This window comes from Streptomyces sp. NBC_00568 (assembly GCF_026341855.1).
Lineage (GTDB): Bacteria > Actinomycetota > Actinomycetes > Streptomycetales > Streptomycetaceae > Streptomyces.
On the sequence record NZ_JAPENW010000001.1, the window covers coordinates 5,063,415 to 5,119,966 of the forward strand.

The window sequence follows — 56,552 nt, forward strand, 5'->3', positions numbered from 1 at the left end:
CCGCCCGCTCAGGGAAAGGGAGTTGGGCTGTGACCGCCCACTCGGCCGTCCCCTGCCATCAGGCCGCGCCCATCCCGCGGGCGGGGCGTGAACCACCCCCGGAATCGATCTCGAAGCCGTATGCCCGAAGTATCCGGAGCGGGCCGTCGCGGCGGGAAGAGATCCGCCGACCGAAGAGGGCGGTCATGGGGCCGGGAACCGCGGAGGGGCGGGCCGACGCCCACCCCCCCCCACGACTGGCGGTCATGCCCACGGGTCAGGAATTCCCGGGTATCCGGATCCCGAGGACCTTCGCCTCCGTCACCGGATCCAGTCCCACCGGTGGCCGGTCGGCCCGCAAGGGCGCCACCCCGCCGCGCGACCGCAGCCAGCTCCAGGTGTCGGCGACCGTCTCCTCGACCGGGCGGCACCGCAGCCCCGCGCCCACCGCCCGGGAGACGTCCGCCGAGAACAGTGCGGCCTCGAAGTCGCTCCCGGGCGGCACCCACACCGGCAGCTGGCTCCACGGCTCGATCCCGGCGGCGAGAACGGCCTCGGGCTCCGTCCAGCGGAGCTCGGCCCTCGCCCCGGTGACCCGCACGCACGCGTCGAGCAGTGCCCCCATCGTGCTGTGCCCCGAAGGGCCGGCCAGGTTGTACGCCCCGTCGCGTTCCGCCTCCACCGCCCCGAGCGTCCACTCCGCGAGGTCCCGGACGTCGATGTACTGGAGCGGCAGATCCCGCGGCCCGGGAGCGAGCACGGGACCGCCCGCAGCGATCCGGTTCAGCCACCAGGGCAACCGCCCGATGTTCTCGTACGGCCCGAGGATCAGCCCGGACCGTACGAGCAGCGAGCGCCCGGTGCCGAAGGCGTCGAGCACGGCCAGCTCCCCGCCCCGCTTGTCCCGGGCGTAGTCGGTCCCGTCCGCGTCGGCCGACGCCCCGTCCACGAGCTTCGTGCCCTCGTCGTACCCGGCTTCCGGGGGCCACGCGTACACGGAACTGCTCGACACATACACATGACGGGACACCCGTCCGGCCAGCAGACGTGCCGCGTCCCGGACGACCCGGGGCGCCCCCGACCAGGTGTCGACGACGGCATCCCATTCGTCCGAGGTGCCCGCGAGCGCCGCGAGGCCGTCCGGCGCCGTGCGGTCACCCAGCAACGACCTCACCCCGGCAGGGGGTTGGTGCCGTCCGCGATGGAAGACGGTGACCTCCCACCCCCGGCCGAGCGCCGCCTCCACGACGGCACGCCCCACGAACTCCGTACCGCCCAGCATCAGAAGTCTCCGCGTCATACGGACGACTCTGCACGGACTCCCCGCCCGGTGGCACGGGAATCTGCTGACAGGCGAATCATGGAACTGAGAAGGCCCGGCCGAAGCGGTCGACGCCCGGTGGGAGGCGTGACGTCCGGCCGGACCGTCCACAGCTGGTCGAAGGGGTCCCCGAGGTCAACGGCCCGTCGGCGGAGCGTACTTGTAGCCGACTCGACGCACCGTCTGGATGGCCTGGCGGTGCCGCGCCCCGAGCTTGCGGCGCAGCCGGGCGACATGGACGTCGACGGTCCGCCCGTCCCCGACGTGCCCGTAGCCCCACACCGTGGAGACCAACTGGTCGCGGGTGTGCACCCGGTGCGGATGCCGGACGAGATGCGCGAGCAGCTCGAACTCCAGGTAGGTGAGGTCGAGCACCTGCCCGTCGATCTCGGCGGTGCGCTGCACGGTGTCGATGCGCACCAGCGGCTCGGCGCCGTCGCCGACGGCCGGCTGCTCGGCCCGGTCCGTCACGGCGACCGGAAACAGGGGCTGCTGGTCCGCCGGTACGAGGACCAGGTAGCCGATCATCGGCGGCTGCCCCGGCAGGACCGGCAGCGCGTGCTGGGGAGCGGGCAGCCAGGTGGCGCCCGGCGGCAGGAAGTCGGCGACGTCGACCACCTCGTCCCGGTCGACGGCACGCAGTCGGTGCCGTCCCGGGGCGGTCGATGGGGTGGGGGCCGTCGCGACGGAGGAGTAGGAACGAGTGGTCGCCATGAGAGGTCAGCTCTTTCGCGCGAGAAGTTCGTCGGAAGGTCGACGACCGCGAGTTCGTGGTCGGGCCGTCGAGGACGTACGTCGTGCGCGCTGGCCGAAGGCCGGGGTGTACGGCTTTAGAGGGCCTGCGCGTTCATCGCGCGGCAACACTCTCGGTCGAAGTCGTGGTGCTGACGGGAAGGCCAGAAGGGCTCGAGGTCATGGCGACCCGTCGCGGTGTACTTCTGGATGCTGGCCATGCCTCCATTGAAGCAGAAGCCGGAGCCCGGCAGGAGACCTCTCTCAAGGGCCGGACGCTTCCTTGGCGCGAACTTGACGGTGCGTACCCCTATCCGACCAGGCGCTTGTGCCATGTCAGGGCCGTGACGCGGATCGCGGTGTCGGGGGAACCGTCCCACTGGGCGGACAGGCCGGCCGCGGTGAGCGCCGCGACGACCTCGCGTCCGACGGCCGCCGTGGTCCCGGCCGACCCGTCGAACCCGCCGTAGAGCAGGGTCAGTCCGTGCCCCGCGGCGGCGCTCTCCGTGCACTGGGTGTGGAAATAGACGAAGCCGTGGGCTCCCTCGCCGCGCTCCGCGGCCATCTCGGCGGTGCCGCAGCTCCGGCAGCAGGTGAAGTTCTCGCGGGCGGTGATGCCCCGCGCGTCGAGGCCCTCGAAGACCTCGGTGAGGCGCTCGGGATCGGTGACTCCCTCCCACGCCTCCTGCTCGGCCAGCCGCTCCGTCCAGAGCCGGTCCACGAGCTCCCGGGCCTGTGCCCTGGACACCGGACGGTGGTCGCCGTCGACGAGATACTCCTCGGCGTCCTCGGCGAGCCGCGCCCGGTCGTCGTACCCGCAGCGCAGCAGCTCCCGGATCCGGGTCTCGACCTCCTCCCGCACGTCCTCGGGGAGTTCCGGGATCTCCTGCTGGGCGTCGTGGCCGAGCGGTTCCCAGGTGATGCCCGCGTCCCAGCCGGCTTCCTCGCGGGCCCATCCCGCCATCGCGTCCGCGACCCGGTCACGGTCGCCCAGGACCGTGCCGAAGAAGCGGTCGCGGCCCTCGCGGTGCTCCAGCTGGTACGCGCCGCCGCGCTCGTGCCACACCTGGGCGAAGACGTCCGGGCGGTCCGGTATCCGTTTCACGACCACGTAGCGGTCGCCGTCACCGCCGATCCGGTGCACCAGTTCCCGCAGCCGCCCGGCCGAAATCCGCGCGTGCTTCTGCCCGTTCTCCGTCTCGGCCTTGATGGCGAGGGACTCGTCGCTCTGCATGGATCAAGACTGGCACGCCCCACCGACAACGCGACGGGCGGACCGGCCGATGGGCGGACCGGCCGACGGGCCGGACCGACGGAAGGGGGCGCCCGCCGAATCGGCGGGCGCCCCCTTCGCGGGTGAGCGGGATCAGACCTGGCCGGCCTTCTCCAGAGCGGTGCAGCAGGTGTCGACGATGAGGCGCGTCACGACGTACGGGTCGACGTTCGCGTTCGGGCGGCGGTCCTCGATGTAACCCTTGCCGTCCTTCTCGACCTGCCACGGGATGCGGACCGAGGCACCGCGGTTGGAGACGCCGTAGCTGTACTCGTTCCACGGGGCGGTCTCGTGCAGGCCCGTCAGACGGTCGTCGATGCCGGCGCCGTAGTTCTTGACGTGGTCCATCGGCTTGGAACCCTCGCCGAGCGACTCGCACGCGGTGATGATCGCGTCGTAGCCCTCGCGCATCGCCTTGGTGGAGAAGTTGGTGTGCGCGCCCGCGCCGTTCCAGTCGCCCTTCACCGGCTTCGGGTCCAGCGTCGCGGAGACGCCGAAGTCCTCGGCGGTGCGGTAGAGCAGCCAGCGGGCGACCCACAGCTGGTCCGAGACCTCGAGCGGCGACAGCGGGCCGACCTGGAACTCCCACTGACCGGGCATGACCTCGGCGTTGATGCCGGAGATGCCGAGACCCGCCTTGAGACAGTTGTCCAGGTGCGCCTCGACGACGTCACGGCCGAAGATCTCGTCCGCGCCGACACCGCAGTAGTAGCCGCCCTGCGCGGCCGGGAAGCCGCCCTCGGGGAAGCCGAGCGGGCGCGAACCCTTGAAGAAGGTGTACTCCTGCTCGATGCCGAAGATCGACTCCTGCGCGGCGAACTTCTCCGCGACCTCGGACAGCGCGGCACGGGTGTTGGACTCGTGCGGCGTCATGTCGATGTTCAGCACCTCGCACATGACGAGGATGTCGTCGCCGCCGCGGATCGGGTCCGGGAAGCTGGCCACGGGCTTGAGTACGCGGTCCGAGGCGTGACCCTCGGCCTGGTTCGTCGAGGAGCCGTCGAAGCCCCAGATCGGCAGCTCAGCACCCTTGGCGTCGTCGGCCAGGATCTTCGTCTTGGAACGGAGCTTGGCCGTCGGCTCGGTGCCGTCGATCCAGATGTACTCAGCCTTGAAGCTCACGGGCCACATCCTTCGGGGTGGGTCTTGAACGCACTTGCGGGTGCTGCGGCGCTGCGGCACTGGGGCGCCGCCGGGGATGTCCGGAAGCCTGTCAACCAGCGATTTCCCGATCATTGCCCGAATGTGAACCCCGTGTTACCTGGGCTGTGTGTGCCCGGTCTCACACCACCTGCCGCGCCGCCGTCGTTCGCGTGCGAGCGTTCGCGACCGCGATCGGCCGGCCCGTCGCCCGACCGCTCCCGCAGGTCCGGGGGAGAAGGCCGGATGGACGGCTCGTATGCGATGCGCGTGGGAGCGGTACGGGGGATGTGGTCCCGTTCCGCCCCGGTTGCCTGCCCATGCGAAGGCCCTGCCGCTTCCGATCCGGGGGAATCGGCGACGGCAGGGCCTTCGACCCGTTCGGCCCGTTACCCGACCTTCTCGATACGGGCCTTGCGGATCAGGAACTTGCCCGGTTCCCGGACCTGCTCGAAGGCCGAGTTGTTCAGCAGGACACAGCTGCCGGAGACCGAGGTGACCTCGACGGTCGTGGACTTGTTGTTGTCCAGGTTGGTGACCTTCAGCTTCGTCCCGGCCGGGAACTGGTTGCTGGACGCGGCCGGAGCGCCGCCCTCGCCGGAGAGCGTGACGGTCGAACCGTTGCAGACCTGCTGGCCGGTGGCGGCGCCACCGCCGGCGTTGTTCGCCGGGGCGGACTGCGCCGGAGCCGAGGGAGCGGGCGCGGCCTGCGCCGGTGCGGACTGCGCCGGCTGCTGCGGGGCGGTCTGGGAGTCCTGAGCCGATTCCCCGACCGCGCAGTTGGACGCTTCCTGCTGAACCTTGATCTGCGCGATGACGGCCTCGCGGTTGGCGATCCGTGCCTCCGACTGCGCGTCGGGGGCGGCCCGCTGGCCCTCGATGAACTTCTGGTTGTTGCCGAGCGCGGTGGCCAGACCCGCGCAGACCGTCGAGGACTGCGCGTTCTGCACCGACGCCGCGTTCGAGGTGGCGGCCAGGGCGAAAGCCCCACCGCCGGCCACGGTCGCCGCGCTGACCAGCAGAGCGATCTTCTTCTTGGTGCTGAGAGTTCTCCTACGCGACATGCGCGCCTCCAGAGCGGGGGGAGGGAGCGTTACGCCGCTATGTACGAGATACCGAACGCAGTTACTCAACAGTTTCGGCAATCACTTAAGTAACCTGAATCACACGGGAGTTGAACGGCACCGGCACCGGCCGTCCGGCCCGGCCCGCTACCGGGACAGGGCGTCGCGCACCGCCTCGTCCGTGCGGCCCACCACCGCGGTCCCGTCCTCCGCCGTGATGATCGGCCGCTGGATGAGCTTCGGGTGCTCGGACAGTGCCTTGATCCACCGGTCCCGTGAACCGGCGTCCCGCGCCCACTCCTTGAGCCCCAGCTCCTTGGCGTCGGCCTCCTGGGTCCGCGTGATGTCCCATGGTTCGAGGCCCAGGCGGTCGAGGACGCCGCGGATCTCGTCCTCGCTCGGCACGTCCTCCAGGTAGCGGCGGACGGTGTAGTCGGCGCCCTCCGCGTCGAGCAGGCTGATCGCGCTGCGGCACTTCGAACAGGCCGGATTGATCCAGATCTCCATGCCGCACACGTTACGGCAGACACCCTCGGGTACTGCTGTCACGGCGCCCCCAAAGGCCCTGTGGCCAGCGGCTATTGTCAGTGTCCGGCGGTAGAATAGAAGCAGTGTTCGAGGGTGTCGCCGGGGGGTCCGGACGGCGCCCTGACCGCGACAGGAGGATGCCTGTGCCCGCTGCCGCACTGAAGCCGCTGCCCACTCAGTCCACATCCAAGAGGGCGGTCCTGCTGGACCTGCCGTACGAGCCCATGGAGAAGCGCCCGCTGCCGCCGGGGCGCCCCCGCGACTGGTATGTCACGCACAACCGCCGGCTGAAGGCGATGCGACTCGCCATAGCCCTGCTCGACTCCGGTGTGTACGTGCCGAACCAGGCCCGCAACGAGAAGATCCGCAGTACCGCGGAAATCATCGGCGTCCACCCGCCGTCGGACACCACGTGCCACATGGTGCGTGCACTGATGAGGTACGCCCGCTGAGGAGTCGAGCGCGCTGATCACTGGTGCCGGGTGCTTCCGCCCCGAGGCGAGATCACCCGGCACCGGCACCGCCGGTCACCCGGCACCGGCACCGGCACCGCCGGTCACCCGGCACCGGCACCGGTACCGCCGGTCACCCGGCACCGGCATCGGTACCGCCGGTCTCCCGGTACCGCCGGTCTCCCGGTACGGGCACCGTTCGGGACCGGCACTGTGCGTCGCTCGGGACCGGCGCCCGCCGTCACCCGGCATCGGCACCGGCGGTCACCCGGTACCGGCACTGTTCGGGACCGGTGCCCCTGCGTCGAACGGGACCGGTGCCACCCGGCTGACGTGCCGGGCGTCGCACGGCAGCCCGTGGGGGCCGTCGCCCGTTGGTCACTCGGCCGACAACTCCCGCTCCAGGGGCGTCCGGAAGCGCGGAGTGACCCGGGTCCGTCCCACCCACGCCTGAAGGCGCTCGGCCTCCGCGGAGATCGCGGCCCGTGCCTCGCGGCCGACACCCCCGGTGTCCAGCAGCCGCCAGACCACCTCGCCGTAGGGCCGCTGCGCCCATCCCCCGACCACCCGGCCGTCCCACCACACCGTCGGCCCGACATTGCCGCTGCCGTCGAAGAGGGCGGGCCGCAGGGACGGGTCGAGATACCAGTCCCGCTCCTGCCGGCTCATGGGCGTCGGATCGAGGCCGGGCAGCAGGGCGGCCCACGGCGTCTCCGGCCCGGCGACCGGGTTCTCGTCGCCGGCCGCCACGTACCCCGTGAGCCCGTCGTCGAGCGACACGGCCACCGCCCCGATCGCGGCCAGCGTCCGGCGTACGTCGGTGACCTTCCAGCCCGTCCACCACTTCAGGTCGGCCTCCGTGGCGGGCCCGCACGCCGTCAGCCAGCGGCCCAGCAGCTCGGACCGCGCCTCGGCGGGCGGGAGGTGTGGATGCGGTGGCGCGACCGCCCAGCGGAACTGGCTCGACGTCCAGGAACCGAGCGGGCGCCCGCGCACCACCCGGCCCTCGATGCCCAGCACCCGCATCAGCCGGGACGACACCGTTTGCGGACTCTCGTAACTCTTCCCGGCCCCGTAGACGAACTGCTCCCTCAACCGTGGTTCGTCCCCGGTGAGTTCGTTCACCGTGGCCTGTCCACGCCGGGCCAGCGCGGCGAGCGCGGACGCCTCGACCTCCGTGAGCCACTCCTCGGTCAGCCGTCCGTCACTTCCGCCGACGATGTCCTTGATCAGCCCCGCCCGGGCCTTCGCGGCGATGTCGAGGCCGGTCGAGGCGTGCACCACGGCGGCCAGGCCGGTGGGGAACACGAACACGGTGTGCCGCATGCCGTGCATCCGTACGAGAGACCGGTCCTCGTACAGCGCCCGGTCCACCTGCGCCACCGTCTCCCCGCAGTCCGTGAGACGCGCGCCGACCGCCAGGTACACCGTCGCCGGGTCGGTGCCGTGCAGCGCCACCAAGGAGTCCGCGACCTCCTCGGGGGTCGCCGCCCGCGCGGAGCCCACGAGCCGCTGCCGCAGCCCGAGCCGTGCCCGTCGCTCCGCCACCCCGATGTGCCGCGGCTTCCCCGTCACGTCGCCTCCGTACCGTCGCCTCGCACTCCGTGCTCCGCATCCTCTCGAAAGCCCGCCCGTCACAGGGCGGGACTCACCCGTTCGCCGTAGCCGGGCATGCGGCGACCCTGCCCCCGGCCTTGACTGGGGCCACCGCGAGGAAGCGGGATCCGGAGGCGCACCAGGACCACGTGGGGAGAGACGATGCATCAGAGGAACGGCATACGAGGACCGGTCCGCCTGATCCTGGCCGTGGTCGTGGTGGCGGCCCTGGCCACCCAGCTGACCGCCTGTTCGGACGACAGCAGCCCCTCCGACACCGCCTCCAAGGCGGCGTCCGCCGCTTCCAAGGCCGCCTCCGCCGTCTCCGAGGCCGCGTCCGCCGCCACCGCGGCCGGGGACGCCCTCGCCTCCGCGACCGCCGAGGCCGGCAAGAAGTTCGACGAGTTCAAGAACGGCGTGGACGCCAAGAACGAGGTGAAACTCGACGGCGACGCGAGCCCCGACTCCGACGGGCGCATGGCGGTGAAGGTGACCGCCGCCAACCCCACCTCCTCGGCGAAGTCCTACATCGTCCAGGTCGACTTCCGCGACCAGAGCGGCAACCTCCTCGACACGACCGTCGTGACGGTGAGCGACGTCGCGGGAGGCGCTTCCAAGGACGCCACCGCCCGCAGCAACCGTTCCCTCACCGGCGACGTCAAGACCGCTGTCGCCCGCGCCGTGAGGTACTGACGGATGCTTCGGAACAGCGTCACGGCCACCTCGGCCGACCGGGCCGCCCGGGGCCGGGCGGCGCGCAAGCGCGTCACCCGTTCCGCGCACGGCACCTGGATCCCCGCCGCCGACCGCCCCGATCCGGTCGGCCTCCTGCAACAGCAGGGCAGGGACCGGCTTCCGGAACTCCTGCCGATCCGGTACGCGCGGATGGCGGCGTCACCGCTCGCGTTCCTGCGCGGGGCCGCCGCCGTCATGGCCGCCGACCTCGCCGCCCAGCCGCACACCGGGCTCACCGTCCAGCTCTGCGGAGACGCCCACCTGCTGAACTTCGGCCTGTACGCCTCCCCGGAACGCTCTCTCCTCTTCGACCTCAACGACTTCGACGAGACCTTCCCCGGACCCTTCGAGTGGGACGTCAAACGGCTCGCGGCCAGCGTCGCGGTCGCGGCCCGTGAGAACGGACACAAGGAGGAGCACGTCTTCGGCGCGGCACGGGCCGCCGCCGGGCAGTACCGCGAGGCGATGCGACGGCTGGCCCGGCAGGGCGAACTGACCGTCTGGTACGAGCACATCGACGCCGATCTGCTGCTGCCGCTGGTCCGCTCCGGCCGCCGGCGCCGACGCGTCGAGGCGACCCTCACCCGGGCCCGCCGCCGCACCAGCCTGCAGGCGCTCGGCAAACTCACCGAGATCGTCGACGGACGCCGCCGCATCGTCCACGACCCGCCCCTGCTGGAACCGGCCGGAAGCCTCGACACGGCCTCGCTCCGCAAGATCTTCAGCGACTACCGCTCCACGCTCCCCGAGGAACGCCGACTGCTCCTCGACCGCTACCGGTTCGTCGACGCCGCCCGCAAGGTCGTCGGTGTGGGCAGCGTCGGCACCCGCTGCTTCATCGTGCTGCTCGCCGGGCGGGACGCCGACGACCCGCTGTTCCTGCAGATCAAGCAGGCGGGACGGTCCGTACTCGAAGAGCATCTGCCCATCGGCCCGTACGTCCATCCCGGGCGCCGTGTCGTCGCGGGGCAGCGGCTGATGCAGGCCGCCGGCGACATCTTCCTGGGCTGGACGACGGGCCCCGAGGGGCGGGCGTTCTACTGGCGCCAGCTGCACGACATGAAGGGCTCCGCGGACATCGCCGGCATGAACCCGGGCGAACTGCGCACCTACGCCCGGCTGTGCGGCACGGCCCTGGCCCGCGCGCACGCCCGTTCCGGCGACCGCATCGCGATCGCCGCGTATCTCGGGGGCGCCGACACCTTCGACCGTGCAATCGCGGACTTCGCGCTGCGCTACGCGGACCGTAACGCCGCCGACCACGCGGCACTGGGCGCTGCGGTGATCGCGGGCGTGGTCCGGGCGGCCCCGGGCGTGTGACACCCGCCGGCCCCGGGCGTGTGACACCCGCCGGTGCCGGCCGGCGGGAGCCGGATGCGGGACCCCGGGACGGCACCGGCCTCCGCGCCCCGCGGAGCCGGTACGCGGCGCGTGGCGCGAGGCCGTTCAGACCCCGGCCGCCCTCCGCACCGGGTCGCCGAGTCCGGTGAGGACGAGGTCCACGAGCCGCCGCCGGTCCTCGGCGTGGTCGCGGAACCAGAGGCCCAGCATGTGCTCCGCGTCGGGCAGTTCGAAGCGGGTGAAGCGGGCATGTGCGCCGAGGGCGTCCGCGACGGCCTCCGTCACCGCGGGCGGGATGACCGTGTCCGTGCCGGGTACGGCGAGCACCGCCCGGCCCCCGTAGGCCCGCAGGACGTCGAGCGCGGGAGCCCGCCGCCAGCTGTCCGGAGTACGGATGATCCGGCTGAAGCGGCTCTCCGCCGCCCCCGTGCCGTCGTGCCGGGCGGCCGGCTCCTCGTCCTCGAACGGAACCGGCCAGGCCTCGGCGCCGTACACCGCGGGTGCGCACAGTACGAGCGCCACCGCGCGGTCCCCGTAGTGCCGCGCGAGATCGGCCACCGTCTGGCCGCTCATGCTGAACCCGACGAGGATCAGCGGGGCGCCCGCCGGAACCGTCGCGTCGATGACCGACACGGCTTGCTCGAACCGCCGCCGAAGGCTCAACTCGCCCAGCTCGCCGGTGCTTTCACCGTGCCCGGAGAAGTCGAAGGCGAGCCCCGCGCAGCTTCGGGCCGCGAAGTCGTCGAGCAGTGGGAGCAGTCGCTCCTTGCTGCCGTTGCCCGCGCCGTGCAGAAGGACGGCCGTGGCCGCCCCGGCACCTCCGTCGGTCCCGCTGCCGCTGACGCAGCTCAGTCGTTCACCGTCGTGGTCGTGTGTGAAGGGAGAGAGCATCCCCCCATTCACTCATGACTCACTCATGCCGATCACGCGGTAATTCGCCTTCCGGGAAACGGGCTTGAGGCGAAATGGTCGGGCTCAGGAGGAGACCGGAGCGCCGCCGGAGTCCGGCTTGGTGGTGCTGATCGTCGGCGAAGCGGCCGCGGCACCCGCGTCCGGCGCGGTCGTCGCACCCGCTTCCGTCGCGGTCGCGGTCGCGGTGCCGGTCCCCGGCGCCGGGGTGGTGGCGCCCGCCTTCGCCTGTGCCGCCGCGACCGCGTCGCGCAGCGCGTCCTCCTGCTCCTGGCTCAGCGACGTCTGCACCAACTGGCCGCCGAACTCGGCGATTTGGGGGATCACCTTGTCCCCGGCCGCCTGCTTGACCAGAACGAACAGCGCGGCGGCGCCCGGCCGCAGATTCTGGCTCAGATCCTTCATGAAGTTGTCGTTGATCCCGGTGTCCGTGACCGCGCCACCGGCGGCCCCGGCCGCGGCGCCCACCGCCGCGCCGAGCAGCGGCGCCAGGAAGAGCAGCCCGATGACGCCGCCCCACAGCGCGCCACCGGCCGCGCCGACGGCCGTGTGGCTGACCGCCTGGTGCAGCTTGATCCTGCCGTCCTCGCTCCGCTCGACGACGACCGCGTCCTCCAGCTCGACGAGATGCTGCTTCGACAGCTCGAACAGCTTGCCGCGCACCTGGTTGGCGGTGGCGACATCGTTGTACGCGACGACGAACAGATTGCTCATGAGGGGCACCCCTTATGTCGATTCCGTTCGACTTTATAGCGTTATCGGATGGGGTGCAGTCGGGAGAAATCCAGATGCGTACGGGTGACCACGCTCCCTACGCTGAAGGCGTGTTCCGGAGCAGCAGAGCACCGCTTTCCGCCGGACAGGCATCAGTTCGCGGTCGCGGGGCTACTCTCTACGCACCGACGGACGGCCGCCACCCCCAGCGCCCCGTCGGCACATCCAGAAGCCGTCAAGGCCCTTTCACTCACGCATACAAGGAGTCCCGTCATGGGCACCTTGATCTTCTCCGCGACCGTGATCCTGGTCGTCATGGGTTTCTCCAACCACACCCTCTGGCTCGCGGCGATCGTCTTGCTCTTCCTGTACGTCCGCTACGGCCGTACCGGGGGAGGCACGTTCACCGCTGGATCCGCCGGCCCCGCTGGATCCGCAGGGCCCGCCCCGCAAGGCTCCGGCGCGTCCGCGGGCCGCACGGACTCCAGCTACCGGGCGTACCGCGACCGTCGTGACCGCCAGGCCAAGTGGGAGCGCCGCTACCGGCGCGAACGCCCGCTGGAGTCGCGCCGCCAGGAACGCCAGAAGTAACCCGACGCGCCGGGGCGTCACAGCCCCGGCGCGCCCCAGATCGGGAACCAGCGGGCGAGATCCTGCTCGATCCGCAGGTCGTCGACGAGCACCGCCCTGATCTGGAGCTCCAGCGCGTTGCTGCGCCGCCCGCCCTCGTCGGCTAGCGGTGCGAAGGGATGGCAGGTGGGCACCGGCGCCGATGGCACTCACCGCCACCGAGGTCAGATTGTCGGTGGCACTACGGTCACGGTGGTCGTTCCTTCGTAGGGGGCCGCAGAGCGCCACGTCGGTAGTTTCCGAGGGCCCGGTTCCGGCTGCTGTGGGACCTGCGCACCACGGCGCGTGGTCAGCAAGGGCATCGCTTTTTGGAGTTGCTCGGGTGTGAAGCCCGACTGGATGACAGCCTCGATGAGCACGTCCGGAAGGCCCTGGGGCTTCGGTGGCAAAGACTCACCCCCCTCCTGCCCAGGGTGGAGCCGTCCTGTCACACCTTCAGTCGCTCCGGGACGAACAGCTCGAAGGAATCCCGGCGGCAGAGAAACTGGACACCATTCTTCCGCATCAACCTCTCCAGTTCGGACACTTCAGCCGACTCCCAGAGCTGCCGCCAGGTCTTCCCGAGGCTGCGGTACTCCCACCTGTCACCGGTCGATACCTTGTGCAGGAATTCGTACTCGGCGTTCAGTTTGTCGAGCATCTTTTCGGCATGGGGGCGCGTCAGGGCCGTTCCGTAGCGTCGGCCGGGTTCCATGTCCGTCATGATGACCGGTAGCAGATCCTCGATCTTGCGCATACGGGTCCCGTGGTCCTCGCCTACGACGTAAATCCGCTCTTCCGCCTCGATGTCACCGAACTGTTCCATCATGTGATGCTCGAAAGTGGCCAGCAGGCGGCCGGGCTCCCAAGACGCCTGATCCTCGCAGCCGTACCGAGTCCTCCCGCCCACCATGCGAGGGCTGACGCATCGGAATTTCGGATACTCTCTGCGGCCGTTCTTCGTCTCCCTGCGAGAGACGTGCAAGCGCATCTTTCCCCTGCAGTACCCGCAGAGAACGACGTCCAGGAAGGGGGTTGCGTTGATGGGAGGGGAGACCGAGAATGAGCGCTCGCTGAGGTGGGCCTGAAGCGTCTTCCACTCCTCGTCAGTAAAGATCGGTTCCGCCATGCGGATCTTGCTGCCGTTCTCCTTGATGATGGGGACGGTCTCGTAGTACTTCTTGCCGGGGACGGGCCGACTCTCCATCTTCCAGCCCATCAGGGCTTCACTCTTGAGCATCTTGCGGATGCCGGCCGCTGTCCATGCGTACTCGCGTCCTGAGTCGGCGATGCGTTTCGACGGACGTGTGCCCCGTGGAGTCGGCTCCTTTCGACTGTTCAGAGCATTGGCGATCTCGGCGGCAGTCTCCGGCGAGTCCTTGGCGAGGAGACGGTTCGCGATCTCGCGAATGACGTCGACCTGTCGGGGATTCTGGCGAAGGTGGGCAGCCCCGTCATCCCCCCTGCAGACCTCGAAGCCGTAGGCAGGCATACCTCCCGGCCAGCGCTGCTGCTCCCGAACGCTCTCGCGGAAGCTCTTGACGCGCAGCGACGTGTTACCGGCCTCCATCTCCGCAAGGACGGAGAAGAGAGAGATGATCACGTGCTGGAACGGGCCGGTCATGTCGAAGACCGGTTCAGTGACCGAGGCGAACCTCTTCTTCCCGTGGTCATCCGCCCAACGGAGCATGTCCTGCATATCCGTGGCTCTGCGAATGAAGCGGTCCAGCTTCCAGAACAGGATGAGGTCGAATTCCGGGGCGCGTTCCTTGAGCCAATGCCCTAGTTCGGATCGATCCATCGGGTGTTGCTTTGTCGCCGAGACATGCGCGTCTCGCGCTACACCGACCTCAACCCAGCTGAGCCCTTGGGTGACCTTCTCGGTGATGTATGCGCGGGCGTCCACGAGTTGCCGCTCAAGGCTGGTGGATTCGTCGGTCAGGTAGCTGATTCGCAGGGATACGAGCACCCGGACGGGCTTCTGCCGCCCAAAGGGGTTTGTGGCTGAGCCGATGGCCGTGTCGAACGTGGTCACGGCGCAGAGCCTACGTGCCTACTTCGCCGGTACAAGGCTTTCTTGTATCTGTAGACACTTTCGGGTGACTGTTCAGTCGATCAATCCTGGCGCGTCCCAGATCGGGAACCAGCGCGTCTTGTCCTTCTCGATGCGTAGGTCGTTCTCCAGTTGGGCCGCTACCTGGAATTCCAGTGCGTTGTCGCGTTTATGTCGACCAGGGAGTGTACATAGAGGATAGAACGTTCCTCGTTTATAGAGATACACGAGGCCGAGCCGCCGCCCGCTGTCCCTGAAACCCACCACGGAACAGAGCAGCTGGGGTCCGAAGCCGGAGCCCTCCAGGGCGGTGTTGACCGCGTGCAGATCGCTCACGAGTGCCGGCAGGTCATCGGGTGTGCGGCGGGAGACGAGCCACGAGTACCCGTACTCGTCCCGGCCGACTTCCACCGGGGGACCCGTCCGCCCGGTGTCCGCGTCGAGCAGGGCCTGTGCCTCCCGGTGCGCCTCGGCGAAGGCCGCGCCCTCGGCGGACGCGAAGCACACCGCGCCCGTGCCGGTCGGGGTGAACCCGGCCGCCGCCTGGAGGGTCACGGCCGCCGACGGCAGTCCGAAGAGCTGATCGAGGTCCGGTACGGCCGGTTTGCTGCGGCCGAGCAGGATGTCCAGGAACCCCATACGGTCAGCCGGCCTCTCCGGGGGACGGGGCGATGGCTCCCGGCGTCGCGGGCTCGCCCAGCTCGGCGGAGATGCGGGCCAGTTGTTCGAGCCGCTGCTCCAGGCTCGGGTGGGTGGAGAAGAGGTTGGCGAGGCCCGGCTGGGCGCCGAGCGCGGGCGTGAAGTAGAAGGCGTTGAACGCCTGCGCGGTCCGCAGGTCCTTCGTCGGGATCCGGCCGATGTCCCCGGTCACCTTGGTCAGCGCCGACGCCAGTGCCGAGGGGCGGCCGGTGAGCAGGGCCGCGGCGCGGTCGGCGGCCAGCTCGCGGTACCGGGAGAGTGCCCTGATCAGCAGGAAGCTGATGGCGTACACCGCCGCGGACACCGCCATCACCACGGTGAAGAGTGCCACGGTGTTCTGGTCCTTCTGGCCCCGGCCGCCGAAGAGCTGCGAGTAGAACGCGAACCGCACGATCAGCCCGGCGAGGACCCCGAGGAACGACGCCACGGTGATCACGGCGACGTCCTTGTGCGCCACGTGCGACAGCTCGTGGGCGAGGACGCCTTCGAGCTCTTCGGGCTCCAGGCGGCGCAGCAGCCCCGTGGTCACGCAGAGGACGGCGTGATCGGCGTTGCGCCCCGTGGCGAACGCGTTCGGCATGTCGAGGTCCGAGACGGCGACCAGCGGCTTGGGCATGTCGGCCACGGCGCACAGCCGGTCGACCACGCCGTGCAGCTGGGGATACTCCTCCTGCTCCACGATCCGCCCGTGCATCGCGTACAGCGCGATCCGGTCCGAGAACCAGTACTGCGCGACGAGCAGTCCGCCCGCGATCACCACGACCAGTACCCACGACTTCAGCAACACGATCAACGCGGCGACGAAGGCCACGTACAGCAATCCGAGCAGGAACAGCGTGACCGTCATCCGCACGGTCAGCCGCCGATCGCTCCGGAACCGGCTCTGCATCTGGTATCACCCCGCAGTCAGGCACTCGTCCCGCTCTCCATTGTGCGCCCGGGGTCCCCCATGAACAGGTGCCGATAGGCCCCGCTATGGGCAAAGAACTCCTCCGGGAACGGAGCGGCCGGAAAGGGACGGCGTCGGGGGAAAACGCACCGGCCGTGCCCCTCCCGGAGGAAGGGCACGGCCGGTATGTGCGGCTGGAGCGACGGGCTTACACGTCGAAGTAGAGCTCGAACTCGTGCGGGTGCGGACGCAGCTGCAGCGGGGCGATCTCGTTCGTGCGCTTGTAGTCGATCCACGTCTCGATCAGGTCGGACGTGAAGACGTCGCCCGCGAGCAGGAACTCGTGGTCGGCCTCGAGGCGGTCGAGGACGGCCGGGAGCGAGGTCGGGACCTGGGCGACGCCCGCGTGCTCCTCGGGAGCCAGCTCGTACAGGTCCTTGTCGATCGGCTCGGCCGGCTCGATCTTGTTCTTGACGCCGTCCAGGCCGGCCATCAGCAGGGCCGAGAACGCCAGGTACGGGTTGCCGGAGGAGTCGGGCGCGCGGAACTCGACGCGCTTGGCCTTCGGGTTCGAGCCCGTGATCGGGATACGCATGGCCGCGGAGCGGTTGCGCTGCGAGTACACCAGGTTGACCGGGGCCTCGAAGCCGGGGACCAAGCGGTGGTACGAGTTCACCGTCGGGTTGGTGAAGGCGAGCAGCGACGGGGCGTGCTTGAGGATGCCGCCGATGTAGTAGCGGGCCATGTCCGACAGGCCCGCGTAGCCGGCCTCGTCGTAGAACAGCGGGGAGCCGCCGCTCCACAGGGACTGGTGGACGTGCATGCCCGAGCCGTTGTCACCGAAGATCGGCTTCGGCATGAAGGTCGCGGTCTTGCCGTTGCGCCAGGCGACGTTCTTCACGATGTACTTGAAGAGCTGGAGGTCGTCGGCCGCGGCGAGCAGCGTGTTGAACTTGTAGTTGATCTCGGCCTGGCCGGCGGTGCCCACCTCGTGGTGCTGGCGCTCGACCTGGAGGCCGGAGTTGGCCAGCTCCAGGGAGATCTCCGCACGCAGGTCGGCGAAGTGGTCGACCGGCGGGGTCGGGAAGTAGCCGCCCTTGTAGCGGACCTTGTAACCGCGGTTGTCCTCGACCGCACCGGTGTTCCAGGCGCCGGCCTCGGAGTCGATGTGGTAGAACGCCTCGTTCTCGGAGGTCTTGAAGCGCACGCTGTCGAAGACGTAGAACTCGGCCTCGGGACCGAAGTACGCGGTGTCCGCGATACCGGTCGACGCGAGGTAGGCCTCGGCCTTCTTGGCCACGTTGCGCGGGTCACGGGAGTACTGCTCGCCCGTGATCGGGTCGTGGATGAAGAAGTTGATGTTGACCGTCTTGTCGCGGCGGAAGGGGTCGACGCGCGCGGTGGACAGGTCGGCGCGGAGCGCCATGTCGGACTCGTGGATGGCCTGGAAGCCGCGGATGGAGGAGCCGTCGAACGCGAGCTCCTCGGTCGGGTCGAAGGCCTCGGCCGGGATCGTGAAGTGCTGCATCACACCCGGCAGGTCGCAGAAGCGGACATCGACGAACTTGACGTCCTCGTCCGCGATGTACTTCTTGGCCTCGTCGGCGTTCTGGAACATCCAGCTCCTCCTACTCCCGCCCACAGTGGACCGGGGTGGTAGTTCGTTCGTGCGGCCAGTGCGGTGGCACACGCTGGAGCCGACCATAGGGACGGGGGATTTCTCAAGCGTGACCCATTTGTTTCACCCAAGTTAACCGACCCGGGTCGGCCCGGCCCCTCCTGTCCGTATGGCAAAACGGGCACAGTACCGTGGACGGGTGGACAACAGGCAAGCAATCGGATCGTGGCTCTCCGGCCCCCGCGCGGCGGCGGAGGAAGCCGGTGTCGACTTCGGATACCGGGGCGAACAGCTCGGTCTCCCGGAGCACGGACCGGGGTCGATCGCCCGCCCCGGCCGCCGGCTGGGCGCCCTCGCCGTCGACTGGGGCCTGTGCCTCTTGATCGCATACGGGCTGCTCACCGACGGCTACGACCAGGCGACGGGCAACTGGGCCCTGCTCGTCTTCTTCGTCCTCGGTCTGCTCACGGTCGGCACCGTCGGCTTCACTCCGGGCAAGCGTCTGTTCGGCCTGCGCGTCGTCCCCGAGGGCGGCGGCCGCCTGAACCCGCTGCGCACCCTGCTGCGTACGGTGCTCCTGTGCGTGGCCGTCCCGGCGCTGATCTGGGACCGCGACGGCCGCGGTCTGCACGACCGCCTGGCCCGCACGATCGAAGTCCGCATCTGACCCGTCCGACGCGCCCCGCGCCCCGCGACCCGGGGCGCACCGAGCTGCGCCGACGACGAGCCGCTACGACGACCGATCCGCTACGACAGACGTGTTCTACGACGGACGACGGTTCTACGACGATGGGGCGCCCGGAGAATCTCCGGGCGCCCCATCGTCGTAGAACCGCGTAGAACTGGTAGTGGAGGAGGGTCAGCCCTTCGGGCCGCCGCGCGGCATCCGCATGCCCTTGGGCATCGGACCCTTCGGCAGCGGCATGTTGCTCATCAGGTCGCCCATGGCGCGCAGCCGGTCGTTGGTCGCGGTGACCTGAGGGCCGGCGAGCACGCGCGGCAGCTTCAGCATCGTCGTGCGGAGCTTCTTCAGCTCCACCTGGCCCTCGCCGGTGCCCACGAGAATGTCGTGCACCGGGACGTCCGCGACGATCCGCGCCATCTTCTTCTTCTCGGCGGCCAGCAGGCTCTTCACCCGGTTCGGGTTGCCCTCGGCGACCAGCACGATGCCGGCCTTGCCGACCGCGCGGTGCACCACGTCCTGGCTGCGGTTCATCGCCACCGCCGGGGTCGTGGTCCAGCCTCGGCCGATGTTGTCGAGCACCGCCGCGGCTGCGCCGGGCTGTCCCTCCATCTGCCCGAAGGCGGCCCGCTCGGCCCTGCGTCCGAAGACGATCGCCGTCGCGAGGAAGGCGAGCAGAAGCCCGAGAATGCCCAGATAGATCGGGTGACCGATCAAGAAGCCGATCGCGAGGAAGACACCGAGGGTGAGAATTCCGACAGCCGCGAGTACAAGACCGATCTTGGAGTCGGCCTTGCGGGTCATCTTGTACGTCAGGGCGATCTGCTTGAGTCGCCCGGGGTTCGCAGCGTCCGCTGCGGTTTCCTTCCTCGCCATGCCCACGAGTCTACGTGGCCCGTGAAGTGCGGACGACGGCAGTACCGGGCGAGCGGGCCCCGGTACCGGGGGAGCGGCGATCAGGAGCGCGTCGAGACGGATTCCAGCACGCGCTGAGCCTCGACCCGGTCCTTGGCGCGGCGACGGTCCTCCAGGACGGAGGTCCAGGCGTTGCGGCGAGCGGTGCGCTGCCCGCTGCTCATGAGCAGCGACTCGACGGCACGGAGTGCATCGGTGAACGAAGGAATCGCGGTGGCGCGTACGGGCGCGGCCTGCATGATGGAGGTCCCCCCTCGGGATCGGCGGCTCGGACGGGGCGGTGCGTGACGTGGAACCAGGGTCACTGATTGGTGTTACCAGTACGTGACTGAGCGGTCAAACACCAATGAAGCCTTGATACCGCGGGTCCTTTTCCTGGCGCGCTCCTGACGGCGCGTTCAGCTGCGGGGATGCCGCGGGGGGTGTGAACGGCCGGTTGTGAAGGGCGAGTTGCTTGTGCCCGGATTCACACGAAAGCGGTGGCACTGAGTGCCACCGCTTTCCTTTCGCAACGTGCGCCGTCCGGAGTACTCAGACCGCCTGGGAGGCGACGTACGCGCCGCGCTTCTCGACGGCCATCTGGTACAGGCGGCCGGCCCGGTACGAGGAGCGGACCAGCGGGCCCGACATGACGCCGGAGAAGCCGATCTCCTCGGCCTCCTCCTTCAGTTCCACGAACTCGTGCGGCTTGACCCAGCGCTCCACGGGGTGGTGGCGCACGGAGGGGCGCAGGTACTGCGTGATCGTGATGAGCTCGCAGCCCGCGTCGTGCAGCTGCTGGAGCGCCTCGCTGACCTCTTCGCGGGTCTCGCCCATGCCGAGGATCAGGTTCGACTTCGTGACCAGACCGTAGTCACGGGCCTCGGTGATGACCTTGAGGGAGCGCTCGTAGCGGAAGCCCGGACGGATGCGCTTGAAGATCCGCGGGACCGTCTCGACGTTGTGCGCGAAGACCTCGGGGCGCGAGGAGAAGACCTCGGCGAGCTGCTCGGGCTCGGCGTTGAAGTCCGGGGCGAGCAGTTCGACCTTGGTGCGGCCGGCCTCGCGGCCCGCCGTCTGGGCGTGGATCTGGCGGACCGTCTCGGCGTACAGCCAGGCACCGCCGTCCTCCAGGTCGTCGCGGGCGACGCCGGTGATGGTGGCGTAGTTCAGGTCCATCGTGACGACGGACTCACCGACGCGGCGCGGCTCGTCGCGGTCCAGCGCTTCGGGCTTGCCGGTGTCGATCTGGCAGAAGTCGCAGCGCCGCGTGCACTGGTCACCGCCGATGAGGAAGGTGGCCTCGCGGTCTTCCCAGCACTCGTAGATGTTGGGACAGCCGGCCTCCTGGCAGACCGTGTGCAGGCCCTCGCCCTTCACGAGTGCCTGCATCTTCGTGTACTCGGGGCCCATCTTCGCCCGGGTCTTGATCCACTCGGGCTTGCGCTCGATGGGGGTCTGGCTGTTCCGGACCTCCAGGCGCAGCATCTTGCGTCCGTCGGGTGCGACTGCGGACACATCGGCTCCCTGTAACTTCGATTCTTCGGCGTACACCAGAGTACGCCCGTACGGTTCTCGGCCCCCGAGGTGGGCAACCTTCGGGAGCAGGGGTGCATTCCCGTGGGGTTCCCGCCGTGGGGGGTGCGGGCTCTAGGCCGGCGCGCGTTCCACGATCCGCGGCTTCAGGTCCGCGTGCTCGAGGATGTCCCTGAGGTGCTTCTCGGCCACCGGGAGGACCTCGGCGATGGTCACGTCGCGGCCCAGCTCGCCCGCGATCGAGGCGACGCCGGCGTCGCGGATGCCGCAGGGGATGATCCGGTCGAACCAGGCGTTGTCCGGGTTCACGTTCAGGGCGAAGCCGTGCATGGTGACGCCCTTGGCCACGCGGATGCCGATCGCGGCGATCTTGCGGTCCTCACGGCGCTGGCCCGCGTTGGACGGGGCGTACTCCGGGCCGTTGAGCCGCGGGTCGAACTCCTCGTCCTGGAGCCGCGGGTCGAAGTCGAGGGACAAGCCCCCGAGCGCGGACCGCTGTTCGGCGGGGTCCTTGGTGTCACCGAGGATCCAGACGCCGCTGCGGCCCTCGACACGGCTCGTCTCCAGGCCGAAGTCCGCACACGTACGGATAAGCGCGTCTTCCAGCCGGCGTACATGTGCTACGACGTCCACCGGGCGCGGGAGCTTCTGGATGGGGTAGCCGACCAGCTGGCCCGGACCGTGCCAGGTGATCTTGCCGCCGCGGTCCACGTCGATGACCGGCGTGCCGTCCAGGGGCCGCTCGTTGTCCGCGGTGCGCCGGCCGGCGGTGTACACCGGCGGGTGCTCCAGGAGCAGACAGGTGTCGGGGACCTCGTCCAGGAACCGGGCGGCGTGAACGCGGCGCTGCTCGTCCCACGCCTCCTGGTACTCGACGGCCTCGGCACCGAATCCCATGCGGACGAACCGCAACTCACTCACGGCAAGCGCCTCCCTCGAAGCTTCCTCGGGCACGTGGTGGTCCCCGTGCGGGGCGCGCGGAAGAACCTTTCGTCAGGTACGTAACGCGCCCACGCCACTGTACGTCCGTCCGATACGCGTCAGCCCGACGGCTAATCCTCACACGATCGGATGAATGAATGCCGAAGCGTGCGATGGCGTGCTCACTCTCCGCTACATTCGCGCCGTTCACGAGGCCATAAGGGCTGCTCACAGGCAATCCGGGCACCAGGCGTCCTCGGGGGAGGCGAAAGCACGTTCCACGCTGCCCCGAGGCCCCTGGGAGACCCGAAGGCAGGAGACCGCACCGCAGATGACGGAACGACCCGCGCAGCGCACGCCCAATCGACAGCTCGCCGCGCTCATCGCAGAAGCGGGGTTCTCCAACGCAGGTCTCGCCCGTCGCGTGGACCAGCTCGGGCTCGAACACGGACTGGACCTGAGATACGACAAGACATCCGTGACCCGGTGGCTGCGGGGCCAGCAGCCCCGCGGGACCACTCCGGCGCTCATCGCCGAGGTCTTCACCCGCCGCCTCGGCCGGCGCCTGAGCGCGCAGGACCTCGGGCTCGACGCCTGCGCGCCCGTGTACGCGGGGCTGGAGTTCGCCGCGACCCCCGAGGAGGCCGTGGACATCGTCAGCGGCCTGTGGCGCAAGGATTCCGGCAGCCACGCCGAGCTCCGCAAGATCGCCTTCACCCCGGCCGGACTCGTGGTGCCCAGCCGGGACTGGCTGATCGGCCGGGCCGACGACCGGGTCGCCCGCGGCGACCAGCCCTCCCGTGTGCCGGCCCAGGGCCGCCCGGCGTCGCCCAAGCTCACGGGGCCGCCCGAACCGGGCGGCCCCGCGTCCCGGCAGCGCGGCCGGACCGAGCGGGGCCCCGGCCAGCGGGTCACCGGCGGGGACATCGCCGCGCTCCGCTCGGTCGGCGAGCTCTTCCGCGCCCTCGACCACGCCTACGGCGGCGGCCACGCCCGCCAGGCGCTCGTCCGCTATCTGGAGCACGAGGCCGAGCCGATGCTGCGTGGCGTGTACGGCGAGCAGACCGGCCGGCACCTGTTCGCGGCCGCCGCCGACCTCACGCGGCTGGCCGGCTGGACGTCGTACGACATCGGCGCGCACGGACTCGCGCAGCGGTACTTCGTCCAGGCGCTGCGGCTGGCGCAGGCCGCGGGCGACCGGGTGTACGGCTCCTACGTGCTCATCACGATGAGCCGGCAGGCCGTCTACCTCGGGCACGGGCGTGAGGCCGTGCAGCTCGCGCGGGTCGCCCAGCAGGGCCTCGGCTCGGGGGGCCCGCACGTGGTGCAGGCGCTGCTGCACGCCGTCGAGGCGCGCGGCCACGGGGTGCTCGGCGAGGTGCGGGCCTGCACGGCCTCCCTGGTCCGGGCCGAGCGCGCGCTGGAGGCGTCCCGGACCGGCGACGAGGTCCCGCACTGGGCCCGGTTCTTCGACGAGGCGCAGCTCGCCGACGAGTTCGGGCACTGCCACCGGGACCTTCAGCAGTTCCGGGCCGCGGCGCAGCACGCCGAACGCTCGCTGCAGCTGCGGGCGCCCGGCTATGCCCGCAGCCGGCTGTTCTGCCGGGTGGTGCTCGCCACGGCACGGCTCGGGCTCGGCGAGCTCGACCAGGCCTGTCTGCTGGGCGCGGAGGCCGCGGGGCAGGCGGCCGAGATGCGGTCGGCGCGGGCCGTCGAGTACGTACGGGACTTCGAGAAGCGGCTCGAACCGTACAGGGACGCCGCACCCGTCCGCGGCTACCGGGACAAGGTGGCCGCGCTGAGCTGAGCGGGAGTCCGGGATCGTCCCCGGCCTCCGGCCTGGGGTGCCGGAGGCCGGGAAGTCCGGATCCCCGGCCGGGGGGGCGGGGCCCGCCGCGGGGGCCCCGCTCCCGGGTGTGGGGAGTTGGGTCGGTCGGCGGGGGTTCGGCTCCTCGGGTGTGGGGAGTTGGGTCGGTCGGCGGGGGTTCGACATCCCCGGATGTGTGGAGCCTGGTCCGGTCGCGGAGGGCTCGGCTCCTCGGGTGCGGGGAGCCGGAACCCTCCGCGGAGGGCTCGGCCCCCCCGCGGGGGAGCACGGTCCGGCCGCTGGGGGCGCGGTCCGCGGTCCCTCCTGAGTGGGGTCCGCCGTCCGCGTCCTGCCGGCGGCCCGGGCCCCGGGTCAGGCGGCCGCGGACTCCAGATGCTCCGCCAGGGGGACCGGGCGGACGTCCAGGTCCGTCAGGAGGGCGTGGGCGGCCCGCCGGGCCGAGTGCAGCGCGCCCTGCACCGTGCTGGTGTCCCGGTGGTCGCCGCACACGTACAGGCCCGCGAGCAGCCGTACCGGACGGCGTGGGTCGTGCGGTGGCGGCATCGCCGGTACGGCCTCGGGTTCGTGATGCACCGCCAGCAGTTCCCAGCGGGTCGTCGACGTCCCGTAGAGGCGGGCCAGTTGGGCGCGGACCATCGCGTCCAGGTGGGCGGCGGCGGGCGGTGTGCCGAGCACGGTCGAGGAGATCAGGGCGCGGCCCGCAGGTGCCCGGGTGGGGTCGACCTGACTGACGACCGCCGTGTGCGCCACCGGACCGCTGCGGTCGGCGTCCAGGAGCAGCGCCGGGTCGGCGAGCGGGGGTTCGTCCGTGGTGTGGTGCAGGACGGTCACCGGATGGAAGGCGGGGACGTGCAGCCCGGGCAGGAACTGGGCGGCGGCCCGCGCCCCGGTCGCCAACAGGATGGCCCGGCAGCGGAGTTCGCCGTGGTCCTTCGTCGTCACGCTGGTCGTGGAGACGGCGGTGACCTCGACGCCCGTGTGCACGGTGCCCGGTGGAAGGGCGGCCGCGAGCAGTTCGGGGAGCGCGTCCGCGCCGCCCTCGGGCAGACACAGCCGGCCCGTCGCGAACGAGTGCAGCGCGAGATCGGCGCACCGGCTCGACGTCCGCAGCGCCGGGTCGCACAGCAGGGCCGCGAGGAGGGGGCGCAGAAAGGTGTCGACCGTACGGGCCGGGAGGCCCCGAGAGGTCAGCGCCCGCTCCACGGGGAGGTCCGGGCGGGCGAGCAGACGCTCCGGCGGAGTGCCGGCGAGACGCGCGAGGGCCGTGGCCAGACGGGACTGGTCGAGGGGGCCGCCGAGCGGTCCGGGGCGGGTGGTTCCGCGCGCGGGGCGGGCCAGCGGAAGCCGGGGGGCGCTTGCGAGGGCGCGCGCTGTGGTGAGTGCGCCCCTCGCGCTCCGGGGGGTGCTCGGCGCGCCCGCGTGATGGTGCCGGCCGTCGCTGTGCAGCAGCACGCCCGGGGAGAACGGGCGCAGGGCCAGGACGTCCAGGCCCGGGGTGTGGCGCAGTTCCGGGTACGAGGTGGACAGGAGCCGGCCGAGCCGGTCCAGCCGGAAGCCGTCGACTTTCTCCGTGGACATACGGCCGCCCACATGAGGGGCGGCCTCCAGGACGGCGGTCCTCAGCCCCGCCCCGGTCAGATGCCGTGCGGCCGCGAGACCGGCGACACCGGCTCCTACGACGACGACGTCCACGTCTTCCGCGATCTCCGCCATGTGCGCGGCTTGGCGTGCGGGCTCTAGCACGTGCCCCTCCTCGAGGTTGCGCGGGCCGGTGGGGACGTCATGCCCCCAACACGCTTCAGGGATACCCGAGTTCGGATCGAGGGTGCGAGGTGCGGGCGTACGGGGGAAGCCGCGCGGATGCCGTGCACGGGGGCATGGGGGGTGCATGTGCCACCCCGGCGGAGCGGGGCGGGACCCGCCGGGGGGCGGAACGCCCGGCGGGGGAGGCGGACGTGGCGTGGCGCCCCTTCTCAGTCCAGCGCGGCCCGCAACGCCCCCTCGATCGAGGGGAACGCGAAGGTGAAGCCCGATTCCAGGAGGCGGGTGGGCAGGACGCGCTGGCTGCCCAGGATGTCCTCGGCCATGTCGCCGAGCGCGAGGCGCAGGAGCGGGGCGGGAGTGGCGAGGAGGGTCGGGCGGCGCAGGACACGGCCCATCGCCTCGGTGATCTCGCGGTTGGTCAGCGGGTCGGGGGCGGTCAGGTTCACCGGGCCGGAGACGGACTCCGTGTCGATGAGATGCCGGATCGCGGCCACCTCGTCGTGCAGCGCGATATAGCTCCAGTACTGGCGCCCGTCCCCCATCCGCCCCCCGACGCCCGCCCGGAACAGCGGGAACAGCTTGGCCCAGGCCCCGCCCTCGCGGGACACCACGAGCCCGGTCCGGGGCAGCACCGTGCGCACCCCCGCCTCCTGCGCGGGAGCCGTCGCCTCCTCCCACTCCACGCAGACGGACGGCAGGAACCCGTCACCGGGCGGCGCCGACTCGTCCACCGCGCGGCCGCCCGTGTCTCCGTAGAACCCGATCGCGCTCCCGTTGACGAAGACCCGCGGCGGTTCGTCGAGCGACGCCACCGCCTCCGCGAGCGTCGCCGTCCCGAGCACCCGGCTGTCCCGGATCTTTCGCTTGTACGTCGCCGTCCAGGGCCGCGCGGCGACCGGGGCCCCCGCCAGATTGACCACCGCGGTACATCCGAGGAGCCCCACGGCGTCGATCCGCTGCCGCTGCGGGTCCCATCGGACCTCGTCCCGCGAGCGCGGCTCACGGCGCACGAGCCGGACCACCTCGTGTCCGTCCGCGCTCAGGGAGCGCGCCAGCGCGGAGCCGATCAGGCCGGACGCGCCGGCGATCACGATGCGGGAACCCGGGGGCAGCGGTGAATCGCTCATGGGTCCATCCTGCCCGCGCGGCCGCGGACTTCACGGAACGCCCCTCAGCGCGGCGGCCGTACAGTGATCGGCATGTCAGCTGTTCCCCGCATACGCGCCGCCACCCTCGACGACGAGGACGTGCTCGGCCGGCTCGACCGCGACACCTGGTCCACGCTGCACGCCGTCATGCCCCGCCCCCGGCCGCCGTACGAGCCCTTCTACAGTGAGCGGTTCGGTCCGCGGGACCATTTCGTCGCCGAGCTCGACGGCCGGCTGGTGGGATACATCCGGCTGGGCTTCCCGACCCCGCTCGCCTGCAACGCGCACGTCCGCCAGATCCTCGGACTCGCCGTCGCCGACGAGGCGCGCGGCGCCGGGGTGGGCCGCGCGCTGCTGCGGGCGGTGTGCGAGGAGGCCCGCCGTCAGGGCGCCCGGCGCATCACGCTGCGCGTGCTCGGCCACAACACCCCGGCGCGCGGGCTGTACGAGTCCGAGGGGTTCGTCGTCGAGGGGATCCTGCCCGGGGAGTTCCTGCTGGACGGCGCGTACGTGGACGACGTCCTGATGGGCCGCGCCCTCTGAACACGAGCCGGGCACCCCGGCGGGCGCGTCGAGGCACCGGCATCCCGAGCCGGGGCCGGGACCGGCATCCCCGGGCCGGGGCCGGGGCCGGTGTTCCCGGGGCGCGGGGTCAGGAGGTGACGAGGTCGCCCGTGTCGACGCGGGCCGTGGCGTGTGCCGCCTTCCGGGCGTCGCCCGCGACCTCGCGCGCGGTCAGGACGTAGCCCGTCTCGCTGTCCGAGGTCGAACGGGCGAAGACCACGCCGTACACCTTGCCGTCGGTGGTGAGGAGCGGGCCGCCGGAGTTGCCCGGGCGGACGGTCGAGCGGATCGAATAGATCTCGCGGGTGACCGTCCCGGTGTTGTAGATGTTCTGGCCCGTCGCGTTGATGCGGTTCGCGACCGTGGCCGCCTGGAGATCGAGGCCGCCGTCCTGCGGGTAGCCGGCGACCACCGCGGCGTCGCCGCGGGAGGCGACGCCGTCGAAGGGAAGGGCGGGCGCCCGCAGACCCGGCACGTACAGGACGGCGACGTCCTTCTGCGGGTCGAAGAGCACCACCCGCGCCGGGTACGAGCGTCCGACCCCGCCCACCCGCACGGTCGGCCGGTCGATGCCCGCCACCACGTGCGCGTTGGTCATCACGCGCCGGGAGGAGTAGACGAATCCGCTGCCCTCGCGCCCCTGGTTGCCCGAGACGCCCTCGACCTTCACGGTGCTCAGCTTGGCGGCGTTCGCCGCGGAGTCCGTCACGTTGTCCCCGGAGGGCTTGGCGACACCCGCCGTCGGTTCGTTCTCGAACGGGTTGAAGACCTGTGGGAAGCCCGCCTCGGTGAGCGCCGAGGTCGCACGCGAGAACCAGGTCGGCGTGGTCTCCGGCATCGTCTTCTGCACGGCGCCCAGCAGCGCCGAGTTGCGGATGGACTGCGTCACCACCGTGGACGAGGACGCGCCGAGGACGCTCGCCGCCACCCAGGCCACCAGCAGCACGGCCAGCGTGTTCGCCGCGGCCCCGCCGATCCCGTCGGCCACCCGCAGCGGCCCCTGGTCCAGCTCGCGGCGCAGCTTCAGCGCCAGCCGCCCGGCCAGCTCGTGGCCCACCACGGCGGGCACCAGCACCGTGAGCACCGCCGTCACCGTCGCCGCCGGTGTCCCCGCCGTGACCAGGTCCATCATCCAGGGCAGCACCCATACGCCGATCACGGCGCCGCCCACGAAACCGGCCAGCGAGACACAGCCGGCGACCAGTCCACGGCGGTACCCGGACGCCGCGTAGACCAGGATCACCAGCATCAGCAGGAGGTCGAGCACGTCCACGGAGCCGCCTTTCTCTAGGGCCCCTTAGTACGCGCCGGGCGGGCCCAGTGATCAGCCACGCGCGTTCGGTGCCGCGGAAACGGCCACACACCCGTGGACCTGTAGAAACGTCCCGGACACGCACGATGGTTCCACCAGGTGGCACACCACACATCGCGGCCCGCGCGGATCCGGGTCAGGGTGGCTCCATGCGTGTCTTCCGGAAGACGCGGGGGCCCCGAATACGGAGAGGGGAGCGGGCACACCGCTCCCCGCGTCACGGACGTCCGGCACACCGGGCCCGCGGAGTCCTCACTCGTGCAAGGTGGGCGCCCCGTGCCCCCGCGCCGTCCGGCGTACGCCCCGGGTGGCCGGTGCGGCTGCCGCGACCGCTCCTCGTCCTGCTCGGCTGTGTGCCCGGCCTGCTCGCCGTCCTGGCGCTGGCGATGTGCGCGGCCGGAGTGGACCGTACGGCGGCCCGCGCAGCCGTCCCGCCCCCGGTCGCGGCCCGGCCCGCCGTGGACCGCCCCGCCGCCCGGCCGCCCATCGTGCCCCGGTCGAAATGGCTCGACGCCGCGAGCACGCGCGAGCAGCCGCCGCCCCACTACGACGACCGCGTCGTCGCGGTCTTCGTCCACCACACCGACTCGCCGAACTCCTACGACTGCGCCGACGTGCCCCGCATCATCCGCGACCTCTACGCGGGCCAGACCGGCGCCAAACAGTGGGACGACATCGGCTACAACTTCCTCGTCGACCACTGCGGCACGATCTACGAGGGCCGCGCGGGCGGCGTCGACCGGCCCGTCACCGGGGCGCACGCGCAGGGCTTCAACCACCGCACCGCCGGTATCGCCGCGATCGGCACCTTCACGGCGGGAACACCTGTTCCGAGGGTGATGACCGACGCGATCGCCCGCCTCGCGGCCTGGAAACTGGGGCTCGCCGGGGCCGACCCCCGGGGCACGGTCCGCCTCGTCTCCAGCAACAGCCTCAGCCGCTACTCGTCGGGCACAGCGGCCGTGCTCTCCACCGTCTCCGGTCACAACGCCGGCTTCATGACCAGCTGCCCCGGCGCGGCCCTCACCGACCGCCTCCCCGAGATCCGCGCCCTGGCCGCCCGCTACCAGGGCCGCTGACCGCCCCACGGAGTCCCCGCGGCGGCGGCCGACAGTCACAGGTACGCCCCGGGCCGCTCACAGACTCCCCAGAGCCCCGCGTCCTAGCGTCGTCGTACGCACTGACCGGAGGTGGGGATCATGAGGATCAGTCGGACGGAGACCGCGGGGCACGCGGGGAGCGGGGCGGACGCGCGGCACACCGAGGGCGCGGAGGGCACGGGGAACACGGAGCGGGCGGGCGGCTGGGCGACGGCCGCGCGCGGCCCGTGGGCGGTGGTCTGCGCGGTCGCGACGGTCGTCCTGGGCCCGGCGGCGGTCACCGCGTCCGCGCTGGACCAGGCCAACGCGGCCCCGCTGCACCACGCGGTCCGCGCCGAACAGACGCAGGCGTACATCCCCTCGGACCTCGGCCGCCGGCGGACGGCGGCCTGAACCCGACGGAACCCGCGGGCCGGGACTCGGGACGGATGCACCGGCCCTCGGGACGGACGGACCGGGACGCCCGAGCGTGTGCGGTCCGTGCCGCCGGTCAGTCCTCCCTGAACCGTTCCCACAGCTTGGGGTAGCGCTCCGCGATGACGGACTCGTTCTCGAAGTCGAGCGGGGTGCCCTCGGGCTCGGCGGCCGCGGCCGGGATGCCCAGGGCGGGCGCGACGGCACCGGTCAGCTGCTCGTAGGCCTCGTCGGCCGCGTAGCCCAGCTCCTCACCGTCGCCGTCGATCTCCTCGTCGAAGTCCTCCAGGAACTCGGCGAGCGTGTCGGGGTCGTGCATCGCGCCCTCGAAGACCTCCCGGCCCTGGCCGATCAGCCAGCACCGGAAGAAGTCGAAGGCGTCGTCGCTGGCCCCGTCGAGCAGCACCCAGGCGGCGCCCCACAGATCCCAGCGGTACGCGCGGTTGTAGCGGGACTCGAAGTGCCGGGCGAAGTCCAGGACCGACTCCGGGTCCAGCTGGACGAGCCGCTCGACGAGCAGGTCGGCCTGTTCCTCGGGGTCGCCCTCGGCAGTCTCGCGGGTCGAGTCCACCAGCTGCCAGAACTCCGTCTCGTCCATCACGGGTCAAGCATCGGGCCTGCGCGGGAGGGACGCACGTGGAGTGGCGCAGATTGTTATGCATGCACATGCCGAAGGTAAAACCATCGGGTTCGTACGGATTTCAAGGGGTCGGCGCCGAGCGATTCCGCGGAGTCCGCGATCACCGGTAGAGCGCCGCCGATCTGGCCGCGTCCCGCGCGCAGCGCTCCCGCAGACTGGCCGGAGCGAGCACCTCCACCTCCGGCCCGAGCCCCCACAGCTGCGTATGGGCGACCTCCTCGGACTCGACGGGCAGCGTGAGGGTCACCCAGCCCTGCCCGTCGGGGGCCCCGGACGCGCTCAGCCCCTCTTTCGCCGACGCGGGATCAAGGACGTACGGCAGCCGTCGTACGCCGTCGGGGGACAGCCGTACGACTACCTCGGACCGCAGGACGGACCGGGCGAACTCCTCGGCCCGCTCCGCCCAGAACCCCGGCAGGTCGAACCCGTCGTCCCGCCGGAACCGCTCCGCACCGGGTCGGACGGCGGTGAACCGGTCGATCCGGTACACCCGGAAGGCCTCCGTGTCCGCGACCCGCGCGCACAGGTACCAGACGCCCGCCTTGAGGACGAGCCCGTACGGTTCGAGTGTCCGCTCCACCTCCGACTCGCCCCGCCGGTAGCGCGCGAGGACCGGGCGGTCGTCCCACACCGCGTCCGCGACCGAGGGCAGCAGCTCCGGCGTCCGCGGCTCGCTGAACCAGGCGGGCGCGTCCAGATGGAACCGCTGCGCCGCCGTCCGCGAGGCGTCCCGCACGGAGGGCAGCAGCGCGGCCGACACCTTCAGCCGGGCCGCCGAAGCCGTGTCCTGAAGGCCCATCTCGCGCAGAGCCCCCGGTACCCCGCTCAGGAACAGCGCCTCGGCCTCGCTCCGCGCCAGGCCCGTCAGCCGTGTCCGGTACCCGCCGACCAGGCGGTAGCCGCCGGCCCGCCCCCGGTCCGCGTACACCGGGACCCCCGCCTCCGACAGCGCCTGGGCGTCCCGCGTGATCGTGCGTTCGGACACCTCCAGCTCCCGCGCCAGCTCGGCGGCGGTCATCGACGCACGGGTCTGGAGCAGCAGCACCATCTTGATCAGACGAGCGGCACGCATGTGTTCATGATGCCGGGCCCCACTGACAACGAGGGGGGTACGACGAAGGGGGCACGGCGACCGCCGTGCCCCCTTCACCGAATCCATCTGCCGGGTGCTACAGGCCGTAGCGCTCCCGGGCCTCCTTCACCGCCGACGCCTTGACCTCACCGCGGCGGGCGAGCTGCGCCAGCGCCGCGACGACGATCGACTGGGCGTCCACCCCGAAGTGACGGCGGGCCGCAGCGCGGGTGTCGGAGAGACCGAAGCCGTCGGCACCGAGCGAGGACCAGTCCTGCTCGACCCACTGCGCGATCTGGTCCGGGACCTGGCGCATGTAGTCGGAGACCGCGAGCACCGGGCCCTCGGCGCCCTGAAGCGCCTGGCGGACGAACGGCACCCGCTCCTCGCCGCGCAGCAGGGCCGCGTCGGCCTCCAGCGCGTCACGGCGCAGCTCGGTCCAGGAGGTCGCGGACCACACGTCGGCGGCCACGCCCCACTCCTCGGCGAGCAGCTTCTGGGCCTCCAGGGTCCAGTGGATCGCCGTGCCGGAGCCGAGGAGCTGGATGCGCGGGGCGTTCGCCGCGGCCACGTTCAGGCCCGCCGACTCCGCCGTGTTGAAGCGGTACAGGCCCTTGAGGATGCCCTCGTCGACACCGGCCGGCTTGGCGGGCTGCGGCATCGGCTCGTTGTAGACGGTCAGGTAGTAGAAGACGTCCTGGTCCTCGCCCGGGGCCGCCTCGCCGTACATCCGGCGCAGACCGTCCTTGACGATCGCCGCGATCTCGTAGGCGAACGCGGGGTCGTAGGACAGCGCCGCCGGGTTGGTCGCCGCGATGACGGGGGAGTGGCCGTCGGCGTGCTGCAGGCCCTCACCGGTCAGGGTCGTCCGGCCGGCCGTGGCGCCGACCAGGAAGCCGCGGCCGAGCTGGTCGCCGAGCTGCCACATCTGGTCGGCCGTGCGCTGCCAGCCGAACATCGAGTAGAAGATGTAGAAGGGGATCATCGCTTCGCCGTGCGTGGAGTACGCGGTGGACGCGGCGATGAAGTCCGCCATGGAACCGGCCTCGGTGATCCCCTCGTTGAGGATCTGGCCGTCCTTGGCCTCCTTGTAGTACATCAGCTGGTCGCGGTCGACCGGCTCGTACGTCTGGCCCTTGGGCGAGTAGATGCCGAGGGACGGGAAGAGCGACTCCATACCGAAGGTACGGGCCTCGTCCGGGACGATCGGCACCCAGCGCTTGCCGGTCTCCTTGTCGCGGACCAGGTCCTTGACGAGGCGGACGAACGCCATCGTCGTCGCCAGGTTCTGCGTGCCGGAGCCCTTGTCGAAGGACGCGAACGCCTTGTCGGCGGGGGCCGGGAGCGGGGCCAGGGCGTGCGTACGGCGGGCCGGGGCCGGGCCGCCGAGGGCCGCGCGGCGCTCCTGGAGGTAACGGACCTCGGGGGAGTCGGCGCCCGGGTGACCGTAGGGCACCACACCGTCGACGAACTGGCTGTCGGAGATGGGCAGTTCGAGCAGATCACGCATCTGCTTGAACTCGTCCGTCGACAGCTTCTTCATCTGGTGGTTGGCGTTCTTCGACGCGAAGCCCTCACCGAGGGTGTGGCCCTTGACCGTCTGGGCCAGGATGACCGTCGGCGCGCCCTTGTGGGCGAGGGCGGCGCGGTAGGCCGCGTACACCTTGCGCGACTCGTGGCCACCACGGGAGAGGTGGAAGCACTCGAGGATCTTGTCGTCGCTCAGCAGCTTCGCCATCTCGACGAGCGCCGGGTCGGCGCCGAAGAAGTCCTGGCGGATGTAGGCGGCGTCGCGGGTCTGGTACGTCTGCACCTGCGCGTCGGGTACCTGGCGCAGGCGGCGGACGAGCGCGCCCGTGGTGTCGAGCTGGAACAGCTCGTCCCAGGCCGAGCCCCACAGCGACTTCACGACGTTCCAGCCGGCGCCGCGGAACTGCGCCTCCAGCTCCTGCACGATCTTGAAGTTCGCGCGGACCGGGCCGTCGAGGCGCTGGAGGTTGCAGTTGATGACGAAGGTCAGGTTGTCGAGACCCTCGCGGGCGGCGAGCGCGAGTGCCGCCGTCGACTCCGGCTCGTCCATCTCGCCGTCACCGAGGAACGCCCACACGTGCGAGGCGGAGACGTCCTTGATGGCGCGGTTGGTGAGGTAGCGGTTGAAGCGGGCCTGGTAGATCGCCGACAGCGGGCCGAGGCCCATGGAGACGGTCGGGAACTCCCACAGCCAGGGCAGCCGGCGCGGGTGCGGGTACGACGGGAGACCGTCGCCGCCGGACTCCTGGCGGAAGTTGTCCAGGTGGTGCTCGTTCAGGCGCCCGTCGAGGAACGCGCGGGCGTAGATGCCGGGGGAGGCGTGGCCCTGGATGTAGAGCTGGTCGCCGGACCCGTCACCCTCCTTGCCCTTGAAGAAGTGGTTGAAGCCCGTCTCGTAGAGCCAGGCCGCGGAGGCGAAGGTGGCGATGTGGCCGCCGACGCCGTGCTTCGCGCCCCGGGTCACCATCGCGGCCGCGTTCCAGCGGTTCCACGCGGTGATCCGGGCCTCCATCGCCTCGTCGCCGTCCACGACGGGCTCGGCGGCGGTGGGGATGGTGTTGACGTAGTCGGTCTCAAGCAGCTTGGGCAGCGCGAGACCGTTGCCCTCGGCGCGCTCCAGCGTGCGGCGCATCAGGTACGCGGCACGGTGCGGCCCGGCCGCCTGGGTGACGGCGTCCAGGGAGGCCTGCCATTCGGCGGTCTCCTCGGGGTCGCGGTCCGGGAGCTGGTCGAGCTCGCTCGGCTGGATAGCGGTGGGGTCGGTCATTGCGCCGCCTTCCGGATGCGGAGGGGGGTTCCCTCATCGGCAAGGGGTTTTCGGGTGTGCCCTTGGTCTATGGCAGGACAGGGCGAGGGGCTCTTGTAGGAGCCCGTCGGTGACTGTAACCCCCTGATCGATGATCGATCAAAGGGTTCCGGGGGAAATCCTCGTCAGATCGCGAAAGTCGGCACGGGGTGCCTGGAAGCCAGGCACGCGGTGCCGTGAAATTCGATGGTTCTCGCAGGTGAGGGCACGGTTGAGCGCGGGTGTGCTCCCCTGCGCCGACACCGGCCGGCGTCCCTCACGGGCGCGGGGCGCACCCGAGGACATGGGCCTTCACGAGGTCGGCGATCAGCGGATCGCGCCGCCGGAACGCGTCCACGAGGGCCTCGTGCTCCTCCGCGTACGACTGCTGCACGGTCCCCAGCCACCGGATGGACAGGGCCGTGAAGACCTCGATGCCGAGGCCCTCCCAGGTGTGCAGGAGGACGGAGTTCCCGGCCGCCCTGACCAGCTCGCGGTGGAACCCCACGGTGTGCCGCACCTGACCGGTCCCGTCGGCCAGCCGGTCGGCCTCGTACAGCGCCGTCACGTGCGGCTCCAGCGCCGAGCAGTCCTCGGCGAGCCGCTCGGCGGCCAGCTCCGCGGCGATGGCCTCCAGACCGGCTCGTACGGGGTAGCTCTCCTCCAGGTCGGCGGCCGTCAGGTTCCGCACCCGTACGCCCTTGTTCGGCGCCGACTCGATCAGCCGCAGCGACTCCAGCTCGCGCAGCGCCTCCCGCACCGGGGTCTGGCTGACCTCCAGCTCGGTGGCGATCCGCCGCTCCACGATCCGCTCGCCCGGCTTCCAGCGCCCGCTGACGATCCCCTCCACGATGTGCTCGCGGATCTGTTCGCGCAGCGAGTGGACGACGGGCGCGGTCATGAAGGCTCCTTTGGGAGGGGTGCGGAACCCCGGGGGCGTTTGACGTTTAGACAATAAGGCCGTGGCCCGGTCGGTGAGGGGCGCATGGCGGCGCTTTCCCGCAGGTGAGACGAGACTTACACGCTGTCAGAGTGTTCCCTGCCGTAAAGACCTGTACCGGGTGATGTCCGGACTCGTCACGTCCGTGTCACTCCGAGAACCCGGACGTCCCGCACGCGGTGGCGATGGGCAGAGGGGGCGCCGGCGGCGGCACCCCCGGTCGCCTCGGGGGGATGTCATGAACGGTCGGACACGCGCGCGGGGCCTCCGCCGGACGGTCACGGCGGCAGCGGCGGCGGCACTGGTCGCCTGTGTGGCGACGGGCTGCAGGCCGATGGACACGGGGGCGGCCTCGCGGCCGGGCGACGTACGGACCGCGGGGGCGGTCACCGGGGCGGGAGCGGCCGGTCCGTCGGGCTCGGCGGGGTCCGGTACCGCTCCTTCGGGGGCAGCGGGGGCAGCGGGGTCCGGGAGCCCGGGAGCCGGTGTCGCGCGGCAGCCCGCCGGTCCCGGGGGCGCCTGTGTCTTCGTCAAACCGGACGGCGCCCAACGGCTCGGCCACACCGGCTGGGGCTTCCGCGTCACGGGTACCGACCGCTGGGAGTACGGCGCCGTCGAGAACCCCTCGAACGCCCTCTACACCCCGCCCGGCGGAGACGTCGGAGCCTGGCACGCGCGGGGCACCTACGCCCGGATGCTGAGCGACATGTCCCGCGGCGGGCTCCTCCGGGCTCGTGGCTCCGGCCGATCGCCGGGGACCCCCGTGGCGGGTGGGCCGGCCCACCCGTACAGCCGCTACCGCTGCACGTCCTCCCCGCGCGGCGACGTCACCGCGGCCCGCGTCATGATCCGCACCGTCGCCGGCCGCGGTTTCCTGGTCGGCGTCGACCCCCGCACGGGAGAGTTCGGCTCCCGCGACTGCCTCGACGCCACGTACGACATCCTGAAGGCCTACCGTGCCCAGCACCTGACGCCCGCGTTCCCTGCGGAGATCCCGAACGTGTGGGTGGAGACGCTGGTGCTGTGGAGCGATCACGAGCTGACACCCGGGTAGGCCCACACCCGGTGCGGACCAGGTCCGCATCCGGTGGAAACACGGCACCCCCGCCCGGGGTTCCGGACGGGGGTGCCGTGTCAGCGCGTGAGCGGTGGGGGCTACAGGCCGAGCTCGACTTCGAACTCGCCCGCCTCCAGGATCGCCTTGACCGCGGTCAGGTAACGGGCCGCGTCGGCGCCGTCCACCAGACGGTGGTCGTAGGAGAGCGTCAGGTACGTCATGTCGCGGACACCGATGACGGTGCCCTCTTCCGTCTCGATGACGGCCGGACGCTTGACCGTGGCACCGATACCGAGGATCGCGACCTGGTTCGGCGGCACGATGATCGTGTCGAAGAGCGCGCCGCGCGAGCCGGTGTTGGAGATGGTGAAGGTCGCGCCGGACAGCTCGTCCGGAGTGATCTTGTTCGCCCGGACCTTGCCCGCCAGGTCGGCGGTGGCCTTCGCGATACCGGCGATGTTCAGGTCGCCCGCGCGCTTGATGACCGGGGTCATCAAGCCCTTCTCCGAGTCCACCGCGATACCGACGTTCTCGGTGTCGAAGTAGGTGATCGTGCCCTCGTCCACGTTGATCCGGGCGTTGACGGCCGGGTGGGCCTTCAGCGCCTGGGCCGCCGCCTTCACGAAGAACGGCATCGGGGAGAGCTTGACGCCCTCGCGGGCCGCGAAGGAGTCCTTCGCCTGCGCGCGGAGCCTCATCAGCTTGGTGATGTCGACCTCGACGACCGAGGACAGCTGCGCCTGCTCGTGCAGGGCCTTCACCATGTTGTCGCCGATGACCTTGCGGATGCGGGTCATCTTGACGGTCTGGCCGCGCAGCGGGGAGACCTCCAGGACCGGCGCCTTCTTGGCGGAGGCGGCCGGAGCGGAGGCGGCGGCCGGCGCCGGAGCGGCGGCCGCGGCCTTCGCGGCCTCGGCGGCCGCGATGACGTCCTGCTTGCGGATACGACCGCCGACGCCGGTGCCCTTGACGGCGGCCAGGTCGACGCCGTTCTCGGCGGCGAGCTTGCGCACCAGCGGGGTCACGTACGCACCCTCGTCACCGGCGGTCGCGGCGGGCGCCGGAGCCGGGGTGACGGGGGCGGGCGCGGCGACCGGCGCGGGGGCCGGAGCGGCGGGCGCGGCCGGAGCCGCGGGCTGGACCGGGGCCGGGGCGGCGGCGGCCGGAGCAGCCGGAGCCGGGGCCGGAGCGGCGGGGGCCGCCGGAGCGGGGGCCGGAGCCGCGGGGGCGGCGGGAGCCGCACCCGGAGCGCCGATGACGGCCAGCTTCGCGCCGACCTCGGCGGTCTCGTCCTCGCCGACCACGATCTCCAGCAGCACGCCGGCGACCGGCGCGGGGATCTCGGTGTCGACCTTGTCCGTGGAGACCTCGAGCAGGGGCTCGTCCTCCGCGACCTCCTCGCCGACCTCCTTCAGCCAGCGGGTGACGGTGCCCTCGGTGACCGACTCGCCCAGCGCGGGCAGCACGACGTCGGTACCGGAGGCGCCACCGGCCGGAGCGGCGGGGGCGGCGGGGGCGGCCGGGGCCGCGGGGGCCTCGGCGACCGGGGCGGGGGCGGCCGGAGCGGCGGCCGGGGCCGGAGCCTCGGCGGCGGGAGCCTCGGCGGCGGCGGGAGCGCCCGTGCCGTCGTCGATCACGGCCAGCTCGGCGCCGACCTCGACGGTCTCGTCCTCGGCGACCTTGATGGACGCCAGGATGCCGGCGGCGGGAGAGGGGATCTCGGTGTCGACCTTGTCCGTCGACACCTCCAGCAGCGGCTCGTCGGCCTCGACGCGCTCGCCCTCGGCCTTCAGCCAGCGGGTGACAGTGCCCTCGGTGACGCTCTCACCGAGCGCCGGAAGGGTTACGGAAACCGGCATGGTTTCTGTTGCTCCTTATTGGGGTCTCCCCTTGCTCGACCGGGATCGAGAGCTCGGGGAAGGTGCGGAAGTCTGTGGTCGTCGTCGCGCCCTGCTCGACGCGGTGACCGGTTGCAGCCGGTGGCCGGGGGGCCGGCCGGTGGCCGCGATCAGTCGTGCGAGTGCAGCGGCTTGCCCGCGAGGGCGAGGTGGGCCTCGCCGAGCGCCTCGTTCTGCGTCGGGTGGGCGTGGATGAGCTGAGCGACCTCGGCCGGCAGCGCTTCCCAGTTGTAGATCAGCTGGGCTTCGCCGACCTGCTCGCCCATGCGGTCGCCGACCATGTGGACGCCGACCACGGCACCGTCCTTCACCTGGACGAGCTTGATCTCGCCCGCGGTGTTGAGGATCTTGCTCTTGCCGTTGCCCGCCAGGTTGTACTTGAGAGCGACGACCTTGTCCGCGCCGTAGATCTCCTTGGCCTTGGCCTCGGAGATGCCCACGGAGGCGACCTCGGGGTGGCAGTACGTCACCCGGGGGACACCGTCGTAGTCGATCGGGACGACCTTCTGGCCGGCCAGACGTTCCGCGACCAGCATGCCCTCGGCGAAGCCGACGTGCGCGAGCTGGAGCGTCGGGACGAGGTCGCCGACGGCGGAGATGGTCGGGACGTTCGTCCGCATGTACTCGTCGACCAGGACGTAGCCGCGGTCGATCGCGACGCCCTGCTCCTCGTAGCCGAGACCGGCCGAGACCGGGCCGCGGCCGACGGCGACGAGCAGGAGCTCGGCCTCGAACTCCTTGCCGTCCGCGAGGGTGACCTTGACACCGTTCTGGGTGTACTCGGCCTTCGAGAAGAAGGTGCCCAGGTTGAACTTGATGCCGCGCTTGCGGAACGCGCGCTCAAGAAGCTTGGAGGAGTTCTCGTCCTCGACGGGGACGAGGTGCTTGAGACCCTCGATGACCGTCACGTCGGTGCCGAAGGACTTCCACGCCGAGGCGAACTCGACGCCGATGACACCGCCGCCGAGCACGATCGCGGACTGCGGGACGCGGTCCAGGACGAGCGCGTGGTCCGAGGAGATGATGCGGTTGCCGTCGATCTCCAGGCCCGGCAGCGACTTCGGCACGGAGCCGGTCGCGAGGAGCACGTGGCGGCCCTGGACGCGCTGCCCGTTCACGTCGACGGAGGTCGGGGAGGACAGACGGCCCTCACCCTCGATGTACGTCACCTTGCGGGACGCGATGAGACCCTGCAGACCCTTGTACAGGCCCGAGATGACGCCGTCCTTGTACTTGTGGACGGCGGGTACGTCGATGCCCTCGAAGGTGGCCTTGACGCCGAACTGCTCGCTCTCGCGGGCCTGATCGGCGATCTCGCCCGCGTGGAGCAGGGCCTTGGTGGGGATGCACCCCCGGTGCAGGCAGGTACCGCCGACCTTGTCCTTCTCGATCAGGGCGACGTCCAGGCCCAGCTGCGCTCCGCGCAGCGCCGCGGCGTAACCGCCGCTACCGCCGCCGAGGATCACTAGGTCGAAAACGGTGCTGGCGTCGTTCGCCACGTCACGTCCTCCATGCATGTGCGCCGTACGCCGGGCACCGTTGTCCCTTGCGGGTGGTTGACCGGTCGGTCGGCTGGTGTCCGGCCGCTCTTTCTTCGGCCCTGTGGTGGGGGCCCTGTCCTGCCGAGAACCCATCTTCGCACTTGTCGAGGGCGAGCGAGACGCCGGGCCGGTGTGTGGGACGTCTGATCCATCACGTCGACGGGGTGCGGAGCCGGGTGAACCTGCGGATTTGGTCGAAGGCGAAACCCCCGTACGGCCATACGAACGGCCCCGGGTGAGGGAACACCCGGGGCCGTGCGCCGTACGAAGGCTCAGCCCAGGTCGCCGGCCGCCGTCAGTTCGGCGAGGCGGACCAGGGTGCGGACCGCGGAACCGGTACCGCCCTTGGGGGTGTAGCCGAACGGACCGGCCTCGTTGAACGCGGGGCCCGCGATGTCCAGGTGCGCCCAGGTGATGCCCTCGCCCACGAACTCGCGAAGGAACAGACCGGCGACCAGGCCGCCGCCCATCCGCTCACCCATGTTGGCGATGTCGGCGGTGGGGGAGTCCATGCCCTTGCGCAGGTGCTCGGGCAGCGGCATCGGCCAGGACTCCTCGCCGACCTCCTCGGCGGCCTCGACGATCGAGGCGCGGAACGCGTCGTCGTTGGCCATCACGCCGAAGGTGCGGTTGCCGAGCGCCAGCACCATCGCGCCGGTCAGCGTCGCCACGTCGACGATCGCGTCCGGCTTGTCCTCGGACGCCTTCCACAGCGCGTCCGCGAGGACCAGCCGGCCCTCGGCGTCGGTGTTGAGGACCTCGACGGTCTTGCCGCTGTACATGCGCAGCACGTCACCCGGGCGGGTGGCGGAGCCCGACGGCATGTTCTCGGCGAGCGCGAGCCAGCCGGTGACGTTGACCTCGAGGCCGAGGCGCGCGGCGGCGACCACGGCGGCGAAGACCGCCGCGGCGCCGGCCATGTCGCACTTCATCGTCTCGTTGTGCCCGGCCGGCTTCAGCGAGATGCCGCCCGAGTCGTAGGTGATGCCCTTGCCGACGAAGGCGAGGTGCTTGGTGGCCTTGGCCGAGGTGTACGACAGCTTCACCAGGCGGGGACCGGCGGCCGAGCCGACGCCGACGCCGAGGATGCCGCCGTAGCCGCCCTTGGCCAGGGCCTTCTCGTCGAGCACCTGCACCTTGATGCCGTGCTCCTTGCCGGCCGCGGTGGCGACGGCGGCGAAGGACTCCGGGTTGAGGTCGTTCGGCGGGGTGTTGATGAGGTCGCGGGCGCGGTTGAGCTCCTCGGTCACGGCGGTGGCGCGCGCGATGGCCGCCTTGTACGCCGCGTCCCGGGGCTTGCCGCCGAGCAGCGCGACCTCGCCGAGGGGACCCTTGCCGTTCTTGGCGGCGTCGCCCCGGCCGGTCTCCTTGTAGGCGTCGAAGCCGTAGGCGCCCAGGCGGGCGCCCTCGGCGACGGCACCGGCGTCGGCGGCGTCCGTGATCGGCAGCGCGAACGCGGCCTTCTTGGCGCCGGCGAGGGCGCGGGCGGCGACACCGGCGGCACGGCGCAGCGCCTCGGCGTCGAAGCTGTCGTCCTGCTCCGGGACCGCTCCCAGGCCGACGGCCACCACGACGGGGGCCTTGAATCCGGAGGGTGCGGGCAGCTTGGTCACCTCGCCCTCGGACCCGGAGGCGCCGAGGGTCTCCAGGATTCCGGCGAGCCCGCCGTCGTACGCCTTGTCCACGGCCTCGGCGCCCGGTGCGACGACCGGGCCCTTGGGGCCCTTCGCGACACCGACGACGATCGCGTCGGCCCGCAGACCGGACGCTGCGGCGGTGCTGAGAGTGAGAGCAGTCACGGTGGTGAGATCTCCGCTTCCATTGAAGTTCGTGTGGCCGAGTGGGGGTGGGTCGACCGGGCCCGACGGCTGACCCTAGATCCGTCCTCGGGGGCGGTCCTTGCCGGGGCCCCTGGCAGGGCGGGCGAAGTACCCGGGACGAGCCTACGCTCGGGGCCGGGTTTCGCTCATTTCTGCGGTCGTTCACCCACAAGTGGCGCGGTGCTGGATTCCCGCCCCTCACTCCTGGTGACCTGAGACACACTCATCGTGTTCCAGTGGGCATGTCGCCCACTGTTTCGCACGATTTCCACAGATCCCCCTCGGTTTCCACTCGAAGGGGATCTCCGAGGGGGAGGCGCCACATATGGCACAAAGTCTGCATCGCTGGAGAGGGACGGCCGCCGTTCTGGGGGCCGCCGGACTCCTGGCGCTGGGAGTGGGGGCACCCGGCGCATCCGCGGCCACCGCGCCGCGGATCGATCTCAAGGTTTTGGTCCTCGACAATGGCGCGGGCCAGGTCGGGGCCATCACCGCGGAGCTGAAGAACTCCGGCATTCCGTACACCACGGTCAATCTGGGTGACGCAGGCCGCCCGACCGTCAACGCGACGTTCCTGAGCGACACCGTGAACGGCGTCCCGCGCGCCAAGTACCAGGGCGTCGTCCTGCCGAACGAGGCGCCGTTCGGCCCGGGTTCGGCCGAGCAGACCGCGTTGGAGGCGTACGAGAAGACGTTCGGCATCCCGCAGGTCGACGCCTACACCTGGGCACACCCCGAGGTCGGGCTCGACTACACCGACCAGAACGGCGGCTGGTCCGGCGTGCTGGACGGCGCACAGACCCAGGTCACGGCGGCGGGCACGACCGGCCCGTTCCGCTACCTCGACGGACCGCTCACCTTCGAGGACAACGACCCGGCGGTGCAGGAGAGCTACGGCTACGCGGCCCACCCCAGGGAAGGGTTCACCAGCTACCTGAACGCGCCCTCCGGCGGTTCGATGCTCGGGCAGTACGAGCACGACGGGCGCCGCGAACTCGTGGTGACCTTCGCGTACAACCAGTACCAGAAGCAGTTCAAGGTCCTCGCGCGCGGCATCGTCGAGTGGCTCACGCAGGGCGTGCACCTCGGACAGAGCAGGAACTACTTCTCCGTCCACGTCGACGACGTCTTCGCGCCCGACGCCCGCTGGGACTCCCAGCGCAACTGCACGCCCGGCGACATCGACTGCGCGGGCGGCGACGGGGAGGACAGCACCACGCCGATCCGGATGACCGCGGACGACGCCGTCTACGCCGCCCAGTGGCAGGCCGACCACGGGTTCACCCTCGACATGGTCTTCAACGCGGGCGCGGGCGAGGAGTGGAAGGCCGAGAACGGCGGCACCGACGCCCTCACCACCCGGCTGCTCGCCGACAAGGCCAAGTTCCGCTGGATGAACCACACCTACACGCACCCGTTCCTCGGCTGCGTCCAGGACACCACGACCGTGCCCTGGACCTGCTCGAAGAACGCCGACGGCTCGACGAAGTACATGAGCCGGGCCGACATCTCCGCGCAGATCTCGCAGAACAACGACTGGGCGGCCTCCCACGGCCTCTCCATCGACCGCACCGAGCTGGTGACCGGCGAGCACTCGGGTCTCAAGACGCTGCCCCAGCAGCCCAACGACAACCCGAACCTCGCGGGCGCCCTCTCCGCCAACGGCGTCAAGTGGACCGGGTCCGACAACTCCCGCGAGCCCGAGCAGCGTGCGGTCGGCAGCGCGCTGACCGTTCCCCGCTACCCGATGAACGTCTACTACAACGCCGGCAAGGCCGAGGAGATGGCCGACGAGTACAACTGGATCTACACCTCCCGGGCCGACGGCGGCAGCGGCATCTGCGAGAACAACGCCACGTCCACCTGTCTGCCGGCGCCCCTGGACACGGCCACCGGCTACGCCGACTACATCGTCCCGATGGAGGCGCGCACCGCGCTCGGGCACGCCATCGGCAACGACCCCCGGCCGCACTACGTCCACCAGTCCAACCTGGCCGAGGACCGCATCCTGTACCCGGTCCTGAACAAGGTGCTCGCCGAGTACCGCGCCATCTACGCCGACAACGCCCCGCTGCAGAACCCCCGGCAGAGCGCGATCGGCACCGAGATGCAGCGCCGCACCGCCTGGCAGGCCGCGCTGGCGAACAACAAGGTCACGGCCTACCGCGTCGGCAACACCGTCACCGTCACCGCCCCGTCCGGGACCCAGATCCCGGTGACCGTGCCCGAGGGGACCAAGAAGCAACTCCTGCTCGGCACGGCCGCGTTCGGAACGCCGTACGCGGGACAGCGCAATGACTGGACCAAGCCGGAGCTCCTTCAGTCCGCACTCAAGCTGAACCTGCCCGCGTAGGCACGGCAGCTCCGCGGCTCGACGCGCACCCCGGTCCGACCGGCCGGGGTGCGCGTCGAGCCGTGCACCGGGGGCCGGGGGGCTCTCCGGAAGAAACAGTCCCAGGGGGGAACCACGCATGATGCGCACCGGCCGTCATGTCACCATGCTCACCGAAGGCACCTATCCGCATGTCCACGGCGGGGTCAGCACCTGGTGCGACCAACTGGTCAAGGGCATGCCGGAGGTCGATTTCCACATCGTCTCGCTCACCGGCAGCGGCCGCGAACCCGTGACCTGGGAACTGCCGCCCAACATCTACCGGCACACCTCGGTGCCGACCTGGGGGCCACGGCCCGGCCGCGCGCGGCCACCGCTGGGCCGCGCCCTGCGCCAGTTCACCGAGACCTACGAGCGCTTCCTGTTCGCCTTCCTCGACCCGGACACGCCCGAGGACTTCGGCGACGCCCTGTACGAACTGGCCGAACTCGCCCGTGCCGGACGCCTGTCGGCCGCCCTGCGCAGCGAGGCGGCGCTGCGCTCGCTGATGTGGATCTGGACGATGCCGCATCTGCCGACGGCCGCCGCCCGACCCACCGTGCACGACGCGCTCACGGCGACGGACCTGCTCGAGCACGCGCTGCGCCCCCTCGGCGTCCGGATCCCCGAGGACTCCGTCGCCCACGCGGTCAGCAGCGGACTCGCCACACTGCCCGCCCTCGTCGCGCACCACCTGGACGGGGTCCCGTTCCTGCTCACCGAGCACGGCATCTACATGCGCGAGCGCTACCTCGGCTACCGCGCACTCCGACAGCGCTGGCCCGTCAAGGCGTTCATGCTCGGCTTCTACCGCGAGCTGAACTCCCTCGGCTACCGCGCCGCCGACCTCATCACCCCCTGCAACCAGTACAACCGCCGCTGGGAGGAGCGCGGCGGCGCCGACGGCGACCGGATCCGCACGGTCTACAACGGCGTCGACCCGCACGCCTTCCCGCACGCCGGACCCGAACCCGCCGTGCCCACCCTCACCTGGTGCGGCCGTGTCGACCCCATCAAGGACCTGGAGACACTCCTGCGCGCCTACGCCCTGGTGCGCGCCGAACTGCCCGACACCCGGCTCCGGTTGTTCGGTCCCGTGCCGCCCGGCGGAGAGGCGTACAAGACCCGCCTGGAGAAACTCGCCGCCGAACTGGGCGTCACCGACGGACTGACCTTCGAGGGCCGCATCACCGAGGTGTGGCGCGCCTACGCGGCCGGTCACATCGTCATGCTGTCCTCGATCTCCGAGGGCTTCCCGTTCTCGATCATCGAGGCGATGTCCTGCGGCCGTACGACGGTCTCCACGGACGTCGGCGGGGTCCGCGAGGCGGTCGGCGACACCGGCATCGTCGTCCCGCCGCGCGAACCGGAGAAGATGGCCGCCGCCGCGCTCACCCTGCTGCGTGACGACGAACGGCGCCTGGATCTCGGCGAGTTGTCCCGCCAACGGGTCATCGACCGGTTCACGCTGCGTCGTTCCGTCGACGCCTTCAGGACGGTCTACCAGGAACTGGCGGGCCGGCCCGAGGTGTACGAGCCCGCCGTGGAGACCGTCGACGACTGGACCGTCGAACTGCGTGACCCCTGGTACCAGGCCGTCGCGACGGACGGGACCGGCTGGTGAGCGGCTCCCTGCACACGCCGCCCGGGGCCCAACCGGACACGCGGGCCCGGGTACCGAGCCAGCGCCGCTCGACGAACCGGGCGCATCCCGACCCGATCGACGAACTGGCCGAGAGCCTCGGGGAGTTCGTCTCCGCGGCCGTCCACCCCGACGAGGTGGCCGCGCTGCTCGAATCCGACGGTCTGTCGGACGACCAGATACGCGAACGGTACGGCGTCAAGAACTCCTTCGCCCTCGCGGAGGAGTTGTTCGAGCGGGTCGACCGGGCCTATCCCGAACCGGAGGGCCCGGCCCACGACCCGTGGCGGATCGGGCTCCTCGGCTGTCTCCTGCGGGGCGTCGTCTTCGCCCTCCCCGGTCTCGGCTACGTCCTCGCGGCACCGCTTCTCGCGGGGCCCGAGGGCGCGTTCGGGCTTCCGGCCGGCACCGTCCCGATGCTCGCCGGGGCGCTGTGCGGCTGGACCTGGAACCAGGGGCTCGCGTACCGCGCGTACACCTGGATGGGGCTCGGCGACCGCACGGCCGCCCGCCGCGCGCTGCTCGTCGGGACCCCGGTCGGCGTCCTGCTCGGCTCCCTGGTGGCCTTCGCGGCGGCCGGTACGGCCGGCGGGGGCGCCGTCGCCTTCGCCGCCGGGCAGTCCGGCTATCTGGGCGCGGCCACCGTCCTGCTCGTGATGGGCCGGGAACGCACGCTGCTCGCCGCCCTGACGCCCATGACGGCGGGCGCGATCGTCACCGTGTTCCACCCGGTCCCGGACCTGGCGCGGGTGGCGCTGCTGCTGGGCTCGCTGGCGGCGGTCGCCCTGCTCGGTCTGCTCGAAGTGGCACCCGCCGTCCGGGAGTCGGGGGAGGGGAGCTGGAGCGCGGGGCTTCTCGCGCTGCTGCCGTACGGGAACCTGCCGGGCGGCGCGGACCCGTCCGGGCGGGCCGGTGAACCGCGGGCGGCCTCCACGGGCCGGCCGTCCTCCGAGGCTCCCGAGGCCGAACCGGCCCGCCTCGACGGCCTCGCCGCGCGGCTGCGCGCCCGCAGGTCCGCCCCGCGCCCGAACGCCGGCACCCTCCCGTACGCCCTCTTCGGGCTCGGCAGTGGTGTTCTCGTGCTGTACGCGGCGCTCGGTGACGTCCTGACGGGAGCCCGCACGGCGGTCGCCGCACCGGCCGCTGTCGCGCTGACGCTCAGCATGGGGCCCGCCGAGTGGCTGCTGTTCCGGTTCCGCAGCGGGAGCCTGGCCGGGCAGCGTTCCAGCACGTCCGCGAGGCGTTTCCGGCGCGCCACCGCCGGCGCCCTCGTCCGCTGCCTGGCCGGCTACCTCGCCGCGCTGCTCGTGCTCGGCCTCGGCACCTCCGCGCTGTGGCCGCACGCGCCCACGGCCGCGGACGGGGTCCGGCTCGCCGGACTGCTCCTGCTGGGTGTGGTCATGTGGACCGGGCTGCTGCTCCAGTCCTTCGGCGCCGTCACCGGCACGGCCGCGATCGTCTGTGCCGCCGCGCTCGCCCAGACCGCGGCCCTCGCGACGCACACGGGCGACGCGCACTGGGTGGGCCTGATCGTGTACGGCACGGCGGCCGGCGCCCAGACCGCGCTCGTCTGCGCCCTGCTGGGAAAGGCGACGGCCCACCGATGAACCCGCCGGCCACCGGTACGCGGAAGAGAGACCGCCCATGCGACCGCCCATGAGTCCGTCCATGAGTCCGTCCATGAGCGCGCCCGGCGGCGCTCCGGGCTCGCCGACCTCGAAGACCCTTCTCGTCCCGTACTACGAACACCCTTCCGTCCGCCCGGCGGAATGGGACGCGCTCGTCGCCGCCGCGCCCCGGCTGCACGGCGTCGTGCTGAACCCCGCCAGCGGACCAGGCGACCGTCTCGACCCGGCGTTCGCGGCGGTCGCCGGGCGGTTGCGCGCGGCGGACGTCCGGGTGCTCGGCTACGTCGACACGGACTACGGGCGCAGACCGCTCGCGGACGTCGTACGCGATCTGATCCGGCATCGCGACTGGTACGGCACCGACGGCACCTTCCTCGACCAGGTCGCCGCCGTGGAAAGCGAGTTCGGGTACTACCGGCGGCTGGCGGCGGCGGCCCGGGGACTCGGCGGCGGCCTCGTCCTCAACCACGGCACGGCACCGCACCCCTCGTACGCCCGGATCGCCGACGTGCTCGTCACCTTCGAGGGCACCTGGACCAGCTACCGCAGGAGACCCCCGCCGCCGTGGACCGGTGCCGGGGCGAGCCTCTGCCATCTCGTCCACGGGGTACCGGCCGACGCCGACGCGGCGGCGCTGGCACGCGAGCGGGGGGCCGCGCTGCACTGCGCGGTCCCCGGCGTGGGGGACCACCCCTGGGGCACGCTTCCGCACGCCCTGGTGCCCACCCCGTGAAGCGCCCTCCGCCCCGGGGCCCGGAGCCTGAAGCCGGGCGTGACGTTCAAGAAGTGCTGACCGGGGGCGGGGTGCCGGGCATGCGGAGCCCGAGGCCCGTCACCGCGGTTCCCGACACCCGGTCCGCCAGCGAGCGGCGGCTCGGGGCGAGCACGGGCAGCGCGTTCAGGAAGAAGATCACGACGGCGACGGTCCACACCAGCACCGAGAGCACGAACTCGCCCTCCACCAACAGGACGCAGGCCACCGCGTACACGGCGACGTCGGCCGTCGTGGTCACCGCGGCCCGCAGTGCCGCACGGCGCGGAGCGGACGGGGTGACCTTCAGGCCGAACAGGGCCTTGCCGACGGTCCGTCCGGTGAGGGCGAGCGCCGACCACTGGTAGAGGAAGGTCGCGACCACCAGCAGCCCGAAGGCCTGCTCCACGTCCCGGACCGCCTTTCGCCAGAGCGAGAGCCCGAAGCCCCCGGAGGCGCCGACGACATCGCCGCGCGAGGTGAGGAGGTCCCAGCCACCGCGCGTCGCGAGATCCGGCACGTCCGTGACGAGCGCGGAGACGCGGTGGAAGGTGAGCACGGCGAGCGCGGACGCCGCCGCGAGCACCAGCGCGAAGTCGATGAACCACGCCATGAGGCGCCGAGATTTCGGCAGTGGCGGCACGTTCGGCACAGACGTCCCCCGATCACGATCCGTTGTCTGTTCGGCCGCTCAGATTAGTGGGGGCGCCGGTCCTTGGCGGCGTTCGCCGGTGATCGTTCCAGGCCGGTGACAGAACGGTGATCAGCCCAGCGAGAGAACCACGAGCGCGGTCGTCGCCGCCGTCTCCGCGAGGCCCCCGAACACGTCGCCGGTGATCCCGCCGAAGCGGCGGGTGCAGTGCCGCAGCAGCAGTTCGGCGGCCACGCAGGAGGCACCCGCGGCCACCGCGGCGCGCACCAGGTCGTACGACCCGACGAGCGCGCCGCCACCCGCCGCCGCGCCGGTCACGGCCACCGCCACCAGCAGCGCGGCGCGGGGCGGAACGGTTCCCGCGACCGCCGCGCCCAGGCCCTCGGGCCGGGCCGCGGGCACCCCGGTGCGGGCGGCGAGCGTGAGGGCGAGGCGGGCCACGGTGGCCGAGACGACGGCCGCGAGCGCGCCCCGGGCCCATGAGGAGTCGTACGCCTGGGCGAGTGCGGCCACCTGGGCGAGCAGCACGAACAACAGGGTGATCACGCCGAACGGGCCGATGTCCGACTGCTTCATGATCCGCAGCGCGTCCTCGGCGGGCTTGCCGCTGCCCAGCCCGTCCGCGGTGTCGGCGAGGCCGTCGAGGTGCAGGCCGCGGGTGAGCGCGGCCGGTACGGCGGCGGTGGCCACGGCCGCGAGCAGCGGGCCGGCGCCCATGGCCAGCAGTGCCAGGCCCACCAGGGCGGCGCCCGCCCCGACCACGAGACCGGCCAGGGGAGCGCACAGCATGCCGCCGCGCGCCGCGTCGCGGTCCCAGCGGGTCACCTTCACCGGGAGCACGGTGAGGGTGCCGAAGGCGAAACGGAGGCTGTCGGGGAGAGAGGCCCCGGAGGCGGTCTTGGACATCGGCGCAGGCTACCCGGACGCCCGGAGGGCGGATACAGCGGCGATGGATAAAGTTCGCATATGGGTCATTGGTTGCAGCGGAACATCGTCGAACCCGGGAAACTCCCCCTGTTGCTGGCGCTGGCCTCGTTCGTCCTGACCTTCGTGGTCACCCGTTCCATCGTGCGGCTCATCCGCGCGGGCAAAGGGCCCTTCGGCAACGTCAAGGCCGGTGATCTGCACATCCACCACGTGGTGCCCGGCGTCGTGCTCACGGTGATCGGCGGCTTCGGCGCGGTCGCCAGCAGCCGGTACGGGTTCTGGCCGTGCGTGTGCGCCGTGGTGTTCGGCATCGGAGCGGGCCTCGTGCTCGACGAGTTCGCGCTGATCCTGCACCTCGACGACGTCTACTGGACCGAGGCCGGGCGCAAGAGCGTCGAGGTCGTGGTGGTCACGGCCTCCCTGGTCGGACTGATGCTCAGCGGCTTCTCGCCGCTCGGCGTCAACGACACCACCGACCAGGAGTTGCAGGACCGCGCCAGCGTGATCGTGACCATCGCCCTGAACTTCCTCTTCGCGCTGATCGCCCTGAGCAAGGGGAAGGCGCGCACGGCCATCTTCGGGGTGATCATTCCCTTCATCGCCCTGATCGGCTCGATCCGGCTGGCCAAGCCCGGTTCGCCGTGGGCCAAGCGCTTCTACCGGCGCCGGCCGCGCGCCCGCGCCCGGTCCAGACTGCGCTTCTACCGGCACGACCGCCGCTGGGCGGGCCCCAGCCGCAAGGTTCAGGACTGGATCGGCGGCAAGCCCGACCCCGAGCCGGCCCGTTCCCTGCCCGAACGGCCGTGACGCGCCGCGGAGACGCAGCACATCACCAGAACCGCCCCGATGGCCGCCAGGTGCTCCTTGCCCGCCAGGTTGTCCTTGAGGAGTACCTCGACCACCATGGCCCCGATCACCACCCCCGCCGTCACATACGCCCGGTAGCGCCAGCCGAGGAACACGGCGAGGCCCACCACGGCCGCCGACGGGCCGGTGTCGACGACCTGGGCGTCCGCCCCGGGCAGACCCAGCGGATGGTGCGGGCCGAGCGCGATGCCGACACGGGCGTAGAGCGTCCCGGCCAGCGTGGCGACGTACGCGATGACGAGCGTGCGCCACCAGCCCAGACAGATCTCGGCGATCCCGAAGACGAGGAGGATCTGCGCGAGCGCGCCCCACACGGGCAGATCCAGCGCCGGTACGAACAGGGAGAGCGGAGTGCGCAGCAGGGCGAGCGGCAGCGGGTCCTCGGCCCGGACGGAGCCGGCGTTCTGCACCAGCTGGTAACCCCAGGACTGGTTCTGCACGAACTGGAGAACCGCCGTCAGGCACACCGCGCCGAGCGTCATCGGAACCGCCCGCCACCGCTTCGCCACCAGGGCCCGGCGCACGGTGACGTACAGCGGACCCCACTCGGCGCGGGCCCGGCCGGCGAGCCTGCTCATCCGGCGGCCCCCACGGCCCGTCGCGCGCCGGTCCCCGGCGGTCTCATCTGTGCGATTCCAGGTGCTTGCGGTGCAGCCACTTCGGCAGGCCCGGCGCCTCCAGGAACCCCTCGGCGCGCGCGGACGCGACACCGATGCGCAGCAGGTCGGCGCTCTTCTCGAAGAGCAGGAACCGCGGCTCCCAGATGGGCCGGTACTTGGCGTTGGCCCGGTACAGCGACTCGATCTGCCACCAGCGCGAGAAGAAGCTGAGCAGCGAGCGCCACAGCCGCAGCACCGGTCCCGCGCCGAGCCGCGCACCGCGTTCGAAGACCGAACGGAACATCGCGAAGTTGAGCGAGACCTGGGTGATCCCGATCTCCTGGGCGCGCCGCAGGAGTTCGATCACCATGAACTCCATCAGCCCGTTCTCCGCGTCGCGGTCGCGCCGCATCAGGTCCAGCGAGAGCCCGTGCGGCCCCCACGGCACGAAGGACAGCACCGCCCGCAACTCGCCCTCGGCATCGGTGCATTCGAGCATCACGCAGCGCCCGTCCTCGGGATCGCCGAGCCGGCCGAGCGCCATGCTGAAGCCGCGCTCGGTCGCGCCGTCGCGCCAGTCGTCCGCACGCCTGAGCAGATACGCCAGCTCGGCGGCCGGGATGTCCTCGTGCCGTCGGATGCGCACCCGGTACCCGGCCCGCCTGACCCGGTTGTAGGCCTGCCGGACGGTACGCATGGCCCGTCCTTCGAGGGTGAACTCGGCCGTCTCCACGAGGGCTTCGTCACCGAGCTCGAGGGCGTCGAGACCGTGCCGGGAGTAGATGGTGCCCGCCTCCTCGCTCGCGCCCATCACCGCCGGGATCCAGCCGTGCTCCCGGGCCTCGGCGAGCCAGGGCTCGATGGCGCCGGGCCATGCCTCCGGGTCGCCGATGGGGTCGCCGCTCGCCAGGGACACCCCGCCCACCACGCGGTACGCCACCGCCGCCTTGCCGGTGGGCGACCAGACCACGCTCTTCTCCCGGCGCAGCGCGAAGTAGCCCAGCGAGTCCCGGTCGCCGTTGCGGTCGAGCAGCGCGCGCAGCCGCTTCTCGTCGTCCTCGGTGAGCGGGTCGACGGCGCGCCGGGAGCGGAACGCCGCGTAGAGGACGGCGAGCACCAGCAGGGTGCTGAGCACGTTGATGCCGACGACGACCCAGTTGGGCGTCGAGATCCCGGGGTAGTGGGAGTCGTCGGCGGCGACCGAGACGAGCCGCAGGGTGCCGTAGCGCCAGCGGTCCAGGAACGTCGAACGGTGGGCGTCCTGCGCTTCGTTGGTGACTGTGACCAGCAGCGCGGCGAGCAGGGAGGTGACCAGCAGCCCGCCGACCGCGACGGCCGCGGCGAGCTTGGGGTTCGACCGGTCGCCCTTGGCGTAGAACTCCCGGCGGCCGACGGCGAGGGAGCCCACGAAGGCCGCGGTCAGCACGAGCGACACCCAGTTCTGCGCGTACTGGCGGATCTCCGGGAACGCCATCGCGACGGCGAACAGCAGCAGGAACATGCCGCTCAGCACGGAGTTGAGGATCCACGCGGCCCGCTTGCGCCGCCGCATCGTGATGGCCAGGAACATCGTGAACACACCGGAGGCGAATCCGGCGGTCAACAGGTACGGGGTGAAGTAGTTCTCGGTGTTGTGCCGTCGTACGTCCTGGCCGAGCGACACCCACACGGCGCTCAGAAAGTTGATGAACGTGACCGCGCGCAGATACCAGACGGCGAAGGCGGCGGACCGCCGCGAGGCGGCCGTGGACCGCCGGTCCCCGTGGTTCCGGCGGACCGACGCCCGTTCCTGGTCAACGGCAATTCGGGCATCTCCCATAAAGCGCGATGATATGGGGCATTGCACCCCGCGCGGGGGAGGGCCGGTACGGGTGGTGCCCCGCCGGGCGGCGGGTTCTGCTCCTGCCGATGCCCCGGGGGCGCCCGGCTGCCGGGGCACCGGACCTCATCCCCGGACCGGGGGCCGGTCGGCACCTCGTCCCGGCCCGGTCCCGGAGAACAGGCGTCGGGCCCGGTGCGCCCTCGGGGCGGGTGAGGGCGGGCTTCGGTCGGCGTGCCGTCCCGGCCGGGGCCTGAGGGGATTGGCGTCGGGCCCGGTGTGCCCTCGGGGCGGGGCGGCGGGCTTCGGTCTGCGTGCCGTTCCGGCTGGGGCCTGGGGGGTTGGCGTCGGAGCCGGGTGTGCCCTCGGGGTCGAGGGTGTCGGGTCCGGTCGGTGAATCGTCCGGGACGGTCCGGGGAGTCGGCGTCGGGACCGGGTGTGCCCTCGGGCGGGGGAAGGGCGGGCTTCGGTCTGCGTGCCGTTCCGGCTGGGGTCTCGGGGGTTGGTATCGGAGCCGGGTGTGCCCTCGGGGCGGGCGGCCGGCCCCGGTCGGTGAACGTCCCGGCCGGGGCTGGTGAGTCGGTGTCGCGCGTGGGTGCGCCCGGGGGCGGGGCGGGCAGCCCGGTCGGCCGGTCGTCCCGGCGCGGGCCGGACGACAGGCGCCGGGTTAAGGCGCGGCCTCGGAGGCCGGTCGGCTACGCGTCCCGCCCGGGGGCCGGGGAGTCGGTGTCGGGCCCGGGCGCGGTCTGAGCGCCGGGGGCGGACTCGGCGTCAGCCTCCGGCCGGGAGCCGGGCCCGGCGCCGGTGTCGGTCCCGGAGCCGGAAACGGCGTCGGAGTCGGTTTCGGACCCGGAGTCGGGGCCGGAAACGGTGTCGGGCTCAGAGTCTTGCTTGGGGTCTGCTTCCGGGGCCGTCTCCGCCTCCGGAGAGGGGGCCTCCGGAAGGTCCGCCGCGAGGCTCGCCGCGGCCTGGACCAGGGGCAGCGCGAGCAGGGCGCCCGCCCCCTCACCCACCGTCACCCCGTGGTCGAGCAGCGGTTCGAGGGCCATCCGGTCCAGCGCCTTGGCCTGCGCGGGCTCCCCGCTGCTCTGCCCGGCCAGCCACCAGTCCGGCGCGCGGAAGGCGACCCGCTGTCCGACCAGCGCGCACGCGGCCGACACGACTCCGTCGAGAATCACCGGCATCTTGCGCACCGCGCTCTGCAGCAGGAACCCGGTCATCGCCGCCAGGTCGGCCCCGCCCACCGTCGCGAGCAGCTGCAGCTGATCCCCGAGCACGGGCCGCGCCCGCCGCAGGGAGTCGCGCACCGCGGCGCACTTGCGCATCCACGCGAGGTCGTCGATGGCCTGCCCGCCCCGCCCGGTGACGACGGACGCGTCGGTCCCGCACAGCGCCGCGACCAGGACGGCCGCCGCCGTGGTCCCGCCCACGCTGATGTCGCCGAGCACCACCAGATCCGTACCGGAGTCAGCCTCCTCGTCCGCGATGGCGACCCCGGCGCGGAACGCGGCCTCCGCCTCCTCCAGGGTCATCGCGTCCTCGACGTCGATCCGGCCCGAACCGCGCCGGATCCGATGCCGCACGACCTCGTCGGGCAGCCCCTCGGGATCGGCCTCCAGCGCCATGTCGATCACGCGCACCGGCACGCCGAGCCGGCGGGCCAGCACCGACGCCGGGCTCGCGCCCTCCAGGACCGCACGCACCAGCCGGCCGGCGCTGCCCGCGGGGCGCGCCGACACGCCGAGGGCGGCGATCCCGTGGTCGCCCGCGAACAGCACGACGCGCGGGTGCTCGATCGGCCGCACCGGCACCGCTGATTGCGCCGCCGCCAGCCATTCACCCAGGTCGTCGAGGCGGCCCAGTGCCCCGGGCGGCACGATCCGGCTCTCCCGGTGCGCCTCGGCGTCTCGGCGTACGCCCCCGTCGGGACGCTCGATCAGATCGGTGAAGTCGTCGAGATTAAGCGAGCTCATTCGCCGAACAGTACCGGCACCGATCGAACACGTCCGCGCCACGTCGATGCACTCCGTATCACCTTCGGATACGTACCGTTTGTGTCGGATTGTCGTACGGCTCGTCCCGACAGGAGCGCCCATGCCCCCCACCACGCAGCCGATCGCCGAACGCCGGGCCGCCTACGCGGCCGAACTCGCCCAGGGCACCGACCGGTTCCACGAACCGCGCCGCGCCGACTGCCCCTGGTGCGGCTCGAAGCGCCTGCGCACCCGGCTGCGTACGCCGGACCTGCGGCAGCGCAAGCCGGGGACGTTCGTCGTCGACGAGTGCGGGGACTGCTCCCACGCCTTCCAGAACCCCCGGCTCACCGCGGAGGGGCTGGCCTTCTACCACCGGGACGTCCGTGAGGACGGCCACGAGAGCCTCGCCGAGCGGCTGCTCGGCGCCCGCGGCGGAACCGGACGCCACCTCGCGGCGGCCCGCGCCATGCTGCCCTTCCCGGAGCCGGAGAGCTGGCTCGACATCGGCACCGGACACGGGCACTTCCCGGCGGCGGCCAAGGAGGTCCACCCGTACACATCCTTCGACGGGCTCGACCCGACGCGGCGCGTCGAGCGGGCACGGGCGGCGGGACGGGTGGAGGAGGCGCACATCGGGCGGCTCACGGACCCGCGGATCGCCGAGCGGCTGCGCGCCCGCTACGACGTCGTGAGCATGTTCCACCATCTGGAGCACACGCCGGACCCGCGCGAGGAACTGCGCGCCGCACTGGCGGTGTTGCGCCCCGGCGGGCACCTCCTTGTCGAAGTCCCCGACCCCGAGTGCGCGTTCGGCACGCTGCTCGGCAAGTGGTGGGTGGCGTACGGCCAGCCGCGCCATCTGCACCTCATGCCGCTGCCCAACCTGCTCGGCGAACTCGAGTCCCTCGGCTGCGAGGTCGTCGCGACGGACCGCCGGGAACCGCACATCCCCCACGACCTCTCCGGGGCCCTCGCCCTGGCCCTCGGCCGCGCCCTCCCCGGCCTCGACGCCCCGTGGCGCCCGGCACCCCCGACCCCCCTCCAGCACACCGTGCGTCAGGCCCTGACCCGGGCGTCCGTTCCGCTCCTCGCCTCGACCGCGGCGCTGGACCGCCTGATGGCCCCCGTGCTCCGCCGCACCCGCTTCTCGAACGCGTACCGCATCGTCGCCCGCACGCAGACCTGAGAGCGCCCGCCGGGAGTGAACGGAGAAGCGCCCGCCCGGAGCGACCGGGGCGAGCGCCCGGCGGAAGCGAGGAACGCGCCTCCGCCGGAACGGAGTTGGGCCGCGGTCAGCCCCGCAGCTTCAACGCCTGTCCCGCCACCACCAGCAGCACGTGCTCGCACTCCCCGGCGAACCCCGCGTTCAGCCGCCCGAGTTCGTCGCGGTATCGGCGTCCGGAGGCGGTGGCGGGGACGATGCCGGAGCCGACCTCGTTCGAGACCGCGACGACCGTGCGGCGGGTGTTCCGGACCGCGGCGACGAGCTCCTCCACGCGGGCGCGCAGGGCGCGTTCGCCACCGCCGGACCACTCGGCGTCGTCCCAGGCGTTCACCGAGTCCATGGCGTCCGTCAGCCACAGCGAGAGACAGTCGACGAGCAGGGGCGGGCCGTTCTCCGTGAGGAGGGGGACCAGGTCGCAGGTCTCGACGGTGCGCCAGGAGCCGGGCCGCCGCTCACGGTGGGCGCTGACCCGCGACGCCCATTCGCCGTCCTCGTTG

At 71.8% G+C, this 56,552-nt stretch carries 50 protein-coding genes (1 of these 50 only partly in view); 16 read left to right on the plus strand and 34 right to left on the minus strand.

Annotated elements, in window-relative coordinates; all coding sequences use genetic code 11:
* Window positions 1-256 precede the first annotated feature (256 nt).
* The 6 genes from OOK38_RS21935 to OOK38_RS21960 all read right to left on the minus strand — a co-directional run bounded on the left by OOK38_RS21935 (window position 257) and on the right by OOK38_RS21960 (window position 6,016).
* The gene (locus tag OOK38_RS21935; protein WP_266849372.1) at window positions 257-1,261 is read right to left on the minus strand and encodes an NAD-dependent epimerase/dehydratase family protein; all 1,005 of its coding nucleotides are present in this window, start codon (window positions 1,259-1,261) and stop codon (window positions 257-259) included.
* Window positions 1,262-1,435: 174 nt separating this feature from the next.
* Window positions 1,436-2,014 (minus strand): winged helix-turn-helix domain-containing protein, encoded by a 579-nt coding sequence (locus OOK38_RS21940; protein ID WP_266848711.1) that lies wholly within the window; start codon window positions 2,012-2,014, stop codon window positions 1,436-1,438.
* Between the two features lie 328 nt (window positions 2,015-2,342).
* Window positions 2,343-3,266, minus strand: coding sequence for a hypothetical protein (locus tag OOK38_RS21945; RefSeq protein WP_266848712.1), 924 nt, complete (start codon window positions 3,264-3,266; stop codon window positions 2,343-2,345).
* A 132-nt stretch (window positions 3,267-3,398) separates the two neighbouring features.
* Window positions 3,399-4,427, minus strand: a complete 1,029-nt coding sequence (gene glnII / locus OOK38_RS21950; protein ID WP_266757950.1) for a glutamine synthetase — start codon at window positions 4,425-4,427, stop codon at window positions 3,399-3,401.
* Window positions 4,428-4,834: 407 nt separating this feature from the next.
* The gene (locus tag OOK38_RS21955) at window positions 4,835-5,509 is read right to left on the minus strand and encodes a hypothetical protein (protein ID WP_266757949.1); all 675 of its coding nucleotides are present in this window, start codon (window positions 5,507-5,509) and stop codon (window positions 4,835-4,837) included.
* A gap of 147 nt (window positions 5,510-5,656) precedes the next feature.
* The gene (locus OOK38_RS21960) at window positions 5,657-6,016 is read right to left on the minus strand and encodes an arsenate reductase family protein (protein ID WP_266757947.1); all 360 of its coding nucleotides are present in this window, start codon (window positions 6,014-6,016) and stop codon (window positions 5,657-5,659) included.
* Between the two features lie 164 nt (window positions 6,017-6,180).
* On the opposite strand from OOK38_RS21960, the gene OOK38_RS21965 reads away from it, so the two are divergent.
* On the plus strand, window positions 6,181-6,489 hold the full coding sequence (locus tag OOK38_RS21965) for a hypothetical protein (protein WP_266848714.1): 309 nt from the start codon (window positions 6,181-6,183) through the stop codon (window positions 6,487-6,489).
* 378 nt (window positions 6,490-6,867) lie between these two features.
* On the opposite strand, the gene OOK38_RS21970 is transcribed toward OOK38_RS21965, so the two are convergent.
* Window positions 6,868-8,064, minus strand: coding sequence for a winged helix DNA-binding domain-containing protein (locus OOK38_RS21970; RefSeq protein ID WP_266848715.1), 1,197 nt, complete (start codon window positions 8,062-8,064; stop codon window positions 6,868-6,870).
* A gap of 183 nt (window positions 8,065-8,247) precedes the next feature.
* Between OOK38_RS21970 and OOK38_RS21975 the strand changes: the two genes are divergently transcribed.
* Window positions 8,248-8,778, plus strand: a complete 531-nt coding sequence (locus tag OOK38_RS21975) for a hypothetical protein (protein ID WP_266757942.1) — start codon at window positions 8,248-8,250, stop codon at window positions 8,776-8,778.
* 3 nt (window positions 8,779-8,781) lie between these two features.
* Window positions 8,782-10,140, plus strand: a complete 1,359-nt coding sequence (locus OOK38_RS21980; RefSeq protein ID WP_266848716.1) for a DUF2252 domain-containing protein — start codon at window positions 8,782-8,784, stop codon at window positions 10,138-10,140.
* Window positions 10,141-10,266: 126 nt separating this feature from the next.
* Here the strand turns inward: OOK38_RS21980 and OOK38_RS21985 are convergent, their stop codons facing one another.
* Together OOK38_RS21985 and OOK38_RS21990 are read right to left on the minus strand one after the other, a co-directional pair.
* The gene (locus tag OOK38_RS21985; protein WP_323178819.1) at window positions 10,267-11,052 is read right to left on the minus strand and encodes an alpha/beta fold hydrolase; all 786 of its coding nucleotides are present in this window, start codon (window positions 11,050-11,052) and stop codon (window positions 10,267-10,269) included.
* An 84-nt stretch (window positions 11,053-11,136) separates the two neighbouring features.
* On the minus strand, window positions 11,137-11,784 hold the full coding sequence (locus OOK38_RS21990; RefSeq protein WP_266848717.1) for a DUF1269 domain-containing protein: 648 nt from the start codon (window positions 11,782-11,784) through the stop codon (window positions 11,137-11,139).
* Window positions 11,785-12,057: 273 nt separating this feature from the next.
* Here OOK38_RS21990 and OOK38_RS21995 point away from each other — a divergent pair, with 273 nt between their 5' ends.
* Window positions 12,058-12,375 carry a hypothetical protein gene (locus OOK38_RS21995; protein WP_266757936.1) on the plus strand — a complete coding sequence of 106 codons (318 nt, stop codon included), beginning with the start codon at window positions 12,058-12,060 and terminating at the stop codon, window positions 12,373-12,375.
* Window positions 12,376-12,392: 17 nt separating this feature from the next.
* On the opposite strand, the gene OOK38_RS22000 is transcribed toward OOK38_RS21995, so the two are convergent.
* From OOK38_RS22000 to glnA, 5 genes are all read right to left on the minus strand, one after another.
* On the minus strand, window positions 12,393-12,548 hold the full coding sequence (locus OOK38_RS22000; protein WP_266766033.1) for a hypothetical protein: 156 nt from the start codon (window positions 12,546-12,548) through the stop codon (window positions 12,393-12,395).
* A 293-nt stretch (window positions 12,549-12,841) separates the two neighbouring features.
* A complete protein-coding gene (locus OOK38_RS22005; RefSeq protein ID WP_266757934.1) occupies window positions 12,842-14,428 on the minus strand; it encodes a recombinase family protein in 1,587 nt (528 codons plus the stop codon).
* A 72-nt stretch (window positions 14,429-14,500) separates the two neighbouring features.
* Complete coding sequence (locus tag OOK38_RS22010; RefSeq protein ID WP_266757932.1) at window positions 14,501-15,085, minus strand: hypothetical protein; 585 nt, start codon at window positions 15,083-15,085, stop codon at window positions 14,501-14,503.
* A 4-nt stretch (window positions 15,086-15,089) separates the two neighbouring features.
* On the minus strand, window positions 15,090-16,034 hold the full coding sequence (gene htpX, locus OOK38_RS22015; RefSeq protein WP_266757931.1) for a zinc metalloprotease HtpX: 945 nt from the start codon (window positions 16,032-16,034) through the stop codon (window positions 15,090-15,092).
* A 208-nt stretch (window positions 16,035-16,242) separates the two neighbouring features.
* Window positions 16,243-17,652 carry a type I glutamate--ammonia ligase gene (glnA, locus tag OOK38_RS22020; RefSeq protein WP_266757929.1) on the minus strand — a complete coding sequence of 470 codons (1,410 nt, stop codon included), beginning with the start codon at window positions 17,650-17,652 and terminating at the stop codon, window positions 16,243-16,245.
* A 199-nt stretch (window positions 17,653-17,851) separates the two neighbouring features.
* Between glnA and OOK38_RS22025 the strand changes: the two genes are divergently transcribed.
* Window positions 17,852-18,319, plus strand: a complete 468-nt coding sequence (locus OOK38_RS22025; RefSeq protein ID WP_266757927.1) for an RDD family protein — start codon at window positions 17,852-17,854, stop codon at window positions 18,317-18,319.
* A gap of 192 nt (window positions 18,320-18,511) precedes the next feature.
* Here OOK38_RS22025 and OOK38_RS22030 read toward each other — a convergent pair whose 3' ends face one another.
* The 4 genes from OOK38_RS22030 to lipB all read right to left on the minus strand — a co-directional run bounded on the left by OOK38_RS22030 (window position 18,512) and on the right by lipB (window position 21,685).
* Window positions 18,512-19,210 carry a DUF4191 domain-containing protein gene (locus OOK38_RS22030; RefSeq protein WP_266757925.1) on the minus strand — a complete coding sequence of 233 codons (699 nt, stop codon included), beginning with the start codon at window positions 19,208-19,210 and terminating at the stop codon, window positions 18,512-18,514.
* An 80-nt stretch (window positions 19,211-19,290) separates the two neighbouring features.
* Window positions 19,291-19,488 carry a hypothetical protein gene (locus tag OOK38_RS22035; RefSeq protein ID WP_266757923.1) on the minus strand — a complete coding sequence of 66 codons (198 nt, stop codon included), beginning with the start codon at window positions 19,486-19,488 and terminating at the stop codon, window positions 19,291-19,293.
* A 292-nt stretch (window positions 19,489-19,780) separates the two neighbouring features.
* Window positions 19,781-20,746: a lipoyl synthase gene (lipA, locus tag OOK38_RS22040; protein ID WP_266757921.1), complete on the minus strand. Its 966-nt coding sequence runs from the start codon at window positions 20,744-20,746 to the stop codon at window positions 19,781-19,783.
* A gap of 132 nt (window positions 20,747-20,878) precedes the next feature.
* Window positions 20,879-21,685: a lipoyl(octanoyl) transferase LipB gene (gene lipB, locus OOK38_RS22045; protein WP_266848718.1), complete on the minus strand. Its 807-nt coding sequence runs from the start codon at window positions 21,683-21,685 to the stop codon at window positions 20,879-20,881.
* A 331-nt stretch (window positions 21,686-22,016) separates the two neighbouring features.
* On the opposite strand from lipB, the gene OOK38_RS22050 reads away from it, so the two are divergent.
* Window positions 22,017-23,492 carry a regulator gene (locus OOK38_RS22050; protein WP_266757918.1) on the plus strand — a complete coding sequence of 492 codons (1,476 nt, stop codon included), beginning with the start codon at window positions 22,017-22,019 and terminating at the stop codon, window positions 23,490-23,492.
* Window positions 23,493-23,864: 372 nt separating this feature from the next.
* Here OOK38_RS22050 and OOK38_RS22055 read toward each other — a convergent pair whose 3' ends face one another.
* Both OOK38_RS22055 and OOK38_RS22060 read right to left on the minus strand, forming a co-directional pair.
* The gene (locus tag OOK38_RS22055) at window positions 23,865-25,226 is read right to left on the minus strand and encodes an NAD(P)/FAD-dependent oxidoreductase (RefSeq protein ID WP_266765645.1); all 1,362 of its coding nucleotides are present in this window, start codon (window positions 25,224-25,226) and stop codon (window positions 23,865-23,867) included.
* A 260-nt stretch (window positions 25,227-25,486) separates the two neighbouring features.
* The gene (locus OOK38_RS22060) at window positions 25,487-26,404 is read right to left on the minus strand and encodes a TIGR01777 family oxidoreductase (RefSeq protein WP_266757916.1); all 918 of its coding nucleotides are present in this window, start codon (window positions 26,402-26,404) and stop codon (window positions 25,487-25,489) included.
* 72 nt (window positions 26,405-26,476) lie between these two features.
* Between OOK38_RS22060 and OOK38_RS22065 the strand changes: the two genes are divergently transcribed.
* Entirely contained in the window at window positions 26,477-26,968 is a 492-nt protein-coding gene (locus OOK38_RS22065) for a GNAT family N-acetyltransferase (protein ID WP_266757914.1), read from the plus strand.
* Window positions 26,969-27,077: 109 nt separating this feature from the next.
* Here the strand turns inward: OOK38_RS22065 and OOK38_RS22070 are convergent, their stop codons facing one another.
* Complete coding sequence (locus OOK38_RS22070; RefSeq protein WP_266757912.1) at window positions 27,078-28,262, minus strand: MarP family serine protease; 1,185 nt, start codon at window positions 28,260-28,262, stop codon at window positions 27,078-27,080.
* Window positions 28,263-28,687: 425 nt separating this feature from the next.
* On the opposite strand from OOK38_RS22070, the gene OOK38_RS22075 reads away from it, so the two are divergent.
* The gene (locus OOK38_RS22075) at window positions 28,688-29,380 is read left to right on the plus strand and encodes a peptidoglycan recognition protein (protein ID WP_266765644.1); all 693 of its coding nucleotides are present in this window, start codon (window positions 28,688-28,690) and stop codon (window positions 29,378-29,380) included.
* A 120-nt stretch (window positions 29,381-29,500) separates the two neighbouring features.
* Window positions 29,501-29,794 (plus strand): hypothetical protein, encoded by a 294-nt coding sequence (locus tag OOK38_RS22080; RefSeq protein ID WP_266766032.1) that lies wholly within the window; start codon window positions 29,501-29,503, stop codon window positions 29,792-29,794.
* Between the two features lie 97 nt (window positions 29,795-29,891).
* Here OOK38_RS22080 and OOK38_RS22085 read toward each other — a convergent pair whose 3' ends face one another.
* From OOK38_RS22085 to OOK38_RS22100, 4 genes are all read right to left on the minus strand, one after another.
* Complete coding sequence (locus tag OOK38_RS22085; RefSeq protein WP_266765643.1) at window positions 29,892-30,413, minus strand: DUF4240 domain-containing protein; 522 nt, start codon at window positions 30,411-30,413, stop codon at window positions 29,892-29,894.
* 142 nt (window positions 30,414-30,555) lie between these two features.
* Window positions 30,556-31,527, minus strand: coding sequence for a YafY family protein (locus OOK38_RS22090; protein ID WP_266757910.1), 972 nt, complete (start codon window positions 31,525-31,527; stop codon window positions 30,556-30,558).
* 97 nt (window positions 31,528-31,624) lie between these two features.
* Window positions 31,625-34,324, minus strand: a complete 2,700-nt coding sequence (aceE, locus tag OOK38_RS22095; protein WP_266757908.1) for a pyruvate dehydrogenase (acetyl-transferring), homodimeric type — start codon at window positions 34,322-34,324, stop codon at window positions 31,625-31,627.
* A 295-nt stretch (window positions 34,325-34,619) separates the two neighbouring features.
* Complete coding sequence (locus tag OOK38_RS22100) at window positions 34,620-35,243, minus strand: GntR family transcriptional regulator (RefSeq protein WP_261708522.1); 624 nt, start codon at window positions 35,241-35,243, stop codon at window positions 34,620-34,622.
* A gap of 277 nt (window positions 35,244-35,520) precedes the next feature.
* On the opposite strand from OOK38_RS22100, the gene OOK38_RS22105 reads away from it, so the two are divergent.
* A complete protein-coding gene (locus OOK38_RS22105) occupies window positions 35,521-36,336 on the plus strand; it encodes a hypothetical protein (protein ID WP_266848720.1) in 816 nt (271 codons plus the stop codon).
* 101 nt (window positions 36,337-36,437) lie between these two features.
* Here OOK38_RS22105 and sucB read toward each other — a convergent pair whose 3' ends face one another.
* From sucB to OOK38_RS22120, 3 genes are all read right to left on the minus strand, one after another.
* A complete protein-coding gene (gene sucB, locus OOK38_RS22110; RefSeq protein ID WP_266848722.1) occupies window positions 36,438-38,198 on the minus strand; it encodes a 2-oxoglutarate dehydrogenase, E2 component, dihydrolipoamide succinyltransferase in 1,761 nt (586 codons plus the stop codon).
* Window positions 38,199-38,347: 149 nt separating this feature from the next.
* Window positions 38,348-39,736, minus strand: a complete 1,389-nt coding sequence (gene lpdA, locus OOK38_RS22115; protein WP_266757901.1) for a dihydrolipoyl dehydrogenase — start codon at window positions 39,734-39,736, stop codon at window positions 38,348-38,350.
* Between the two features lie 314 nt (window positions 39,737-40,050).
* The gene (locus OOK38_RS22120) at window positions 40,051-41,577 is read right to left on the minus strand and encodes a leucyl aminopeptidase (RefSeq protein ID WP_266757899.1); all 1,527 of its coding nucleotides are present in this window, start codon (window positions 41,575-41,577) and stop codon (window positions 40,051-40,053) included.
* Between the two features lie 346 nt (window positions 41,578-41,923).
* Here OOK38_RS22120 and OOK38_RS22125 point away from each other — a divergent pair, with 346 nt between their 5' ends.
* From OOK38_RS22125 to OOK38_RS22140, 4 genes are all read left to right on the plus strand, one after another.
* The gene (locus OOK38_RS22125; protein ID WP_266848723.1) at window positions 41,924-43,951 is read left to right on the plus strand and encodes a hypothetical protein; all 2,028 of its coding nucleotides are present in this window, start codon (window positions 41,924-41,926) and stop codon (window positions 43,949-43,951) included.
* A gap of 118 nt (window positions 43,952-44,069) precedes the next feature.
* Window positions 44,070-45,593: a GT4 family glycosyltransferase PelF gene (gene pelF, locus OOK38_RS22130; protein ID WP_266848725.1), complete on the plus strand. Its 1,524-nt coding sequence runs from the start codon at window positions 44,070-44,072 to the stop codon at window positions 45,591-45,593.
* The gene (locus OOK38_RS22135; protein WP_266757893.1) at window positions 45,590-47,218 is read left to right on the plus strand and encodes a hypothetical protein; all 1,629 of its coding nucleotides are present in this window, start codon (window positions 45,590-45,592) and stop codon (window positions 47,216-47,218) included. Before pelF ends, OOK38_RS22135 begins: the two co-directional genes overlap by 4 nt.
* 61 nt (window positions 47,219-47,279) lie before the next feature.
* On the plus strand, window positions 47,280-47,972 hold the full coding sequence (locus tag OOK38_RS22140; RefSeq protein WP_266848726.1) for a spherulation-specific family 4 protein: 693 nt from the start codon (window positions 47,280-47,282) through the stop codon (window positions 47,970-47,972).
* A gap of 46 nt (window positions 47,973-48,018) precedes the next feature.
* Here the strand turns inward: OOK38_RS22140 and OOK38_RS22145 are convergent, their stop codons facing one another.
* Window positions 48,019-48,603 (minus strand): RDD family protein, encoded by a 585-nt coding sequence (locus tag OOK38_RS22145; RefSeq protein ID WP_266757889.1) that lies wholly within the window; start codon window positions 48,601-48,603, stop codon window positions 48,019-48,021.
* A gap of 150 nt (window positions 48,604-48,753) precedes the next feature.
* Complete coding sequence (locus tag OOK38_RS22150; protein ID WP_266757887.1) at window positions 48,754-49,548, minus strand: adenosylcobinamide-GDP ribazoletransferase; 795 nt, start codon at window positions 49,546-49,548, stop codon at window positions 48,754-48,756.
* Between the two features lie 60 nt (window positions 49,549-49,608).
* On the opposite strand from OOK38_RS22150, the gene OOK38_RS22155 reads away from it, so the two are divergent.
* Window positions 49,609-50,376: a hypothetical protein gene (locus OOK38_RS22155; protein WP_266757885.1), complete on the plus strand. Its 768-nt coding sequence runs from the start codon at window positions 49,609-49,611 to the stop codon at window positions 50,374-50,376.
* Here the strand turns inward: OOK38_RS22155 and OOK38_RS22160 are convergent.
* The 3 genes from OOK38_RS22160 to cobT all read right to left on the minus strand — a co-directional run bounded on the left by OOK38_RS22160 (window position 50,313) and on the right by cobT (window position 54,827).
* A complete protein-coding gene (locus OOK38_RS22160) occupies window positions 50,313-51,014 on the minus strand; it encodes a hypothetical protein (protein WP_266757884.1) in 702 nt (233 codons plus the stop codon). The two genes, OOK38_RS22155 and OOK38_RS22160, sit on opposite strands and share 64 nt — an antisense overlap.
* Before the next feature lie 43 nt (window positions 51,015-51,057).
* A complete protein-coding gene (locus OOK38_RS22165; protein WP_266757882.1) occupies window positions 51,058-52,854 on the minus strand; it encodes a phosphatidylglycerol lysyltransferase domain-containing protein in 1,797 nt (598 codons plus the stop codon).
* A 695-nt stretch (window positions 52,855-53,549) separates the two neighbouring features.
* Window positions 53,550-54,827: a nicotinate-nucleotide--dimethylbenzimidazole phosphoribosyltransferase gene (gene cobT, locus OOK38_RS22170; protein ID WP_266848727.1), complete on the minus strand. Its 1,278-nt coding sequence runs from the start codon at window positions 54,825-54,827 to the stop codon at window positions 53,550-53,552.
* 121 nt (window positions 54,828-54,948) lie between these two features.
* Here cobT and OOK38_RS22175 point away from each other — a divergent pair, with 121 nt between their 5' ends.
* Window positions 54,949-56,016 (plus strand): class I SAM-dependent methyltransferase, encoded by a 1,068-nt coding sequence (locus tag OOK38_RS22175; RefSeq protein WP_266757881.1) that lies wholly within the window; start codon window positions 54,949-54,951, stop codon window positions 56,014-56,016.
* A 106-nt stretch (window positions 56,017-56,122) separates the two neighbouring features.
* Here OOK38_RS22175 and OOK38_RS22180 read toward each other — a convergent pair whose 3' ends face one another.
* Window positions 56,123-56,552, minus strand: the 3' portion of a protein-coding gene (locus OOK38_RS22180; RefSeq protein WP_266757879.1) for a bifunctional adenosylcobinamide kinase/adenosylcobinamide-phosphate guanylyltransferase. It continues 770 nt past the right edge of the window; only the last 430 of its 1,200 coding nucleotides appear in the window; its start codon lies beyond the right edge, outside the window — the gene reads right to left on this strand; it ends in the stop codon at window positions 56,123-56,125.

Bases quoted from the DNA above. Each gene is read 5' to 3' on its own strand.
- OOK38_RS21935 (WP_266849372.1), bottom strand. From the start codon at position 1,261: ATGCTGGGCGGTACGGAGTTCGTGGGGCGTGCCGTCGTGGAGGCGGCG.
- OOK38_RS21940 (WP_266848711.1), bottom strand. From the start codon at position 2,014: ATGGCGACCACTCGTTCCTACTCCTCCGTCGCGACGGCCCCCACCCCA.
- OOK38_RS21945 (WP_266848712.1), bottom strand. From the start codon at position 3,266: ATGCAGAGCGACGAGTCCCTCGCCATCAAGGCCGAGACGGAGAACGGG.
- OOK38_RS21955 (WP_266757949.1), bottom strand. From the start codon at position 5,509: ATGTCGCGTAGGAGAACTCTCAGCACCAAGAAGAAGATCGCTCTGCTG.
- OOK38_RS21960 (WP_266757947.1), bottom strand. From the start codon at position 6,016: ATGGAGATCTGGATCAATCCGGCCTGTTCGAAGTGCCGCAGCGCGATC.
- OOK38_RS21975 (WP_266757942.1), top strand. From the start codon at position 8,248: ATGCATCAGAGGAACGGCATACGAGGACCGGTCCGCCTGATCCTGGCC.
- OOK38_RS21980 (WP_266848716.1), top strand. From the start codon at position 8,782: ATGCTTCGGAACAGCGTCACGGCCACCTCGGCCGACCGGGCCGCCCGG.
- OOK38_RS21985 (WP_323178819.1), bottom strand. From the start codon at position 11,052: ATGCTCTCTCCCTTCACACACGACCACGACGGTGAACGACTGAGCTGC.
- OOK38_RS21990 (WP_266848717.1), bottom strand. From the start codon at position 11,784: ATGAGCAATCTGTTCGTCGTCGCGTACAACGATGTCGCCACCGCCAAC.
- OOK38_RS21995 (WP_266757936.1), top strand. From the start codon at position 12,058: ATGGGCACCTTGATCTTCTCCGCGACCGTGATCCTGGTCGTCATGGGT.
- OOK38_RS22010 (WP_266757932.1), bottom strand. From the start codon at position 15,085: ATGGGGTTCCTGGACATCCTGCTCGGCCGCAGCAAACCGGCCGTACCG.
- htpX (WP_266757931.1), bottom strand. From the start codon at position 16,034: ATGCAGAGCCGGTTCCGGAGCGATCGGCGGCTGACCGTGCGGATGACG.
- glnA (WP_266757929.1), bottom strand. From the start codon at position 17,652: ATGTTCCAGAACGCCGACGAGGCCAAGAAGTACATCGCGGACGAGGAC.
- OOK38_RS22030 (WP_266757925.1), bottom strand. From the start codon at position 19,210: ATGGCGAGGAAGGAAACCGCAGCGGACGCTGCGAACCCCGGGCGACTC.
- OOK38_RS22035 (WP_266757923.1), bottom strand. From the start codon at position 19,488: ATGCAGGCCGCGCCCGTACGCGCCACCGCGATTCCTTCGTTCACCGAT.
- OOK38_RS22050 (WP_266757918.1), top strand. From the start codon at position 22,017: ATGACGGAACGACCCGCGCAGCGCACGCCCAATCGACAGCTCGCCGCG.
- OOK38_RS22055 (WP_266765645.1), bottom strand. From the start codon at position 25,226: ATGGCGGAGATCGCGGAAGACGTGGACGTCGTCGTCGTAGGAGCCGGT.
- OOK38_RS22060 (WP_266757916.1), bottom strand. From the start codon at position 26,404: ATGAGCGATTCACCGCTGCCCCCGGGTTCCCGCATCGTGATCGCCGGC.
- OOK38_RS22065 (WP_266757914.1), top strand. From the start codon at position 26,477: ATGTCAGCTGTTCCCCGCATACGCGCCGCCACCCTCGACGACGAGGAC.
- OOK38_RS22075 (WP_266765644.1), top strand. From the start codon at position 28,688: ATGTGCGCGGCCGGAGTGGACCGTACGGCGGCCCGCGCAGCCGTCCCG.
- OOK38_RS22080 (WP_266766032.1), top strand. From the start codon at position 29,501: ATGAGGATCAGTCGGACGGAGACCGCGGGGCACGCGGGGAGCGGGGCG.
- OOK38_RS22085 (WP_266765643.1), bottom strand. From the start codon at position 30,413: ATGGACGAGACGGAGTTCTGGCAGCTGGTGGACTCGACCCGCGAGACT.
- OOK38_RS22090 (WP_266757910.1), bottom strand. From the start codon at position 31,527: ATGCGTGCCGCTCGTCTGATCAAGATGGTGCTGCTGCTCCAGACCCGT.
- aceE (WP_266757908.1), bottom strand. From the start codon at position 34,324: ATGACCGACCCCACCGCTATCCAGCCGAGCGAGCTCGACCAGCTCCCG.
- OOK38_RS22100 (WP_261708522.1), bottom strand. From the start codon at position 35,243: ATGACCGCGCCCGTCGTCCACTCGCTGCGCGAACAGATCCGCGAGCAC.
- OOK38_RS22105 (WP_266848720.1), top strand. From the start codon at position 35,521: ATGAACGGTCGGACACGCGCGCGGGGCCTCCGCCGGACGGTCACGGCG.
- sucB (WP_266848722.1), bottom strand. From the start codon at position 38,198: ATGCCGGTTTCCGTAACCCTTCCGGCGCTCGGTGAGAGCGTCACCGAG.
- OOK38_RS22125 (WP_266848723.1), top strand. From the start codon at position 41,924: ATGGCACAAAGTCTGCATCGCTGGAGAGGGACGGCCGCCGTTCTGGGG.
- pelF (WP_266848725.1), top strand. From the start codon at position 44,070: ATGATGCGCACCGGCCGTCATGTCACCATGCTCACCGAAGGCACCTAT.
- OOK38_RS22140 (WP_266848726.1), top strand. From the start codon at position 47,280: ATGAGTCCGTCCATGAGCGCGCCCGGCGGCGCTCCGGGCTCGCCGACC.
- OOK38_RS22145 (WP_266757889.1), bottom strand. From the start codon at position 48,603: ATGGCGTGGTTCATCGACTTCGCGCTGGTGCTCGCGGCGGCGTCCGCG.
- OOK38_RS22150 (WP_266757887.1), bottom strand. From the start codon at position 49,548: ATGTCCAAGACCGCCTCCGGGGCCTCTCTCCCCGACAGCCTCCGTTTC.
- OOK38_RS22155 (WP_266757885.1), top strand. From the start codon at position 49,609: ATGGGTCATTGGTTGCAGCGGAACATCGTCGAACCCGGGAAACTCCCC.
- OOK38_RS22160 (WP_266757884.1), bottom strand. From the start codon at position 51,014: ATGAGCAGGCTCGCCGGCCGGGCCCGCGCCGAGTGGGGTCCGCTGTAC.
- OOK38_RS22165 (WP_266757882.1), bottom strand. From the start codon at position 52,854: ATGGGAGATGCCCGAATTGCCGTTGACCAGGAACGGGCGTCGGTCCGC.
- cobT (WP_266848727.1), bottom strand. From the start codon at position 54,827: ATGAGCTCGCTTAATCTCGACGACTTCACCGATCTGATCGAGCGTCCC.
- OOK38_RS22175 (WP_266757881.1), top strand. From the start codon at position 54,949: ATGCCCCCCACCACGCAGCCGATCGCCGAACGCCGGGCCGCCTACGCG.